The following is a 55,920-nucleotide window of genomic DNA, read 5'->3' on the forward strand; positions in this document are numbered from 1 at the left end:
CGAAGTGTCCGCGCACCTCGCACGGCGGGGTGCCGAAGGCCTTGAGCAGGCCCCGGCTGTCGAGGATCTCCATGGTGCGGGCGTGCAGGGTCGAGGCCCGTGACTCGGTGGTCGGGGCCTCGCGGGTCTCCAGTACGACGACGTCGGCGCCGCCGAGGCGGAGTTCACCGGCGAGCATCAGCCCGACCGGTCCCCCGCCCACGACGACGACGTCGGTGTCGAGTCGCCGGCCGACCATCGTCAGCGCTGGCTCTCGGCGTGGTCCTTGGCGTGGCCCAGGGTGGCGCGGCTGTTGGTGCTGAGCGCGCCGTGGACGTAGGCGCGGGCGTCGGCGACCGTGGCGTCCTCGCCCAGGATGCGGGCGATGTTCGCGGTGTTGAGGACCACGGTGTGCTGGGATGAGGCGGTCGTGGTGCCGTCGGCGGCCTCGGTGAACGTCCAGTAGCCGGTGTGCAGGGTCATCAGCGCGGGCAGCGTGACCTGCTTGTAGGCGATCTTGTGGTGCGGGAACGTCACCCGGTACGACTTGGTGGTGTGCGTGGAGCCGTCCTTGGCGCGGGTGTCCATCTCCAGGCTCTGGAGTCCGGGGGCGGGCTCCTCGAAGCGGACGGTGGCCACGTGCGGCAGCCGCTCGGGCCACAGACCGGCCTCGTTGACGAAGTCGTAGGCGTCCTTGGCGGAGCCGGCGATCGTGACGGAGTCCTCGAAGGAGAACGTGACGTCCTCGGTGGCGTGGGCGAGTTCAACGTTGGTCTTCAGTGCCGCGAGCTCCGAGCGGGAGTTGCGGTCGACGGCCTCGTCGATCCAGGCCAGGCCCTTGGGGTCGTCGTCGATGGCCCGGTAGTCGTGCAGAAGGCGCACCCGGGAGGTGGACTCGGTGAGCGGCTCGATGATCCAGGTGCCGCCCATCGCGGCGACCGGCGGGGTGGAGACCTCCTGGCGGAAGGTGATGACCTGGGCCTCGGCGTCCAGGGTGCGGCGCGAGGTCCAGTTCTTCGGCTCGCCGTTGGCGGTGGCCCAGATACGGATCCGCTCGCTGTCGCCGTCGGCCTCGACACGGTCGACGAAGATGGTGGGCGGGAAGATCCGCGGCCAGTTCTCCACCTCGGCGATCAGGCGGTAGATGGCCGCCGCGGGGGCGTCGATGTCGACGGTGTGCTCGACCTCGCGGAGTGTCATGGCTGAACTCCCTTCAGGGCAGGGGGATTAGAAGTTGCCGAGGCCGCCGCAGACGTTGAGCGCCTGTGCGGTGATGGAGGCTGCGGTGTCGGAGGCGAGGTAGCCGACCAGGCCGGCGACCTCTTCGGGGGTCGAGTAGCGGCCGAGCGGGATCTTCGCCTGGAACTTGGTGAGGATGGCGTCCTCGGTGGTGTCGTAGGCGGCCGCGTAGCCCTGGCGCACGCGCTGCGCCATCGGAGTCTCCACATAGCCGGGGCAGACCGCGTTGACGGTGATGCCGGTCGGTGCGAGCTCGTTGCCGAGGGCCTTGGTGAAGCCGACGACGCCGTGCTTGGAGGCGGAGTAGGGGGCGCCGAGGACCACGCCCTGCTTGCCGGCGGTGGAGGCGATGTTGATGATCCGGCCGCGGTCCTTGTGGCGCATGCCGCCGGCGTTGAGGACCGCGCGGGTCATGCGGAAGACGCTGTTGAGGTTGGTGTCGATGACGTCGTCCCACAGCTCGTCGTCGAGGTCGGCGGTGACGCCGCCGCCGCTGCGGCCCGCGTTGTTGACGAGGACGTCGACGGTGCCGAACCTCTCGACGGCGGCGGTGACGAACGCGGTGACGCTGTCGGAGTCGCGTACGTCGACGGCGGCTCCGTCGACGTCGAGGCCCTCTTCGCGCAGCTGCTTGACGGTGCTGGTGACGTTCTCGGCGGTGCGGGCGCCGATGAAGACGCGGTGGCCGGCGGCGGCCAGGGTCCTTGCCGCGGCGAGGCCGATTCCGCTGGTGGCGCCGGTGACGAGAGCGACGCGCTGGTCCTGCTGCATGGTGGCTTCTCCCTGGGTGCGGTCGGGTCAGGCGGCGTGGGCGGCCGACGGCAGCAGCTCGTTGACGGCGGCGATGAGGGTGCGGGGGGTGCGGTTGTCGGTGAAGACGTCGTCGTCGAGGGCGATGCCGTACTCGCGCTCGATGCGGCCGCCTGTCTCCAGGAGGGCGAGCGACTCGTAGCCGAGGGACTCGAAGTCGAGGTCGAGGATGTCGCCGTCCAGGTCGATGCCGTCGTCTGCGCCGGCGCCTTCCAGGAGGATGCGCTTGAGGTCGGTGAGGGTGAATGCGGAGGGGCTGCTCATGGGTGGGGGTCCCTTCGGGGATTGGCGGGTGGTGGGCATGGCTGCGCCCCTGCCGGTGGGGCTTGGCAGGGGCGTCGGGGTCAGTAGAAGTCGCCTAGGAGCTCGGGGGGTTCTGGCCGTTTGCGGCTGCGGGTCCGATTGGGCTGGTCGCGCAGTTCCCCGCGCCCCTAAGGGCGCGGGCGGCCCCCCTGCGGGCATAGGTACGCCCCTGCCGGGGCGGGGGATGTCGCCGGCAGGGGCGTGTTCTAGGGGGGTCAGATGCCCCAGAGGTGGCGCTTCTTGTAGCTCGACTCCCAGAAGAGCTTGTTCAAGACCTTTACCGGCGCCGGCATGGTGTCCAGGAACGCCTTGCGGTCGGTGTCGTTCTGCTCGTCGGTGATCCAGGGGAAGTAGACGGCCGCGCCCTTGGGGCCCTGTTTGCGGGCCATCGCGCCGCGGAAGGCGTCCCAGTCCTTGGTGGTGCAGACGTCCTGGATGAGCGGGAGGGCCTCGGTCTCCTCGTGCTTCATGTGGTCGCCGAGGACGCGGATGAGTTCGGCGACGCGGGCGGCGAGGTCGGGGGCGTTGCGGGCCAGGCCGTCGTCGACGGCGGCGAGCACCGGGTCCAGCTGGGCGTGCTCGGCCTCCATCTCGTCGAGGAGTTTCTGGTCGGCCGGGCGGTCGGCGACGCCGGCCGCGACGCGCGGCCACAGGTCGGAGTCCTCGACGGTGTGGTGCACATGCAGCTGGTGCTTGAAGTTCTCCCAGCCGTCGCGCACCTCCGGGGACTGGGAGCGGCCCGCGGCGACGGCCGCGGCGAGCCGCTTCATGTCGCGTCGGAACGCGTCGTGCGTGGCGTACATGACGGCGAAGTTGATCGGGGCCTGCTGTGCGACTGCCATGGTGTGCGTGCCTTTCTCGGGTGACCGGTCGCGGCCGGTCGGCGGATGGGGTGACTCGCTGTCGCGAGTGGGGAGTTCGGCCCCTTCCGGCCGAGCTCCCCACGCCCCGCGGCCCGGGATGCCCTCGCGAATGAGAGGGATCGGCCATGGCCGGATGTGACACGAACCGCCATCTTTGTGATCTGAATCACATTCATGGGGGTGATGTCACATTTCCCGGACGAAAGCCGTCTCGGGTGTGAGCTCGTCACAGGGAGGTGCACCATGTCCGACAGCCAGGCAGGCGACCACACGGCCGGTTCCGTCGAGGCCTCGACGGAGGTCTTCGTCGGTTACCGCGAGTTGCTGTTCTCGATCGTCTACAACCTGCTCGGGACCGTCGCCGACACCGACGACGTGCTCCAGGAGACCTGGTTGTCGTGGTCGGCGAAGAAGAGCCGCTCCCCGCACGAGGAGATCGACAACCCGCGGGCCTATCTCGTACGGATCGCGGTCAACCACGCGCTGGCCCGCAAGGCCGCCATCAAGCGGCGCCGTGAGACGTACGTGGGTCCCTGGCTGCCGGAGCCGCTGGTGACCCGGGGTTCCGACGAGGAGCCGGCCGCCGAGCCCGCGCACCGGGCGTTGCAGAGCGAGTCGGTGTCGATGGCGCTGATGGTGGTGCTTGAGACGCTCTCCCCGCTGGAGCGGGCGGTGTTCGTGCTGCACGACGTGTTCGGCTACGCGCACGCCGAGATCGCGGGCATCCTCGACCGCAACCCCTCCTCGGTGCGCCAGCTCGCCCACCGGGCCCGCGCCCACGTGCAGGCGCGGCGCCCCCGCTACCAGGCCGATCCGCAGGTCCAGCAGCAGGTCACCGAGCGGTTCATCGACGCCGCGCTCGGCGGCGACCTCGGTTCGCTGATGGAGATGCTGGCGCCGGACGTGACCATGTGGACCGACGGCGGCGGCAAGGTCCGCACCGCGGGCCTGCGTCCGGTCATCGGCCGGGAGAAGGTCTGCCGGCTGCTCGCGGGCTATGCGGGGCGCACGCCCAAGGACATCGACATCCACTACCGGCACGTCAACGGCGACCCGTCGGCGGTGGTGTTCTCCGAGGACTCCCCGTACGCGGTGCTGGTCATGGACCTCACCCCGGAGAGCGACCAGGTGCGCGGGATCTACGCCGTGGTCAACCCGGACAAGCTGTCCCGGGTGCGGTCCGGCGAGGCCGGCGAACCTGCGGAGTCCGTCGAGTCCTCCGAGCCCGTCGAGAACGAGGCCTGAGGGCCGTGGGTGTCAGTGCGCGGCGCGCCCGGGGCCGGCGGCCGCTTCGGCGACGTCGGCACGCGGTCCGGCGACCGCCTCGGCGACGTCCGGAGTGCCGGCTGCGCTCCCCACCAGGGGTGCCCGGTCGTCGTCCTTCAGCAGCCGGTTGAGGACGGGCGCCGCGATCCCGGTGGTGACCAGGGCCATGAGGACCATCGCGGAGAACAGCTGCACGGTCAGCAGCCCAAGACTCAACCCCACGTTCAGCAGGACCAGTTCGGTCAGGCCGCGGGTGTTCATCAGCACCCCGAGCACGGTGGCGTCGCGCCAGTCCATGCCGGTCAGCCGGGCGGACAGGGCGACGCCGCCGAGCTTGCCAAGGCAGGCCACCACGATGATGGCCACCGTCTGGACGACACCGCCGGCGCTGAGCGTGGTGAGGTCCACGGACAGGCCGGTGACGACGAAGAACACCGGCAGCAGCAGCTTGCCGACGGTCTCCAGGGGCGGCAGCGCCACCCGGTGCAGCAGGCTGTCGTGGCGCCGGGGCATCACGAGGCCGAACATGAACGCCCCGAAGATGGCGTGGATGCCGATGTGGGAGGTGACGAACGCCGAGGTGAACACGGCGGAGGCGACGAGGACGGGCACGTACTGGGTGTGGGTGACGCGCAGCCGGTCGCTGATGATGGCGAGCACGGGGCGTACCAGCCACAGCATGACGACCAGGTAGACCGCCGACCAGGCCATCACGGTCAGGAATCCGGCGGTGCCGGTGGCGGTGGTCAGCGCGACCACGACGGCCAGCATGCACCAGGCCAGGACGTCGTCCGCGGCCGCGAGCCCGAGGGCCAGGGTGCCGGCGCGGGACTTCTGCATGCCCTGTTCGGCGATGATCCGGGCCAGCACCGGGAACGCGGTGATGGACATCGCGACGCCGAGATAGAGCGCGAACTCGGTGAACGGCACGGTCTTTCCGTCGACCACGTCGTGCGAGCCGTAGATCATCCAGGCAAGCCCGATGCCCAGCGCCATGGGCAGCGCCAGCGAGCTGATCCAGATGGCGCCGGTGGAGCGGAAGCGGCCCTTGAGGGCGCCGCTGTTGAACTCCCAGCCGATGATGAACATGAACAGCAGCAGGCCCACCTGGGAGACGACGCCCAGATGGGGGCGTATCTCGGCGGGGAAGAGCCGGTCGGGCAGGTCGCCGGGGAACAGGCCGAGCAGGCTCGGTCCCAGGCAGATGCCGACGGTGATCTCACCGATCACGGCGGGCTGTTTGATACGGCGGCACAGCGCGGTGACAGCGGCCGCCAGGGCGAGGATCAGGGCGATACCGCCGATCGCCGTGACGGTGATCCACTCGGAGTGGGGCACAGCAGTCTCCTGTCAGGGGGCGGCGGTCATGGTCGGACCGGCGCGGACGTGGTGGCGGCGTCGACGGGACGCAGTTCGATGAAGTCGAAGGCCTTGAAGCGGCGCAGCAGGGGCCGCAGCGGTGCCGGTACGACGGACTGCCGCGGGTCGGTGAAGACGTGCGGCTGGTCCAGGCGGATCAGCTTGCCCCGGGTGTGCAGTTCGCAGCCGCCGCCGGCGATCGTGTTGCGCACCCAGTCGGACTGGGGACCGTAGGGCAGCGACATGACGTAGTTCCCGTCGCGCTTGAACACCTTGACGGGGGTGCGGTAGACGCGCCCGGACTTGCGTCCCACGTGCAGGACGGCGCCGAACCCGGGCATCCGGGTCAGGACGGGGCCGACGAAGCGGTTGGCGAAGGTGCGGTTGAAGCGGGCCAGTCGCCGTTGGATGGCGGACATCCGTAACTCCTTAGGCGTGCGGGGTCAGACGTCGAACATGGGGTGGGTGCCGCGCTGTTCGGCCTCCAGGGAGCCCATGGAGCCGCGGAAGAAGATCAGTGGTTCCGACTCGCCGCTGGACACGCCCAGTTCGGCGACCTTACCGATGAAGATCGTGTGGTCGCCGCCCTCGACGGCGTTGACCAGGCGGCAGGACAGGAACGCCATGGCGCCGCTGAGCACGGGCACGCCGGCGGTGGAGTAGTGGTGGTCGACGCCGTCCAGGTTCGCGGTGTGCCGGCCGGCGAATGCCCAGGCCAGGGGCTCTTGGCGCCCTGCGAGGAAGTTCACCGTGTAGGCGCCGGACTCCTCCACCACGGCACGCAGCCGGGACGCCTTGTGCAGGCAGAACAGGACCAGCGGCGGGTCGAGGGAGACGGAGGTGAAGGAGTTGACGGTGGTGCCGGCCGCGTGCGAACCGCTGCCGCTGGTGATCACGGTCACGCCGGTCACGAACATGCCGCACACATTGCGCAGCACCTTGCCGTCGATGGGGCCGTCGGCCCGCTGTTGCAGGATGCCTGGCTGTGTCGTGGTCATGGGCGCCCCCTGGGGGAAGAAGGCCCCGGCGAGGGGCTCAGCGGATGCTCTGGGCGTACGTGAACAGGCCGTACGGGTCGTAGTAGGCCTTGGTCGCGGCGAGCCGCGGGTAGTTCTCGGCGTAGTAGGACCGCTTCCAGTCCTTCAGGGCCGGGTCGATGAAGTTCTGGTAGGTCTCGCCGCTGGAGTGGGGGTCGATCGCGGCGAATCCGCGGTCCACCCACAGCCGTGCGGCCGCCCGGCCCTCGTCGGTGGGTGAACTGGCGATGGTGGCCAGGTAGTTGGTGGTGTAGAGGCTGTCGCGGTGCACGAACGCGGTGGCCGTGCGGGCGAGGTCGGAGGCGGCTCCGCCGAGCGGCAGCACCTGGAGCTGGCGGATCTGGCCGGCCTGGCGGTCCGCGTCGAACACGGCGAGGGCCGCGGCCCAGGCGTTGCGGGCCATGGGGGTCTTGAACAGGCGGCTGCGTTCCAGGCCGAACGCGGGCCGGGTCAGCTGCCCTTCGGGGTGCAGGTCGGCGGCCCGGTGGCACTGCTCGGCGGTCCTGGTGGCGCAGCCGTAGACGCCCATCATCAGCGAGCGGTACGGCATGACGGCGTCCACGCGGGAGGCGGGCGGCCCGGTCAGGGCGAGCAACCGGCCTACCTCGTCGGCGAGTTGGGCGGCGGTGCCGGTGGAGACCAGGCGGATCGCGGGCACCGGGGTGGCGCCGGGCGCGGCGTCGGGGAGCGTGATCACGGCCGCGCCGCCGATGGTGCGGGGGGCGTCCACGAGCCAGCGGGCGTAGCCGTCGAGCATGTCCAGCGCCTTGTCGTAGGCGAAGACGAGTGTCGCGGTGGCCACGTCGGTGACCGGGGAGGCGGTGGCCGTGTACGAGGTGACGACGCCGAAGTTGCCGCCGCCACCGCCGCGTATCGCCCAGAACAGATCGCTGTGCCGGTTGCGTGAGGCGGTCACGATCCGGCCGTCGGCGAGGACGACGGTCGCGGAGGTCAGGGCGTCGCAGGCCACGCCGAGCGGGCGGGTCAGGAAGCCGAGGCCGCCGCCCTGGACGAAGCCGCCGGCCGCCACGGTGGGTCCCGCGCCGCCCGCCACGGCGAGCCCGGCGGGGGCGAGCGCGGTCAGCATGTCGACGTTCTGGGCGCCGGGCCCGAACGTCGTCGTGGCGCCTTGGAGGGTGATGGAGTTCAGCCGGGACACGTCGACGACCAGGCCGGTGGTGGTGGAGTAGCCGCCCAGGCTGTGGCCGCCGCTGCGGATGGCGACGGGCAGGTCGTGGTCCTGGACGAAGGCCAGGCACAGGGCGACGTCGGCCGCGTTCGCGCAGTACGCGACGGCCTGCGGGTCGATGACGTCGAACTGCTGGAGTTCGAGCTGTTTGGCGGTGGCGTAGGAGGCTTCGCCGGGCAGCACGAGGGTGCCCGAAAGACGGCCGCGCAGCTGCTCCCAGGGAGCGGCCGCGCGGGCTGGTGAGGGGTGGAGGGCGGCGAGCGCTAGGGCGCCGCCGGAAGCTCCGAGAAGTGTTCTTCGACTGATCATGTCCGGCCCCAATACAAGCGCCCCCGGCCCACAAGGGCCGGGGGCGTAGAAGGTGGTGCGGTCAGTGCGCGGCGGTGGCGTCCTTGGCGGGCTCGGTCTCCGGCTGCGCGGGCGGCGCGCCGTGTCCCATGCCCGACGGGGTCGGCCCGCCCTTGAGGGCGAGGCACAGGGCCGCGCCGGCGAACATCGTCAGGGCGGGCACCAGCATGGTCGGCTGGAGCGCGTCGACGAAGCCCTGGTGGAAGACCTTCCCGGCCAGGGCCTGGATGGTGTCGGCGACGTCCTGCGGTACGTCCGCCGGCAGCGAGGCGCCCTGCTGGGTGCCGACCTCGACCTGCCGGGCGCCGTCGGCGAACCCGGAGACGAAGTCGGCCCGGTATTCCTGGGGCAGCGACTGGGAGGCGGTGGCGGCCTCCTCGCGCAGCGCGGAGACCAGCTTGGCCTGGAGCACCGCGCCGATGACCGCGCCGGCGAGCACCGAACCGACCTGCCGCAGCGCGTTGTTGACGCCGGAGGCGGCACCGGTCAGGTGCGGCGGCACGTTGCGCATCACCTCGGCGCCCATCGGGGCGAAGGTACAGCCGGCGCCGAGACCGGCGACGAAGAGCGGGCCGACGAACGCGGTCCAGGAGCTGTTGGTGTCGGCGACCATGAAGATCCAGGTGATGCCGATGCCGAACATCGACAGGCCGGCCGTGAGGATGTACTTGCCGCCGAACTTCTCCGACAGGATGCCGGCCGGTCCGGCCGTGAACATCGAGCCGAGCGCGAGGGGCACCAGGACCAGGCCGGTCTTGATCGCGCTGAAGCCGAGCACGGACTGGAGGTAGATCGTGGTCGGCAGCAGGATGCCGAGGACTCCGAAGGACACCGCGATGCCGACGAGGTTGACGACGGAGAAGTTGCGGTCTTTGAACAGGGAGAACGGCAGCAGCGGTTCGTTGTCCTGCTGGCCGCGCTCGTACAGCAGGAACGCGCCGATCAGGACGGCGGAGGAGGCCAGCAGCGCCCAGATCCAGCTGTTCCACTCGTAGCGCTCGCCCTCGATGAGGCCGAAGGCCAGGCAGAACAGCGCGCCCGAGGCGATGATCACGCCCATCAGGTCGAAGCGGTGCTTGACCACCCGCACGTTCTTGGGGATGAGCCGGAAGCCGAGCACCAGCACCAGCAGGCCGACGGGGATGTTGACGAAGAACACCCACCGCCAGTCCAGGTGGGTGACCAGCAGACCGCCCAGCGTCGGGCCGATCGCTCCGGAGACGCCCGCGACCGCGCCCCACACGCCGTAGGCGGCGCCGCGCTTCTCCGGCGGGAACACGTCGGTGATGATCGACAGGGTCTGCGGGATCAGCATCGCCGCGCCCACGCCCTGCAGCGCGCGGAACGCGATCAGCTGGGAGGGGTCCTGGGCCAGACCGCAGGCGAGGGAGGCGAGGGTGAACACGGTGACGCCGGCCAGGAAGAGGTTGCCCTTGCCCCGGATGTCACCCAGCCGCCCGGCGGTGATGATCAGGGTGGCGAGGACCAGGGTGTAGGCGTTGACGACCCACAGGATCTTGTCGAGCGAGGCACCGAGGTCGTCGGTCATGTCCGGGATGGCGATGTTCACGATCGTCAGGTCGACCAGGGTCATCACGAACCCCAGGCACAGGACGCTCAGAACCGCCCACGGGTTGGTCTGCCGTTCTCGAGTCATGTTCCTCTCCTTGTCGCGGCGTCTAGGCGCTCACGTTGTGTGGCGGTGCACCCAAGAGGGCGGTGCCGGTCCGGGTGTGACATGCACCGGCTGCGGTGAGACGCACGTCACATTCAGGCCGTGGGGGTGAGGCGTTCCCGCAGGAAGGCGACGACCCGGGTGCGGGCGGCGAGGGCCTGGTGGCCCGGTGTCTCGCGCACCTCGGCGGTCAGCACGGAGTGGGCGCTCTTGGCGAAACCGCCCGCGTTGCCGGGAGCGGAGTCGAGTTCGATGACCTCGAAGGCGTCCCCCAGCCGGGCACGGAGCGTGCCGAACCGCTCGGCCGGGGAGATGCCGTCCTTGCTGAAGCGCAGGCCGAGCACGCACAGTCCCTCGCCGCGGGTGCGGGCGACGACGGTGTCGAGTTCGTCCTGCGCGAGCCCGGCGTCGGCCTTGCGGGTGCGGCTCGTCGGGAACGGCACCGACGGCTGGCTGACGACGGGGGCGAGTACGGCGGGGTCGACGGCGGCGGCCAGTGCGAAACCGCCGGTGAAGCACATGCCGATGACCCCGACACCGGGGCCCGGGGTGCGCGCGGCCAGATCACGGGCGAGCGCCCGCAGATAGTCCGCGACGGGACGGCGGGCGTTGGTCGCGAAGGCCCGGAACTCGGCCGACACGCACAGCCGCGCCACCACACCCAGGGTGTAGGGCGGCGAGTCCGCGCGGCCGGGCGTACCGAACAGGGAGGGGACCGTGACGGTGAACCCCTCCTTGACGAGATGCTCGGCCAGGCCCAGCACCTCGGGGGTGATGCCGGGGATCTCCGGGACGAGGACCACCCCGGGCCCGGCCCCCTTCTCGTACACGTCGTGGGTGACGGAACCGGCGGTGAAGGAGCGCCGGCTCCATCCGGTGAGGTCCGAGGTCGGTGCGGTGCCGGTGGTCACGGCGAACTCCTAGTGAGGCGGGCGCGGTTGGTGGCAGCGCCCTGATCGTCGTACGACGTCGGCCCTACGACGACCAGGGCAGCGCCGGCCGGTCAGGCGACGCAGATCCCCTCGACGGCGAGCTTCTCGTAGATGTGCGGGTAGGCCGTGATGCCGTCGGGGTACTTGGCCGCCGACTGCTGGAACTCCGGCTTGCTGAAGGCGGCGAACAGGGCCTCGGTGGACTCCCACACGGCCACGTTGACCAGCAGGCGGGAGCCGGCGACGCCCTTGTGGAGCTGGGTCTGGATGCAGCCTGGGCTGCCCTTCATGTACGCGGCGTCCTCGCGCCAGATCTTCAGGAACTCGTCGTAGAGGTCCTCGGGGACGTCGAAGACGTTGACCAGGGTGATCGGGCCGGTCTGCGACTGGAACTGCTTCATGAGGGGGGTGGACTCGTCCAACGCCTGGATCTTCATGGTCGCCTTTCAGAGGTGTGCGGGGTCGAGGTCGTCCGGGGTGATCTCCAGGACCGGGATGGGGCGGCTGGCGCGCTTCTGGAACTCGGCGATGAACGGGAAGACCTCGCAGAACTCGCGCCACCTGCGGTCGCGTTCGTCGCCGGCGAGGATCCGCACGGTGGCCGGGAACTGCTCGGGGCCGATGTCCACGCTCACCTGCGGGGTGGCGCGCACGTTGTGGAACCAGGCGGGGTGGCTGGCCTGCGGGCCGCCGGGCACGTCGAAGTGGCCGGGGGCGGCGCACACGATGTAGCGGCCGTTGTCGTAGACGTAGCCGACCGGCAGGGTGCGCTTGAGGCCGGTCTTGCGGCCGGTGGTGGTCAGCAGCATCGCGTCGAGCCGCCCGAAGTGGCCCATGATCTTGCCGCGGGACTTGCGGTACAGGAACAGGTGCAGGTGCAGGAAGGACTTGTTGACCTTCTTGACGTACTTGTTCGGCGGCTTGGAGTACAGGTAGACGTTGAAGCGGGTGAACGCCTGCACCAGCGGGTTGGTGTTCTCCATCTGGGGGCGGGTGGAGGACCAGGAGGACAGCGCCGCCTTGTCCTCGTCTCGTGCGGTGGTCTGGGACATGGCCGTCCTTCCTCAGAGAGCCTTCTTGCCCTGGAGGGCCGAGCGCAGGCCGCTCCTCACCAGGGAGCGGGCGATGTCGCGCATCTCGCCCTCGGGGGCCTTGCGCAGCGACCAGTTCATGAACTTGGCGACCATCGCGGTGGTCGGGTACACGAACCGCGTGGAGTCGTCGTCCTTCCAGCCGAACACCGGGTTCAGGCCCTCGCACTCACGCAGCGCCGCGAAGATGGTGTCCGCGGCGGTGTCCCCGTCGAGCTCGCCGATCTCGTACTTCTCGCAGACCTCGGCGGTCAGTTCGAGGATCTTCTTGAACTCGTCGTGCGGCCACCACAGGCCCGGGTACGGGGTGTTCTCCAGCTCCTTGAGGTGCTGCTCGTTCCCGTCGAGCTCGTACTGGACGCGGGCGCGGTGCAGTCGCATCACGCCCGGGGTGAGGAACCCGCCCCACACCCGGAACACCGCGTTCCACAGCCGGAAGTGGGAGAAGGAGATGTAGGAGGCGTTGACGAGGTCGTCGTTGTGCTGGAGCAGTCCGCGCTCCAGCTGCTCGACGTACTCGAACCGCTCCACCGACCAGTCGTCGTCCTTGACCGACTCCAGGATGCGCGTGCACAGCGAGTACACCACCTCGAAGGTGTTGGACAGGCCGCGCGAGTACAGCGGGTCCAGGAAGCCGGCCGCGTGCGACATCAGGCACCAGCGCGGGCCGATCGAGCGGCTGGAGGAGTACTGGAGGCGGTCGGTGGAGATCCATTCGCGGACCCGCTTGGCGCCCACGAACTGCCGCTTGATCGCCGGGTACTTGTCGAGGAAGCCCTGCCACTCCTGCTCGGGGGTGAGGTCGGTGGGCTTGGGGTAGGTGCGCTCGTCCATGGTGATGCCGACCGAGCACATCGGGTTCTTGGAGCCCTTGACGTTGTCGAACGGGATGATCCAGAACCAGCCGCGCTCGATGAGGTGGTGCAGGGTGCCGCCGTGCCACTGGGCGGGCGGCCGCTTGCTGACCGGGTGGTGGGAGACGTCGTCGAACGGCTTGACGCCGATGTAGTGCGTGAACATGGAGCGGGCGTGGTGCTTGAAGCGGGCGGGCTGCTCGCGCAGGGCGAACTTCTCCGCCAGCGGGGAGCGGAAACCGCTCGCGTCGATCAGGTACTTGGCGCGGAACACCTCGCCGTTGCGGCCGGTGACGGTGACGCCGTCGTCGTCGAAGTCGAGGTCGGTGGCGAACCAGTTCTGCCGGGTGACGCAGCCGTACTTGGCGGCGACGTTGAAGTAGTACTGATCGCTGTCCTGCCGGAACAGATGGCTGGCGTCGGTGAGGACCTTGGGGATGACGAACATCGTCGCCTGCTCCGGGTCGGGCTCGCGGCCCGCCTCGTGCTTGATGAACCCGAAGCTCTGCTTCTTGCCGTGGTGCGGGCCGATGTTGTCGGCGACCGCCTTGGCGCTGAGCAGATGGCCGATCTCGGGGACGTCGAAGCGCGACTTGAGAATGTGCAGCCACTCGATGAGCTGCGGCGTCATCGACTCGCCGACCGCGAACCGCGGATGCTGCCCGGCGTCCACGAGGACCACCTTGGCGCCCTGGCGGGCCAGGATCGCCCCGGCGACGGAGCCGGCCAGGCCCGACCCCAGGATGAACACATCGCAGTGCTGGACGTTGTCGGACCGCTTGGCCTGGCCCTTGGCCATCACTTTGCTGGCCATACGCGCCACCCTCTCTTCTGACGTTGTCTGAGCCGTTCGTGTCGGGGCGCGGCCGGCGTTCACGAGGTGCTCCGGCGCACGACCATCGCGGAGTTGAAGCCGCCGTGTCCGCGGGCGAGAACCAGCGCGGTGTCCACCCGGGCATCGCGTGCCCGGCCGGTGACCAGGTCCAGGCGGTAGGCCGGGTCGGGGGTGACGTGGGCGGTGGGCGGGATCACGCCGTCCCGGATGGACAGCAGGGCCGCGGCCACGTCCAGGGAGGCGGCGCCGGACAGCAGGCGTCCGGTCATCGTCTTGGGCGCGGTCACGGGAACCGCTTCGGCGCCGAAGACGCGGGTCACCGCGTCCGCCTCGATCCGGTCAAGGTCGGGGACCGCCGCGGCGTCCGCGAAGACCACGTCGACGTCGCCGGGTTCGGCGTTCGCGTCGGCGAGCGCGATGCGGACGGCCCGCTCCAGGCCCGGTTCGCGGCCGGTGCCGGGCGGCGGATCGAAGGTGGCCGCGTATCCGGCGATCTCGCCGTACGCGCGGGCCCCGCGCTCCCTGGCCGCCTCGGCGTCCTCCAGGATGAGCAGGGCGCCGCCCTCGCCGGGCACATGGCCGGCCGCCTCGATGTCGAAGGGCAGGTAGGCGCGGCCGGGGTCGTCGCTGGTGGACAGGCGGCCGCCGGCGAGCTGGGCGACATGCCCCCAGGGGCAGATCGAGCCGTCGACGCCGCCGGAGACGATCAGCTTGCTGCCCTTGCGGATCTGCCGCCGGCCCTGCGCGAGGGCGTCCAGGCCACCGGCCTGGTCGGAGACGACGACGCCGCTGGGGCCGCGCATGCCGTGCCGGATGGAGATCTGGCCGGTGTTGACGGCGTAGAACCAGGCGAAGGACTGGTACGCGCTGACGTACTGGCCGCCCTTGCTCCACAGCGCCTGCAGTTCGCGCTGCCCGAACTCGAAGCCGCCCGAGGAGCTGGCGGTGACCACGCCCATGTCGAAGGGCGCCCATTCGCCGGGCGTGACGCCCGCGTCCGCGAGGGCCCAGTCGGCGGCGACCAGCGCGAGGCGGGTCATGTGGTCGGTCTGCGGCAGCAGCCGGCCCGGCAGATGGTCCTCGGCGACGAAGCCGGGGACCTCGCCGGCCAGGCGGGCCGGGTAGCCGGAGGCGTCGAAGCGGCCGATCTCCGCGATGCCGCTGCGGCCCTCGACGGTGGCGGCCCAGTAGTCGTCGGTGCCCAGGCCGTTGGGGGCGGTGACGCCGAGTCCGGTGACGACGACGCGGGTGGTCGTGGTGGCCGGGGTGTTCTCGACGGCCGGGGATGTCGAGGTGCTCATGCTGCCCTCCGCAACACCATGGCGCTCTGGAACCCGCCGAATCCGCTGCCCACGCTCAGGACCGTGTCGGTGCGCTGCTCGCGGGCGTGCACGGGCACGTAGTCCAGGTCGCACTCGGGGTCGGGTTCGTGGAGGTTGGCCGTGGGCGGCACCACGTTGTTCTCGATGGCGAGGACGGAGGCGGCGATCTCCAGGGAGCCGATCGCGCCGAGCGAGTGCCCGACCATGGACTTGATGGAGCTGACGGGGGTTTCGTAGGCGTGCGCGCCGAGGCTGTGCTTGAACGCGGCGGTCTCGTGCCGGTCGTTCTGCTTGGTGCCCGAGCCGTGGGCGTTGATGTAGTCGACCTGCTCGGGGTTGATGCGCGCCTCGTCCATCGCGAGCCGGATCGCCTCGGCCATCTCCAGGCCGTCGGGCCGCAGCCCCGTCATGTGGAAGGCGTTGCAGCGGGTCGCGAAGCCGGCGATCTCGGCGTAGATGTACGCCCCGCGCCGCTCGGCCCGCTCGCGCTCCTCCAGGACGAACATGGCGGCGCCCTCGCCGAGGACGAACCCGTTGCGGGTCCGGTCGAAGGGGCGGGAGGCGTGCTCGGGGTCGTCGTTGCGGGGGGTGGTCGCCTTGATGGCGTCGAAGCAGGCCACTGTGATCGGGGAGATGGGGGCGGCCGCGGCGCCGGCGAACATGACGTCGGCGCTGCCCTCGCGGATCAGCTCGGTGGCGTATCCCACCGAGTCCAGGCCCGAGGTGCAGCCGGTGGAGACGACGGCGGCGGGGCCCTCGGCGCCGACCTTCCAGGCCACTTCGCTGGCGAAGGAGCTCGGGACGAAGTAGTCGTACAGGTGCGGCACCGCGTAGCGGTGGTCGACGAGGTCGAGGCGGCCGCCGTCGGAGACGATGCGGTACTCGCGGTCCAGGGCCATGGTCGCGCCGACCCCGCTGCCCACAGTGACGCCCGTGCGGTGCGGGTCGAGGTCGGTGAGGGCCAGGCCGCTGTCGGTGAGGGCCTCGGCGGTGGTGACGACCGCGAACTGGGCGGCGCGGTCCATGCGCCGGACCTCCTGGGGGCTGAGCCCGTGCAGTTCGGGGTCGAAGTCGACCTCGGCGGCCACCCGGGAGCGGAACGGTGTCGCGTCGAAGGAGGTGATGGTGCGGGTCGCGGTGCGGCCGGTGCTGAGCAGGTTCCAGAAGTCCTTGGTGCCCACTCCGCCGGGGGCCACCACACCGATGCCGGTGATCACTACCTGGCGCGCCATCAGGACGCCCAGTGGTAGAAGCGGGTGGCCATCGCGTCGGCCGGCGAGCGCCAGGTCGCCGGGTCGTAGGCCTCGATGTACGGCTTCAGGTCGTCGCTGACCTGCACGAACCGCGGGTGGGTCTTGGCCTGTTCGATGTTCTTGCCGCCCTGGTCGTCGTCGAAGTCCTGGAGGTGGAAGTACAGGCCGCGGTAGGCGAACAGCTCACGGCGCCGTGTGCCCATCAGGTGCGGCATCTCGGTGCCGTCGAACTCCTGGAAGATCCGGGCGACATCACCGATGGACGCCGGGTCCATCCGCGCCACGATCAATGTGCTGTGCATGGGCTCTCTCCCTGGGGGAAATTCCGGATGCGTTTCCGAACAAGAACTCCGCGATCTCGTGGACTGCGCGGAAAGGGAATCGGGAGCGCACTGGGCGGGAATTGTTGAATTCGCATCGCCGTGCGGACAGTTCACCGGATCCTCGCTTACAGCTTCTTCGGTCCCTGACCGAATAACAACGCGTATCCGTGCAGATCCATGTCAGAAATTCTTCAAGGGAGTGCGGTGGACCGTCAGATTCCGGCGTCGCTGCCGGCGGCGCGACGGCGCGCGAAGCACTCGTGGACGTCGGATTCCGCGTAGTACGTCCGTCCGGCGCTGGAGCGCCTGCGCCAGCGCTGCTCGCTGGCCAGCCGGTAGACGGTGCCGGTGGACGTGGACCACAGCCGGGCCACGTCCGAGGCGGTCAGCCAGCGTTCCTGCGCGGGTTCGTCGCCCGCCCGCCGCATGGCGCGGCGCAGCTCGGTCCACAGCCGGCCCGGCCAGGAGTGCGCCGCGTCGGCGTCGCACCGGATGCCGGGACCGGACTCGACGTCACGGCCGCGCAGCTCGGTGACCAGGCGCCCGGGACAGCCGGGGATCACGCACGGGCCGAGGCTCACCCGGCGCGTCGGTTCGCCGCGGGCCACCCGGTGCGCGGCCCGGACCAGGCGCGCCACCTCACGGCTGGCGTCGGCGGCGGCGGGGTGGGCGGCGAGCCAGGCGGCGTGCCGCACCAGCAGCGCGGTCAGGGCGGTGACCGTGCGCTGCGGGGTGGGGGCGCCGCGCTCGGCGACGACGAGGCCGCTCCAGGAGCTGAGGGTGGTCGTGATCTCCGCCCGCACATCGGCGGCGGCGGCGTTGAACGGCAGACCCGAGGGCACCGGGCCGCCGCTGGTGCGCTCCTGGCCCTCACCGGTGGGGCGGCCGCCGAGGACCTCCTCCAGTTCGGTGTGCAGCGCGGGCAGTTGGCGCAGGCGCGCGACGAACAGGTGCAGACACTCCCGGCACAGACGCAGCCGCGGCGCCGCGAACTCGGCCTCCTCGCCGGTTTTTTTGTGACAGTCGTCACCCTCACAACGGGTGCGCGGTGCCGTGGACGTCATTTCTGGTCGGTTCATTCGGTTCATTCGAATCCCCCGTTGGCTGTGGGCGAGATATTTCACCTTTGCTGCCCTGCACCCGGAAAGGCGTACGCCAGGGACGTACGCCTTCAGGCACAGGCGATGGATGTACGAATTGGGAAGTGCCGAATGCGAAAAACGCGGGGAAGGGCGGGCGCTCAGGCCCGGCCGATCCGGAAACCCACCCCGTGGACGGTGATGATCCAGTCACGGGAGCCGAGCTTGGTGCGCAGGCTGCTCACATGGGTGTCGACGGTGCGCCGGGACCAGGAGTCGGCCCACACCTCGCGCAGCAGCTGCTCGCGGGTGACGACCGTCTCGGGCCGTGCGGCCAGCAGGTACAGCAGGTCGAACTCCTTGCGGGTCACCGCGATGGTGCGGCCGCCCAGGCGGACCTCGCGCAGCGCCGCGTCGATGCGCAGCGCCCCGATCGACAGCACCCGCCGTTCGATGCGGGGCTGCACGCGCCGCATCACGGCCTCGATGCGGGCCAGGAGTTCACGCAGCCCGCAGGGTTTGACCAGGTAGTCGTCGGCGCCGGCCTGGAGGCCGAGCACGACGTCGAGCTCACTGCCGCGGGCGCTGAGCACGATGACCGCGGTGCGGCCGGCCGCGGTCAGCTGACGGCACACCTGAAGGCCGTCGACGTCGGGCAGTTCGGGGTCGAGGAGCACGATGTCGACGTCCGCCTCGCCGTAGGTCTCCAGGGCGGCATAGCCGTTGCGGGCGCGCTCGACGTGGTGCCCGTGCCGGCGCAGTGCCTCGGCCAGCGGGGCCGCGTCCTCGGCGCGGGCGTCGACGATCAGGACACGCCAAGCCGTGTGCGCCGCCGGAGCGGCGCGGGCCTCGGCTTCGAACACCTCGCGGCGCGGTGGTGCGTGTGGGTTCAGCAGGTCGGCTGTCGCCTGACGCATGACTCACCTCCACATCAGCCGGAATCCAAGCCTCGTACGGTTTCAGCCACCGTAGGCAACGTCGTGCCAGCTGCCGGTCAGCTCCAGCACAGGAGAGGCTCAACGGCAGGCATGGGGTTGGACAGCCCTGCGGCGGCTCCACGGCGTGCGGGCTTGCGGAATGTTGACGTACCGGTGCGGTGCAGCTGACACAGCCGTGCGGTCGGGCTGTCATGGCATTGCCGATGCTGACACCAGCACCGGTGTGATCACCGGCCACGACGACGGGGTGGAGCCATGGACGCGAGCATGTCGGCGATGCACCGGCCGCCCCACGGCGGCGCCTCGGACACCCCGCGGCACCACGCCGTGTGGACACCGGCCGCCACCCATCCGCGCACTCCCCCGGTGTTCCCGGTGCAGCGGATGCTGCTCGCGATCGACGGCCGGGACAACGGCCGTGCCTGGGTGCCCGGTTCGGTGCGCACGGTCCGCGTGGGCCGCGATGTCACGGGCAGCGCCATGTCCTGGTCGACGTATCTGGGCGAGCTGCGGGACGCCGGGCGCCGCCCGCACGGCATCGTCGTCGATCTGCCCGCCGCCACGACGAGCGTGGAACGCGCCGCGGATCTGGCCCTGCCGCTGCTGCGCGCGCTCTGCACCTCCACCGGCCCCGACCCGCTGCGCCTCGCGTTCCTCGTCACCGGCCGCGCCCGCCCGGAACTGGCCGCCGCGCTCGGTGCGGTGGCGCAGATCGCCGCCGTCGAGGACGGCCGGCTGAACGCGGTGTCGCTCCGGGTGGAGACGCCGCCCGCCTGGGCCCGCGACCCCTTCCACGTCGCCCGCGCCGAACTCGCCCTGCCCCGACCGGGGTTGGCCGAGGTCCGCTACACCGACACCGGCCGCGAGGTCCGCGTCCTGCGCACCCACCCGGCCCCCGGTGCCCCGGCCCCGCGGGTGGGGCTGCGCCGGGGCGGGCGGTATCTGGTCGGGGGCGGGGGCGACGGTGGGGGCGAGCGGCTGGCGGGGCGGCTGGTGCGGGAACTGGGGGCTCGGGTGGTGCTGTTCGGTGGCGGGGGCGATGCCGGGCTGGGGGACGGGGCGCTCGTGCGGGTGCCCGGGCAGAGTCCGTACGGGGCCCGTGCCGGGCGGGGTGGTGGGGTTCTCGTGCGGGTGCCGGGGCGGCCCGCGCAGTACGCGGATGTGCGCGGGGCCGTGCAGGCGGCGCTGCGGGAGTTCGGGGGGCTGGACGGGGTGGTGCACTGTCCCGGTGGTGGTCAGGCGCGGCTGCTGGGCGGGCAGTCCGTCGGGGCCGCTCGGGAGACCGTCGCCGATGCCGTCAGCGGTGCCGCCCATCTGGACCGCGCCACCGCGGGACTGCCGCTGGAGTTCTTCGCGCTGGCCGTCGACGCCGACCCCTACCAGGCCCTCGCCGGTGCCGCGGTGCCCGCCGCGGTCGCCCGCGCGTTCGGTTCGATCGCCGCCGCCCGTGCCCGACTGGCCGCCGCCGGTGCCCGCCACGGGGCCTCGTACGCCGTCTGCGGGCCCGGGGACCTCGCCGGCCTGCTGAGCCGTGGCCGCGGCACGTGGTCGGGACCCGCTCCGCGGGCCGCCTGACGAGGCCGTACGACGCCGATCATCCCAGTGCCATGACAAGGTGCCGGACCGGCCCGCACGCCCCCCTGACAAGCCGCCCGCGCCGGCCGCCGGCCGTAGCAGGGTTCAGCCACGAAACATCCGGTCGAGCGCACGGTTTCGCGCCGCTGTGTGGCGGAATGTTGACGTCCGTCGCACCCGCTCACCAACCTCAAGGACTCCGGTCATGCGTACGAATTCCTTGAGAGGAGCGTGAGCGCAATGGACGTACTGGTCGTCGAGGACGATGACGGAATGGCCGAGGCACTTCAGCAGATGCTGCATCTGCACGGCCACGACACCCGCCGCAGCGACACCGGTACCGACGCCCTGGCGAGCCTGTCCGGCGCCAAACTCGTCCTGCTCGATCTGAGCCTTCCCGACCTCGCCGGGCACGAGGTGTGCCGGCGGATCCGGGAGAGCTCCTGTGTGCCCATCGTCGTGCTCAGCGGCAGCGACCACGAACTGGACCGGGTGACGGCCCTGTACGCCGGCGCCGACGATTTCGTACCCAAGCCCTTCAGCCGCCACGAACTGCTCGCCCGTATCGAGGCGGTGCTGCGGCGCAGCACCTGCTGCTGCGGGCGGTCCCAGGAGGGCGCGGCCGCCGACTCCGCGTCGCTCCCCGTGCCGGTGCCGCGCCCGCGCCGCTCCCCGCCGGAGCCCGCCCAGGAACCGGCCGTGCCCCAGGACAAGCTGCGCGCGGGACCGCTGTGGCTCGACGCGCGCACCCGCCGGGTCTTCCTCGACGACGAGGAGATCCGCGTCACCCGCAAGGAGTTCGACCTCCTCGCCATGCTGCTGGAGGAGCCCGGCACGGTCATGCAGCGCGAGGACATCATGGCCCGGGTCTGGGACGAGAACTGGTTCGGCTCCACCCGCACGCTCGACGTCCACGTCGGCTCCCTGCGCGGGAAACTCGGCAGCACCCGGTGGATCGAGACGGTACGGGGTGTGGGTTACCGGCTGACCGTGCCGGCGGTCCTCGGGGCGGGGTGCGAGGGGTGAGCGGGCGGCGGTACGAGACGGCGGAGAGGGCGGCCGCCCATCCGTACGACGTGGTGGCCAGTGGCCCCTACGGGCTCGCGGCCGCCGCCGCGCATCAGTTGCGCGGGCCGTTGTCGTCGATCCGGCTGCGGTTGCAGATGCTGGGTGAGCGCCGGCCCGATGTGGCCGAACTGCCGGGTGTGCTGCGGGAGGTGGACCGGCTCGCCGGGCTGCTGAACCAGATCCTCGACTGGGGTGCCGCCGCGGGGGAGACGGCGCCCGAGCCCGTCGAGGTGCTGGACGTGGCCGCCGCCCGGGTGGACGCCTGGAGTGTGCTCGCCGATGAGCGGGACGTGCGCGTCGACCTCACCGGGACCGCCGCGACGGCCCTGCAGACGCACGGCGCGCTGGAACACGCCCTGGACGTGCTGCTCGACAACGCGGTGCAGGCGGGCCCGCCCTTCACCACCGTCAGCTGCGCCGTGCACGTGAGCGGGCGCTACGTCCACATCGGCGTCACGGACGAGGGGCCCGGCATGACGGACGCCGAACTCGCCCAGGTGGGGCGCCCCTTCTGGCGCGGGGCGGCGGGGGCCGGGCGGCAGGGCAGCGGGCTCGGACTGTCGATCGCCACGTCCCTGCTGCGGGCCTCCGGCGGCCGCCTCGACCTGGCCCGGGCCGCGACGGGGGGCCTGACCGCCACGGCGGTACTGCCGCTGGCACCCGACTGAGGAGCCGCCGGGTACGCGAAGACGCCGGCGCACGCCGACGACGTACCCCCAACTCCGCACCACCTACCGGCAGTTGCCCCCCTCCCCCTGGAGCCCCCACATGCCCATCGAGGTCCTGCTCGCCCACCCCCACCCCTCCGTGCGCGTCGCGCTCGCCGGGCTGCTCGGTGGGGAAGGTGACATCGAGGTCGTGGGTGAGTGCGGTGACGGCAGGCGGGCGCAGGACATGGCCGGGCGGTTGCTGCCCGATGTGCTGGTGACGGGGTTGCGGTTGCCGGGGCTCGACGGTGTGGAGCTGACGCGTCGGCTGGTCGGGGGTTCGGGGCCGCACGGGGTCCGGGTCGTCGTGCTCGCCGACGGCGCCTCCTGCGTGCTCGCCTTCGACGCGCTGAGGGCCGGCGCGCGCGGACTGCTGTGCCAGGACACCGACGCCGATGAACTGCCGCGCGCGCTGCGGCTGGTGACCGGTGGCGGGGCGCTGGTCTCCCCTCGGCTGACGGGGCCCCTGATCGACGCGTTCCTGCGCGGCCCCGGCATCACCGACGTGCCCGCCCTCGACAGCCTCACCGCGCGCGAACGCCAGGTGCTGTCGCTGGTCGGCACCGGGCTGTCCACGCAGGAGATCGCCGACCGTCTGGTCGTCGCCGAGGTCACCGCCAAGACCCACGTCCGCCGCACCATGGTCAAACTGGGCGCCCGCACCCGCACCCAACTCGTCGCCATCGCCTACGAGAGCGGCATGCTCCGCCCCCGGAGCGCCCGGTAACCCACCCCTGCCGTCCACCGGGCGCACTCCGCCTGCCCCGACGTCGTTTCAGCCATGTCTTGAGTCACGTTCGAGCGTGTCCAGCGATTCTCGAACCACGGCTCGGGCGCGGTGTGGCACGCAAGGGGTCCGCGGGGGCCGGGCGCGCACACCGTGGAACGTCCTGAACCCGGCGCGACTCGGCGCCGGGCGGCTGTACGGGGGACAGTATGTCAACGGATCTGTGGACGTACCGACCGGCGGCCGAACTGGTGGGCCGGGAGCTCGATCTGATCGGCGTCCAGGGCCGGCTCGAGGATCCGTCCGTCCGGCTGATCACGCTGACCGGGCCCGGCGGAGTGGGCAAGAGCCGGCTGGCAGCCGAGGCGGCGGCCGGGGTCGCGGAGCTGTTCCCGGGCGGGATCCACAGTGTCGACCTGCCGGCCTGTCTGGATCTGGAGTCGGTCCTCAAGAGCGTCGACAAGACCGTACGGGACATCACGGAACGCACGTTGCTGCTGCTGGACGGGGTCGAGCACGTCGCGGGCGAGCTCGCGATGACGCTCGCGCGGCATCTCGGCGACACGCCGTTGCTGACGGTCCTCGCCACCGGGCAGGAGATCCTGCGGATCTACGGCGAGTGCGTGCTGCCGGTGTCCGCGCTGCCGCCCCCGGGAGAGCTCCTCGAAGCCGATGTCGCCGACGTCCAGGACAATCCGGCCGTCCAGCTCTTCGTCCGCTGCGGTCGGCGGGCCAACCCCGCCTTCGCGCTCACCCCCGAGAACGTCGGGGCGGTCGTGGACATCTGCAATCTGCTGGAGGGCATCCCGCTGGTCCTGGAGCTCGCCGCGCGCCGGCTGCGCCTGTATCCGCCGCAGGAGCTGCTCGGCTGGCTGCGGCGGGGCGGCGACAGTCATCTGCCGGGGCCCGTCGACGTACCCGAGCGGCAGCGCTCCACCCTCGCGATCGCCGAGTGGAGCTGTCACGGCCTGAACGGTCCGCAGCGCTCGCTGCTGGCCCGGCTCGCCCTGTTCCAGGGGGGCCTCACCCTCGCCACCGCCGAGAAGGTGTCGCCGCTGGGGCCCGCGGAGACCGCCGTCGCCCTGGAGACCATGCTCGACCGCGGCCTGCTCACCCTCCAGGAACACCCGCGCGCCGACAGCCGCCTGACGATGCCCCGCACGGTCCGCGCCTACGGACTCGCCCTGCTGGAGGAGGCGGGCCCGGAGCGGGCCCTGGCCGCCCGGCAGGCGCACGCCCGCCACTACCGGCGGCTGCTGCCCGCGTTGGAGGGCCGTTTCCAGGGCTCGGAGCAGCAGCGCTGGCTGCGCGTCGCGGTCGCCGAGCACGACAACGTGCTCGCCGCGCTGCGCCACCTGGAGGACGAGGACGCCACGTACGAGAAGGCGCCGGGGGACGGGGGTCGGGCGCGCGCCGACCGGGCGGCGGCGCTGCTGGAGCGGGCGGCTCTGGTCACCGCCTGTCTCCAGCCCTGGCTCGTGCGCGGCGCGTTGAAGGAGGGGCTGCGCTGGTTCGACGCCACCGGGCAGGCTCTCAAGGGCGCCGAGTGGGGCGAACGGGCCGAGGACGAGGAGTGGCTGCGCACCCGGGCCCGCCTGTACTGCGGCGGGGGCGTCCTCGCCGCGGCCCTCGGCGACCACGACGGGGCGGCGTACCGCCACCGCCGGGCCGTCGCCCTGTACAAGCGGCTGCGCGATCCGCAGGCCGCCGCCCTGCCCTCCGCCCGTCTGGGGCACGCCCTGTTCCGGTGCGGCGAACGCCCCGAGGGCCAGGCCCTGCTGTCCGCCTCGCTCGTCACCCTCGACGCCCACGGCGACACCGCCGGATCCGCGGAGGCCGCCGCCGCGCTCGCCGAGGTGCTGCTCGCGGCCGGCGAGACGAAGCAGGCCCGCACCATGCTGGACCGGGTCGGCCGCATCCAGCGGCAGAACGGCGCCGTGCGCGACCTGGCCCGCACCGTCCATCTCGGCGCCCGGCTGTGCCTGTACGAGGGGGACGACAGCGGCGCCCGGTCGGCACTGAAGGAGAGCATCGGCCTGTACGAGTCGATCGGCGAGCGCACCGAACTGCCCGCCGCCTTGGAGATGTTCGCCCTGCTGATCCTCGGGCAGCCGGGCCAGCCCCAGCGTGCCGCCCGGCTGCTCGCGGCGGCCGGTGCGCTGCGGTCGCGCACCGGGGTCGGTGCCGAGCGGGAGCGGCAGGACCGGCTGCGGGCCGCCGTCGAGGAGCTGCGCCGCCGGCTGGGCGGGGCGGTGTTCGCCACGGCGTGGGTGGAGGGCCTGCGGCTGCGTCCGGAGGCGATGGCCGCCGAGGCGCTCGCCGCGGTCGAGCCGGGCCGGGGCGAGGAGGGCGCGGAGAGTGTCGCGCTGACGCCGCGCCAGTTGCAGGTGGCGCTGCTGGTCGCCGACGGCATGACGAACCGGCAGATCGCGCAGCACCTGGACATCGCCGAGTGGACGGTGGTCAACCATGTCCGCAACGTGATGCGGAAGCTGGGCTGCGGCTCCCGGGTCCAGATCGCGTGGGCCGTGGGCAGGAGCCGGTGATGGCGCCGCCCGACGGCGATGTCCCGCTCGCGGATCTCCTCGGCTCCCTGGAGCCGCCCGCCGAGGTCGGGCGGGCTTTCGTCGAGCGCGGCTGGTGGCGCACCGAGACGGTGCTGCACGACGTGTACCGGGGTGCGGCCCGGCATCCGCACCGCACCGCGATCGTCTCCCACCGGGCGCACCGTCCCGCCACGAGCCGCGTGACCCGCCTCTCGTACGCTCAACTCGCCGCCTGCACCGACCGTTTCGCGCACGCCCTGGACGCGCTCGGGGTGCGCCCCGGTGATCCGGTCGCCTTCCAGCTGCCCAACCGCTGGGAGACGGTGGTGCTGCTGCTGGCGTGTCTGCGCACGGGTGCGGTGGCCGTGCCGGTGATGACCGGGTACGGGGCGCGGGACCTGGAGGCGGTGCTCGGGGCGGCCGAGCCGCGGCTGTGCGTGGTGACGGACCTGTGGGAGGGGGCCGCGCCGGCCCGGGTCCTCGCCGGCCTCGCTCCCCGGCTGCCGTGGCTGCGCCACCGGGTCGTCCTCGGTGACGCGTCGGACACCGGTGCGGTGGATTTCGTACGGCACTTCGTGCACACCCCGCACGAGCGGTACCGGTCCTCCGGCTGGCTGAGGCTGCCGCCGCGCTCCGCCGACCGGGTCGCCCTGGCGGTCACCTCGCTGGGTCTGCGGGCCGCGCACAGCATGGCCCTGCACACGCCGAACTCCCTGCACGCGGGCCTGCCTACGGCGCCGGCGGCGGCCGAGGCCGCGTTCTCGGCGGTGCCGTTGGCGTCGCTGCCGTCGCTGCTGCACGCGGTCATCGGGCCGCTCACACGCGGGGGGACGGTCGTGCTCCAGGACGTGTGGGACGCGGACACCGCCCTCGATCTGATGGCCGCGGCGGGCGTGCGCCAGGTGTACGCGACCCCCGCGCAGTGGGCGGACCTGGTCACCGCGCGCGAACACCGGCCGCCGGAGGGCCTCGAACTGCACGGCACCTTCACCTCCGACCCGGCGGGCACCTCCGCCGCGCTCGCCCGGCGGGCGCACGCCGCCCTGGGGGTGCCGTTGCGGGCGCTGCCACGGCCGGCCGCGCACACCGAGCGGGAGCGGACCGAGGGTGGGCCGTACCGGCTGTGGCCGCGCGGGCCCGCGTCGCCGCTCGCGGTGTGGCGGCGGGGCGGCGGTGTCGGGTTGACGTGGGAGGACGGCGGATCGGGGGCCGCCGAGGTGGTGGACCTGGACGAGGCGGGGCATCCGCGGCTGCGCACCGAGGAGGTGGGCGGGATGTTCCTGGTGCCGGTCACCGAGATCGAGGCGCTGCTGCTGGGGCATCCCCGGGTGGCCGAGGCCGCGGTCGTCGCCCGCGCCGACCCCCAGCACGGCGAACTCGCCTGTGCCGTCGTGGTCCCCGACGGCCCCCCGCCCACCCTTCTCGACCTGCGCGGCCACCTGTCCGGCCAGGGCGTCCCACCCGCCCACCTGCCCGCCGAACTCATCCTCACCGGCGGCCTGCCCCGCACCGACACCGGCGAACTGCGCCGCCGCCACCTCCAGGACACGATCGCCCGCGATCCGGGCCGGGCGGCGTGAGGGCGGGCAAGGCGGGCAGGTGTACCAGGCGGTCGGTGGCCCAAGGGGCAAGGGCGGGGGCGCGGGGTCGTATGGCGACCGCGGGTGCGTGGTGGCTGGTCGCGCCCACGCGGTGGAGCCGCATGTCGACACGGCCCCGCGCCCCTCGCGTAGGTACGGCCGGCCGGCGATCGCGTAGGTACGGCCGGGCGGCGATCGCTTCTCGCCCCGCGGAGGTCAGTTCATGGCGCGGCGGGTCTCGTTGGCCTCGCGGTTGAGGGCCCAGGCGTCTGCCACCGGGCCCAGGTGGGCGAGCTTGTCGGGGTTGGTGACCGAGCGGATCGCATGGATGCGGCCGTCGAGGATGTCCAGGGCCCAGGTGTTGAGGACCTTGCTGTCGCGGTCGCGCAGGATCGCGCCGGGCTGGCCGTTGACCTGGCGGGCCTCCAGGGTGACGTCGACGCGGGTGAGCGTGGTGAACACGGAGGCGAGGAGGCGGGCCACGTGGTCCGCGCCGACGACGGACCTGGCGAACTGCGGGGTCTTGCCGCCACCGTCCCCGACCATCTGCACATCCGCGGCGAGCAGGTCGCGCAGCCCGTCGACGTCGCCCTCCTTCAGCGCGTCGAAGAACCGGCCGGCGAGCGCCTCGCACTCCTTGCGGTCGGCCTCGAACCGGGGCCGGCCCTCGTCCATGTGCCGGCGCGCCCGCACCGCGAGCTGGCGGCACGCCGCCTCCGAACGCCCCACCGCCTCGGCGATCTCCTCGAAGCCGAACCCGAACGCCTCCCGCAGCACGAACACCGCCCGCTCCAGCGGGGAGAGCCGTTCCAGCAGCAGCAGCGCGGCCGTGGACAGCGAGTCGGCGAGCTCCGCGGAGCGGGCCGGGTCCTCGTAGGAGTCGGTGAGCAGCGGTTCGGGCAGCCACGGCCCGACGTAGGTCTCGCGCCGGACGCGGGCCGAGCGCAGGACGTCCATCGAGATCCGGGTCACCGTGGTCGACAGATAGGCCTTGGCCGACCTGGGCACGGTCGAGGAGGCGTCCCAGCGCAGCCAGCTCTCCTGAACGGCGTCCTCGGCTTCGCTCACGCTGCCCAGGATGCGGTAGGCGATCGCGAACAGCAGCGGCCGCAGTTCCTCGAACTCCTCGGTCCGTGTCACGCGGGCTCCTCCTTCTTTTCCTTCTCTACGGTCCTACGGTGTCGTCCGGCCGGACGTCGCCGGACGGTCAGGTCGGCGCGGGGGTGTTCGCGGTGGACGGCTCCGGGTCGCGCAGCCAGCGGATGGTCTGGATCCGCCCGTCGAGGATGTCGAGCGCGAGGGCGCTGAGGACGGTCCCGTTGCGGTCGCGGAAGACCGCGCCGGGACGGTGGCCGACCTGCCGCGGCTCCAGGGTGACGCCGACGCGGCCCAGGGCCGGGACGATGGTGGCGAGGACCCGGGCGACATGTTCGGCGCCGGCGATGCGCCGCGGCCACGGTGGGACGGTGCCGTCGCCGTCGCCCGCCCGCAGCGCGGCGGCGGCCAGCTGGTGGCAGGCCGCTTCCGAGCAGCCCACGGCGGACGCGATCTGGGCGGTGTGGCAGCCGAGGACCTCCCGCAGCACGAACACGGCGCGCTCCAGCGGGCCCAGCCGCTCCAGCAGCGACAGGGCCGCGGCCGCCGAGGCCCCGGCGTGCTCCGCCGGCCGCCGGCGCTCCTGGTGGGGGTCGCCCGGCGCCTGCTCGGGCAGCCACGGCCGTGGGGGCCGGTCCCGTCGGGGGCGGGAGCGGCGCAGGACGTCGAGGCAGATCCGGGCGACCGCGGCCGTGAGGAACTCGCGGCCGGAGGCGGGCTGTTCGGGGGCGGCCTCGTAGTGCAGCCAGGCCTGGTGCACCGCGTCCTCGGCCTGGCCCGCGCTGCCCAGCATCCGGTGGGCGATCGAGAGCAGCAGAGGCCGCGCCTCCTCGAACTCTTCGCTCCGGCTCATGCGGGCCCCTCCTTGGATCCGAGCGGGCGTCAGGCCGCCGACGGAAGTCGCGCGTCTCCCTCTGGGCGGCGGGGTCGGCTTCCTGTGTACGCCGCGGCGACCGCGCGGCGGAGGTCTTCGGATGCGGCCCTGCCCGGATCGGGCCGGCGGGCGTACGTCGCAGCGGGGGGCCGGGGCCGCGGGACGGACGGGTGCCGACACGCCCGCCCGCCTCCGGGGGGAGGGAGGCGGGCGGGACGACAGCCCCACCTTAGGGGCGGCGCGGGTGTGTGTCCCGTGCCCGCCGCGGGGGTTCGAGCGGGGCTGCCGCGGAGGTCGAGGGTCCGGCAGGGCGCCGCCGTCACGCGTCGGGGCGCGCGGCGGGCGCGTCGGGTCGTCGCCGGCGGTCCTGGTCGGCGTAGACCGCGAGGAAGGCGGCGAGTCCCCGCACCGCGGTGCCGGTCGGGCCCAGCGCGGTGAACGGGACGCTGTGTCCGAGTCCGGCCGACAGGGTGCTGTGCGCCCGCAGCGCGGCGGCCGCCAGGCAGTCGCGGCCCGGGCGGTGGCCGTCGTCCGGTCCGGCGCCCGCCATGGAGCGGGCCTCGGCCCAGGCCTGGGAGGTGAGTTCGACTGTCCGTGCGGTGGTCGTCGGGGTCGCCATGACGGCACTCCTCGGCTTGTCGGAACGCGCGATCGGAAAGGGGCGCGGCACGTCACCGCGGGTGCGGGACCATGAGGAGCCGCTCGGGGTGCAGCGTGGTGTGCGGGGCCGCGCGGACCCGGCTGCCGGGCGGGACGGTCAGCTGCCATTCCCGGGCCACCGCGCCGAGCAGGGTCTCGAGTTCCTTCCAGGCGAACACCTCCCCGACGCATCCGCGGGCTCCGGCGCCGAAGGGGATGTACGAGGCGTCCTGTCCGGTGGGCCGGGTGGTGAGCCAGCGGTCCGGGTCGAAGCGGTGCGGGTCCGGGTAGCGGTCGGGGTCGCGGTGCAGCAGATAGGAACTGAACATCACGTGGGTGCCCGCGGGGAGCACCCGTTCGCCCAGCGTGACCTCTGCGAGCGCCTTGCGGCAGGTGAGCCATACGGGCGGGTAGAGCCGCAGCACCTCCATCAGGAACCGCAGGGCATAGCCGGGCGGTCCGTGCCCGTGTCCGGACGGGGCGCCCGCGTCCCAACCGGCCGTCTGTGCCAGGTCCTTGAGGACCTTCTCCTCGACGAGAGGGTCCTCGGCGAGCAGGTACAGGGCCCACGACATCACCGACGCCGTGGTGACGGTGGCCGCGGTCAGCATCATGACGGCCTCGTCGCAGACCTGGTCGGTGCTCAGGGCGGCGACGGTGCCGCGCCCGGTGTCCGTCAGCAGCGCCGAGAGGTAACCCGCCGTGTCGTCCGGGGAGTTCACCCGGCCGGCGACGCACGACACGAGCAGCGAACGGAAGGCGGAGAAGGCCGTGGCCAGCCGCTGGGACGGCTTGCGCCAGCGGGTCGCCTTCCCGTACAGCGGCTTTCTGATCATCTCCCAGGACAGGGCCGCGAGGTGCTCGCCGAGCATGTGCGATGTCTCGCGCGGCAGCGCGCCGAAGAGGGTGTTCAGCGCGATGCCGCTCGCGGCCCGGCACATCTGGGCCTGGATGTCGACGGGCTGCCCGGGGCGCCAGGAGGCCACCGTGTCCCGGGCGATCTCCTCCATGACCGGGACGTGGCCGGCGACGGCCGCCGTGCGCAGATACGGGTGCGCCAGTCGCCGGTAGTGCCGGTGCTGGGCGTCGTCCTGCGCGAGCAGCCCCGCCCTGCTGAGGATCCTGGCCTTCTGGAAGAGCTCGCCCTTGCCGTAGTGCCTGCCGTCCTTGACCAGGACGCGGCGGACCAGGACCGGGTCGGTGAGGAACTCGGCGGCCTCGCCGTCCACGGTCACGGTGCGGATCGGGGGGCCGCCGAGGAGACGTTCCATCCGGCTGAACTGGAACTCCGCGGGGCCGCCGGCGCTACGCGACGTCGGCGGCATGGTCGATCGACGGCATCAGGTCCAGCCGGCTGCGCGTCTGGAAGCGGTAGTACGTCTGGAGCTTGTAGTACTCCTCGCCCGACGCCGTCATGGCCGCGTACACCATCTTCGGGTCGTCGGTGCCGTACGGCATGTTCGTGAGGAAGTGCTCGATCTTCGGGCCGAGCCGGGCGGGCAGCGACAGCGGGTCCTGGGTCTTCACGCTGAAGGCGATGCGTTCGATGTTCGGGGAGTTCCAGCTCAGGGTGGCGTAGAAACCGAAGGACTTCTCGCAGAACCTGAGCATCTGCTCGCTCGGGTCGGGCATGCCCATCTCGCGGTGCATGGCGAGGACCTCGGAGGGCCGGCGCAGATGGTCCGGGAAGCCGGTGAAGTACAGGTTGACGGTGCCGCTGCGGTAGTCGATCGCGACGACGTCGACCTTCTCGGCCAGGCCCCGGTCGGCGAAGAAGGCGAAGTTCTCGGCGAGGCTGGGCGGCGTCGACGGCAGGTCGCGGAGTTTGGCCAGGCTCTGGCTCTGGCCGCCGGGGAAGTACACCCAGATCTTGCGGAAGCCGCCGACGATCCCGAAGTCGATGCCGTAGCTGTCGATGGGGCAGTGCCGCTGGATGTCGGCGAGCAGGGACTCCTCGGGGCGGCCGGTCTCGGTGATGAAGCCGTGGGCGCGGGCCCTGAGGTAGGGGTCGATGTGCCGGGGCATGGTGAAGCGGCAGTCGAACTCCCCTTCGTGGTGGGCGTTGGTCGCCACCCGGAAGGCGATGATGGCGTTCGGGACGGCGTCCTCGTACGCCTCCAGGACGGGCCAGACCTTCTCGCGTGCGCAGGCCACGTCGATGAGCCCCGCCGATTCCTCGACACCCGCGAAGAGGTCCGCCAGGTGCGTGGTTACCGACATTCTTCCTCCAACTGTCATGCCAGGGCGGTCACTTGTCGCGGTAGGCCACACGCAGGGCCATGTTGGTCAGTTCGCCGCGCCACACCGGGTCGATGGGCGCGTCGGCGATCGCGGCGCAGCCCTTGTCGACGAGGCCGGCGATGTGCCGTTCGACGTCCTCGGGGACGCCGGTGTCCAGGAGGCGGCCGCGTACCTCGTCGGGGGTGTGTCCGGGCTCGGTGATGAGGCCGTGGATGCGCTCGTCGCGCTGCATCGCCCAGCCGAGGAGCAGGGTCATCTTGTGCTGGCTGAAGTCGAGGCCGGCGGTCTTGCCGGTCTGGGCGGAGTCGCCGAACGCGTCGAGCAGGTCGTCGCGGAGCTGGAACGCCTCGCCGACCGCCTCGCCGTACTCGGCGAGGGCGGGCGCGAGGTCGGCGCGGCCTGCCGCGCTCGCGCCGACGACCAGGGGGCGGTGGATGGTGTAGCGGCCGGACTTGATCAGGGCGATCAGCCGGGACAGGCCGGGGTCGACGGAGAACTCGGCGGCCGCGGCAACGTCCATGTACTGGCCGATCATCACCTCGGAGCGCAGCCGGTGCCATTCGGGGCGGGCCGAAGCCGGGGCGTCGGACATCAGCTCGTCGGAGTAGACGAGGGCGAGGTCGCCGACGAGGAGGGCGACGCCCTCGCCGAAGCGGCGGGACTCGCCCTGCCAGCCGCGGCTGCGGTGCAGCGTGGAGTGCAGGAGGTGGACGGCGGGCTTGCCGCGCCGGGTGCGGGAGTCGTCCAGGACGTCGTCGTGGACGAGGGCGGAGATGTGCAGCATCTCCAGGGCCGCGGCGGCCGCCACGATCCCGGGGTCGTCTGGGTCGCCGCCGGCGGCGAGGTGGCCGGCCAGGCAGAACGCCGGCCGGACGAGCTTGCCGCCCGCCTCGACCAGGTCCGACAGCGCGTCGACGGCGACCACGGCCCGCTCGTCCACCTCGGCGTACACGGCGCGCTCGGCGGTGAGGAAGGAGGTCAGCCGGTCCTGCACCCGCTGAAGCAGGTCCTCGACGGTGTGCCGCGCGGAGGCAGCCGATTCCTCGCCCCGGGCGGGCCGGGGGATCACTTCAGTGGTCACGACACATCTCCTTGTGCGGGGCTTGTGCACTGGGCGAAACCCGAAAGGGGCTGCTGCTGCGTCAGCGTGCGCGGTGCGAATGCAGCGGAGCTGGAGCGTGGTTGGAGCGGAAGCCAAGCGGAACGGCAGGGGGCGGGTGGGAAAAGCACTGCTCGGACCCGGCCCGTCGCGCTGTCGATATCGGCCGCCGGCGCTCGAGTTCGCGCCTCGATCGGTCGCCAAGTCATAGCCAAGCGGGGTGGGCGAGGGTGGTGGCGCATATGCAGGCTGACCCTTGGAGGAGCTCATGCCAGGACCCGCTGGATTGGATAAGGTCTATTCGGCGGTCGAGGAAATGGCCCGAATACTGGACGTGCCGTGTTCGCCCGACCAGGTCGCGCCGGCCATGAAGGCGTTCGGTGACGAACTCCCCACAGCCCACATCGTTTTCAGCATGGCGGCCGGCGACCGTCACCGAGGAGAGCTCGACTTCGACTTCTCGGTGAGCCCCAAGGGCGCGGACCCCTACACCACCGCGCTGGCCCACGGTCTCATCGAGGAGACCGACCACCCCGTCGGCTCACTGCTGACGGAGATCCAGGCGCGGTGGGACATCGCCAGTCACGGCGTCGAGTACGGCATCATCGGCGGCTTCAAGAAGTCCTACGCGTTCTTCCCGCTGGACGACTTCCCGCCGCTGGACAAGTTCGCCCGCATCCCGTCCATGCCGCCCTGCCTCGCCGAGCACGAGAGCACGCTGACGGGCCTCGGCCTCGACGACAAGGTCTCGGCCATCGGCGTCAACTACCCCAAGCGCACGCTGAACGTGTACTTCGCCGTGCAGTCGGTCGCCACGGAGACCAAGCTCGCGCTGCTGCGCGCGTTCGGGTTCCCGGAGCCGGACGCCCGGGTCGCGGAGTTCGTCGCGCGCTCGTTCTCCGTGTACCCCACCTTCAACTGGGACTCCTCGACGGTCGAGCGCATCTGCTTCTCCGTGAAGACCCAGAACCCGGGGGAGCTGCCCGCGCCCTTCGATCCGGACATCGACAACTTCGCCCGCGAGGTGCCCCATGTGTACGCCGGCGGCCGCGAGTTCGTCTCCGCCGTCGCGCTGACCTCGTCCGGCGAGGCGTACTACAAGCTCGCCGCCTATTACCAGAAGGCGCAGGAGTCGTCGAACGCCGCCTTTGCGGCCAGCCGGGAGGACAGCGCGGCATAAACCGTCCCCGTGTTCGGCGGGGTCGGTCCACCCGCTCTGTAGTGGAGCTCTAGCGGGTCACGGAAAGGTCATGCCTCGGCTCGGGCCTTTCCCGGGATCGAGCCTCGATTTTCCGGTCCGTATTTCAGCAGGCGCCAAGTCCGCACCAAGCGCCTGGCAAGTCGGCGGCAAGCGGGATGGGCGACCATTCCGGCGAAAAGCCAAGGTTGTCACCTGGAGGGTCAACACATGTCCACAGCAGCTGAAGTGGAAGCAGCATCGGCCATCATCACCGCGTACGGACAGGCATTCGCGAAGGCCGGCGCGGCGGCGTACAACGGGCCGCGCGAGAAGCTCGCCGAGAACATCGTCCGCAACACCCTGGAGTTCTTCGAGGACCCCGAGTGGCAGCCGCAGCTCCTCCAGGCCGTGCGGATCGCGACCGCCAGCAAGGAGGGCGCGGAGCCGATGCGCATCCTCTTCTCCGCGCAGGTCTTCGCGCAGGCGGGCGTGGCCCTCGACGAGGACCCGCTGAGCATCGACGAGCTCGCGGGCAAGCTCAGCATCAAGGCGATCAACATCAACGCGTCGGCCGCGCAGCTCTGGGGCGTGTTCCTGTGGCGCTACGTCCTGGGTGTGGAGCCGATCGCGTCGGCGTCGGTGGAGGAGATCGTCGAGCTCCTCACGCCCACGGTCGAGCGCTACATCATCGGCTAGCGCACCCACCGGCCGGTCCCGGCACCGGCCGTCGCAAGAACCAGCGGAAGGAACCGTCCGGCCCCGGATCACTGGGAGGACCACCAACGTCATGAGTACCTTAGACATTTCACGAGACCAGGCCGGCGACCACAACAGTGGTGACCCCCGGCGCTGGAAAGCGCTGGCCGTCCTCACCGCCGTGCAGTTCATGCTCATGCTGGACGTCACCGTGGTGAACATCGCGCTCCCCAACATCCAGTCCGACCTCGGTTTCTCCACCGAGGGTCTCGCCTGGGTGGTCAACGGCTATCTGCTGATGGCCGCCGGATTCCTGCTGCTGGGCGGTCGTATCGCCGACCTGCTCGGCCGCCGCAGGGTCTTCGTGGCGGGCGTCCTGCTGTTCGGCGTCTCCTCGATCATGTGCGGCGCCGCGAACACCCCGGGTCTGCTGGTCGCCGGCCGGTTCCTCCAGGGATTCGGCGAGGCGCTCGCGGCACCGGCCGCGCTCGGTCTCATCGCCGTGCTGTTCACCGACTCCAAGGAGCGGGCGAAGGCCCTGGGCATCTGGGGCGGACTGGCGGCGCTCGGCGGTGCGGTCGGCTCGGTCGTCGGTGGTCTGGTGACCGACTTCATCGACTGGCGCTGGGTCTTCTACATCAACATCCCGATCGTGGTGCTGGCGCTGCTGGTGATTCCGCGTCTGATGCCGGAGAGCCGGATGGCCCGCCGTGAGGGCCAGGGCCTGGACCTGGTCGGAGCGGTCGCGGCGACCGGTGGTCTGGTGGCCGTGGTGTACGGCCTGCTGGAGGCCGCCGAGGACTCGTGGGGCTCCTCGCACGTGCTGCTGCCGCTGCTCGCCGGTATCGCCGCGCTGGTCTTCACGGCCGTGTGGGAGTCGCGGGTGCCCGAACCGATGATCCCGCTGCGGTTCTTCAAGAACCGCACGCGTGTGACGAGCAACGTCGTGAGCATGATGTCGTTCGCGTCGTTCTACACGTACGCGTTCGTGGCCACCCTGTACCTCCAGCAGGTGCTGCACTACTCGCCGATGGAGACGGGTCTGGCCTACATTCCGCTCACCGTCGCGACGGGCCTGGGCATGGGTGTGTCCACCGCGCTGATGCCCCGTATCGGCGTCAAGCCCATCGTGGTCATCGCGTTCTTCGGCTCGGCGCTGGGTCAGTTCATCGCCGCCAACGGCTTCTCCCCGGACGCCAGTTACGTCGGCGGGGTCATGCCCGGTCTGGTCGTGTTCGCGCTGTTCAACGGCATGGGCTTCCCCGTGCTGATCAACGGCGGGCTGCACGAGGTCACCGGTCAGGACGCGGGTCTGGCCTCCGGTGTGCAGACCTCGATGCAGCAGATCGGCGCGGCGCTCGGCCTCGCGACGCTGGTGCCCTTCGCCCTGCGGTACATCGACGACCACGCGGCGGACGGCAACCCGCTGGCGGTCGCCTCCGACGGGTTCGCGCTGGCGCTGTACGTCGCCGCGGGTGTCCTGGCCGCCGCGGGTCTGATCGCCCTGTTCCTGCTCGGCAAGGTGAGCGCCGAGAAGCGGGACGCGCACGCGGAGGCCGCCGAACTGCTGGCGGAGCCCGCGGCCAAGGCCCCCGAGGCCTCCAAGGTGTGAGCGGCACCTGACCTCCGGGCCAGTACAGGACTGCACCCCCCGCCGGGTCCGGTGGGGGGTGCAGTCCTGTACGCGGGGGCGGCTACAGCTCCGCCGGCAGGGGTGAGCGAAGCACTTCACCCCGCGGCAGCACCCCGTGATGCGGCGGCTGGCGGCGGGCGCCCCAGTGCGGTGCGCGCTGCTCCGGGGCCGTCACCGGGCGCCGGGCCGGCTTCATGGCCGCCCTGGGGTGCGGGCGCCAGTCCAGGGCCGGCGCGTGGTTGAGGATCTGCTGCTCCAGCAGCTGCAACGCCGGCCGCGGATCGATCCCCAACTCCTGTGCGAGCCGCCGCTGGTTGGTGCGCAGCGCCGCCAGCGCGTCGGCCTGCCGGCCCGCCCGGTACAGGGCCAGGCCCAGCAGTTCGCAGCCGTACTCCCGCAGGGGATGGTCCTGGACGAAGGCCTCCAGTTCGGCGACCGCGATCTCGTGGGCGCCGGCCGCGAGCAGGGCCGCGCAGCGTCCCTCGACCGCCGACAGCCGCAGTTCCTCCAGCCGTGCCACGTCCGGCCGCGCATAGGCGGTGTCCGCGACCTCGGCGTAGGCCGATCCGCGCCACAGCGCCAGCGCGCCCTCGAACTCGTGCACCGCGACTTGCGGATCGCCCCGGTCCAGGGCCTGCCAGCCGGCGACGGCCCGCTCGCTGAACCGGTGCACGTCGACCTCGACGACCCGGCTGTCGAGCAGGTATCCGCGTCCGTAGGTGCGCAGCACCGTCGGCTGGGTGCGGGGCGCGCGGCCGGGCTCCAGCACCCGTCGCAGGTTGGCGACGTACGCCTGGAGCGAGGAGGCGGCCGAAGGCGGAGGGTGCCCGGTCCACAACTCCTCGAAGATCACGTCGAAGGCCACCGCCCGGCCCACCCTGCTGACCAGCAGCGCGAGCAGGGCGCGCTGTTTGGGTGCGCCCAGGTCGACGAGGCGGTCACCGACGACGGCCTCGATGGGCCCCAGAGCGCGGAAGGCGACCTTGGGGCACGGCGCGGGCCACCGGGCGTCCTCCGCTCGCCCGGGTGCCGCGGCCGCCCGGACCGCCGCCGTGCTGTCGGGACCGGGTGCGCGTTCTCTGGCCACGCTTCTGCGCAGCGCCTTGTTGGTGCGGCGAAGCTCGCGCACCTCACGTTCCAGTTCCGCGATGCGCCACGCGTCCGAAGTGCCGGGGTTCGCGATACCGGCGTCGACCGTCTCGTCCGCCATCCCTGAACTCTCCATTCCACGGGCGTATTTCACCTGTCGTGGATGCTGGGCAGGCAATTCCCCCGTCATTGTGCGCGAGTCCGGGCGGCGGGGTTCCGTACGCCAAGTCGGCGCCAACCGATCCTCCAGTCACACTCAAGGCGACCGGCCGACACTGGGGGGTGGGAGCGGCGGGAAAGCCCGAAGAACCTGTCCGCTTGTGCCGCCCCGATACGGCGGCACCCCGCATGGCGCAGGGCACCGCCGCACGCGGCCCCGTCAGGGGAGCTTGGTCGCGGAGAGGATCGCCTGGACGGGGATGACGTCCGGCGGGACCTCGGAAGCGTCCTTGGTGACCGCCTGCGTCACCTTGAACCCCGCCTGCTCCAACAGGCTCTGATACACCGACAGTTTCTGCGGACCGCCCTGACCCATCGCGGCACCCAGGAAGAACGCCGGGAAGAAATCGACGTTGTAGTTGTCGCTCTCCCGGATGTCCTCCGGATACACCGGAACCAGAATGTGGATCAGACCCCCCACCTCCAGCGAGTCATAGACCCCCTGAAGGATCCTGAGCACGTTGCCCGCGTCGAACATGTCCAGGAAATGCTTGATCAGCACGACGTCGAACCCCTCGGGGATCCCGTCGAAGACATTGCCGCCGATGAACGACAGATGCTCCTCAAGCCCCTCCGCCCGGAAATTCGCCAGCGCCCTGGACTCCTTGTCCGGCAGATCGAAAGTCGTCACCGACAGACCCTCGGACCCCTTGTGCCGGAACGTGTGGATCGCCCCAAGCCCCGTGTTCCCGGCGACGTCGAGGACCCGCGCACCGGCCGGAACATCGATGTTGGCGAAGAACCACGGATCGATGTTCGCCGTCACCGTGTTCATCAACTTCAGCCAGGAATCGTTCAGATCCTGATGATCGGCCACCGCGTCGTACAGGGTGCCCTCGGAACCGTAGAGCTCCTTCAGACCCACCACCGTGCCGGTCCGCACCGACTCCGTGAGGTAGAACAGCTGCCGCAGCGCCGTCACCTTGATCAGGTTCATGTACGCCAGCGCACGCTTCAGGTCGCTCTCGGGGACCTCGGCGAGGCCGTCGAGGCGGTAGCCGCCGGAGAGCTCGTCGTAGGCGACGAAACCCTCCTTGACCAGCAGGAACAGCAGCTGCTCCACGGCGTCCGGCTTGGCACCGGCCTGCTCCCCGAGGTCGTACGCCGTCAGGCCGGGGTTCTCACGCAGCGCGTCGACGATGCCGAGCTCGAAGACGGACAGCAGGGTCATGAACCGCGACGGCCCCACCATGTACTCCCGGAACCGGGCGAGTACGGCCTCGGAGGTCACGGCGTCACTCCCTGCTCCTCGAAGCGCCGGGCCAGCGCCAGGCGCTGCACCTTCAGCGTGGCGGTCCTGGGCAGTTCGGCCTGCGGGATCTGTACGGGGTCGGCGAGCTGGGGGAACTCGGCGACGGCCACCCGCCAGCGGTCCAGGTCCAGCGGCTTGTCGTCGACGGTGCAGATCACCGGGACCGGCTCGGAGTTGGGGCCCTGCACCACGACCAGCTCGGTCAGCTCGTGCAGCTGGCCCAGGACGACGTCCTCGATCTCCAGGGAGCTCTTCACCCCGGGGATCATGTCGATCTCACGGTCGAGCATGTGCAGGCAGCCGAACCGGGTGCGGTAGCCGACGTCCCCGGTCCGCCACCACTCGCCGTCGCGGTTGGCGTCGTAGCGGTCCTGCTCGCCGTAGTAGGTCTTCGCGATGCCGTCCCAGGCGACCTCGATGGAGCCGGGGTTCGTCTCGGAGGGAGGGTTGCCGTCCCGGCTGACCACGCGGATCCGCGCGGCACCGTTCGGCATGGCCCAGCCCACGCAGCGGCCGTTCGCCTTGTGCGCGGAGTGGCGGAAGTAGGCGCGGCCGACGGCCGGACCGACCTCGCTCTGCCCGTAGATCTGGAAGAACAGGGCGCCCCGCCGGTCGGACGCCTTGAGCAGTCGGCTCATGGTGCCGGGGTGGATGGCGTCGAAGGTGCTGCTGAAGACCTTCACCGAACCGAACGGCGCGCGCGGGTCCTCGGCGAGCTCCTCCCACTCCATCAGGGAGTTGGGCAGCGCCTCGACGAAGGCCGGCCGGTGCTTGACGAACTGCTCGGCGACCTCGGCGGGGCCGGTCTCGCGCATGAGGAGGACCGGGTACTCCTTCAGCAGTGCCAGGGACATCGCCGCGACCATCCGCGAGTGCACGAAGGGCACGTTGATCGCGACGGTCTCCTTCTTGCGCATCAGGGACAGCAGCCGCCACTGCGGTACGAGGCGGATGCCCTGGGTGCGGGGCGTGTGCACGACCAGCTTGGGAATGCCGGTGGTGCCGGAGGTGTGGGTGATGACGGCGGCCTCGTCGATGGGCCGCACGACGGGCTTGACCCGGGGGCTGCCGGCGAGTTCGGCCAGCGAGATCGACCCGGGCCGGTGGTCGGCCGAGGTGATGACCCGCTTGGTGAGGTCGGTGAGGGGCACGTCGGCGAGGACGTCGAGCTTGGCGCCGTCGGTGAGCAGGGTTGGCTGGTCGACCCGCTCCAGCAGGACGCCCACGGTCGTGGGGTCCAGCGCCGGCGACAGGTTCACGACGATGCCGCCGATACGGGAGACGGCGGCGGCGAGCATCCAGTGGTCGGCGTTGGCCGTCTTGTAGATGACGACGCGCTCGTCGGTGCGGACCCCGGCCGCCCACAGCCGGGCCGCCAGGTCGTCGACGTACTCGGCGTACTGGGCGACCGTCAGACGCCGGCCCGCCTCGGGCAGGACGCCCAGGTCGTGGTCGAGGCTGATCGGGGTCGACGGGTTGACGGCGGCCGCCATCTCCGGCAGCAGGCCGATGTGAAGACCGCGCTTCGTTATCGATTGATAGGCCACGGAGCCCTTCATCTGGGCTGTCTCCTTTGCGATGGGCGGTGAACGTTCGGGCGGTCGCCGGCTCGTGCGGGATACGAGGAGAGGGGGACGCCTCAGAAGGAGTGCGGGCCGAAGCGGCCCCATGCCACGAAGGCGGCGACGGCGAGCAGGACCACGTTCACCACGATCGCCTGGGCCTCGTGGCGGCGCAGGTGGGTCAGGGCGGCGCCGATCATCAGCAGCACCAGGCCGGTGGCGGCGACCGGCACCAGCACCGGCGCGATGTCGAGCGCGGCGGGCAGGATGAGGCCCAGCCCGGCCAGCACCTCCAGGGCTCCGATGGTCTTGACGCCGCCCGCGCTGAAGTCGTCGACCCAGCCGTAGCCGCCGGCGGCCAGCTTCGCCTTGGGCTGGGTCAGTTTCTGGGCACCGCCCGCCGCACAGGCCGCGCCCAGCACTCCCGCGACGATCCACAGGGCAATGTTCATCAGGGTCTTCCTTCGACGGGTTCGGCCGCTACCGGCTGTCGGGCACCAGCAGGGTGGTCTCCACCTGGGGGCGCCACCGGTAGTACGACTGGAGCTTGTGGTACTCCCCGCCGGGCGCCACCGTGATCGCGTAGACGGACGGACGGCCGTCGGTGCGGTACGGGGCGTTCTTCAGGAAGTCCGCGATGTCCGGCTCGACGGGCACCGGCAGGGACAGCGGGTCGTCGGTCATGGCGGCGATGGTGATCCGCTCGACCTTCGGGGAGTCCCAGGTCAGGGTGGCGTAGATGCCGAACGCGCCGGTGGCGAACCGCAGCAGCCGCTCGCTGGGCGCGGGCAGCCCGGCCTCCTTCAGGAGCGAGGTGAGCACCTCGGGCCTGAAGACCGAGGCGGGCGCCGCCCCGAAGTACACGTTCACCGACCGGTGCCGGTAGTCGATGCCGACCAGGCTCACCTTCCCCGCCACGCCGTACCGGGTGAACAGGTCGAGGTTGGCGGCCGCGCCGGCCGGCATCGACTTCAGCGCGACCAGCTCGGACAGCGGCTTCAGGTCGTCGAGCGGGAAGAAGGACCAGGTCTTCTTGAACCCGCCGACGACCCCGAAGTCGATACCGCTGAACCCGATGGGGAATCCCGCGTGGAGCTCCCCCAGCAAACTGCCGACGGGATGGTCCGTCGCCTCGATCAGACCGTGCGACAAGGCGACGGCGTAGGGATCCAGATCCGGCGGGAGCATGGTGAAACGGCAGTCGAGACCCCCCGCGTTGCGCTTCGAGGTCGCCACCCGGAAGGCGAGCACGGCCTGCGCGAGGGTGTCGCCGTAGGCGGACAGGATCGACCTGACCGTCGTCGACGAGCACTCCACTCCCACCAGCCGGGAGACTTCCTCGATGATCGAGAGATCTGCCGGATCAGCGTCGTCCCGCATGTCCCCACCGTTCGGTTGTTGGCACGGCGAACTGGCCTTCCGCTAGCGGGCGATGACCATCGTGGCGGGCGGCGCGGCGTGGAACGAGACGTCCTCGAAGCCCGCCTTGACCAGCCAGTCGCGGTAGTCGGAGCGCCGCCAGGTGCCGCCGTCGTTGCTCTTGAGGAGCATCTCCAGGGCGAACAGCAGCGGGAACGCCGGTGCGGAGCGGTCGTCGTCGACGACGTAGTCGGCGACCACCAGCGCACCGCCGGGCTTGAGGGACTTGCGCAGGCGGGTGAAGACCTCGATGTTGCTCTCGGCGTTCTCCTGGTGGGCGATGTGGGAGTACACGGCGATGTCGTACAGCCCGGTGCCGAAGTCGGTGGTGTGGAAGTCACCGTCGAGGGTGGTGAAACGGTCGCCGACACCCTGCTCCCCCACCAGCCGGCGGGCGATCGCGTTGATCGGCTCCCAGTCGAGCTGGGTGGCGCGGGCCGCCGGGTTGGCGTTCAGCCAGATCGACGAGTAGATGCCCGAGCCGCCGCCCACGTCGAGGATGGAGATCTCACCGGCGTCGGCGATGCCGAGCGCCTCGACACCGGCGTCGGCGGCGGGAACCGACACCGCGGCGATGGCCGGGACGATGCCCTCCCAGTGCGGGTTGTCGGCCACCTCGGTCTCGCCGCCGGCCAGCGGACCGCCGATGCGCACGACCTCCGGCAGGTCGGTGAGGCTGCCGGTGTGCTGGAGCTTCAGCTTGGCGAAGCCGGCCAGGGAGGCGGGTTTGCCCTCCACCAGGAAGGCGGACGCCTCGGGGGTGTTGCGGTAGCGCCCGTCCTGGAGCACCACCAGCTCCACGCTGACCAGGCCGTCGAGCAGGCTCTGCGCGCCCCGCTCGGATATCTCGGCCCGGGCCGCCACCTCCGCGGCCGTGCCCGCGCCGTTCTCCAGATGCGTGAAGACGGAGTGGGTGGCCGCGGCGCCGATGACGCCGGTGTTCCAGTAGCCGTTGATCAGCCTCATCACACCGTCCGGTGCAGGCTGGTTGTTCGTCATGCCGCTCCCTTCAGGGTTCGGGTGGGCGTCGCGTGGGTGCGCAGCGCGCTGCGCAGGACCTCGGAGACCCGCTCGACCTGGCTCATGGTCAGCTCGGCGTGCATGGGTATGCCGAGGTTGCGCTGGAAGAGGTCCGCCGAGACCGGGCACACCTGCTTGGAGTCGAAGGCGGGCTGCACATGGCTGGCCCAGGTGCCGTGCAGGGTGCCGATGCCCTGGCGGCGCAGCTCGGTGGCGACGGCCCCGCGGTCCACGCTCGGGTCCAGGGTCACCAGGTAGGACTGCCAGGAGTGGGTGCGGTCCGACGGCACGTGCGGCACCGTCAGCAGCTCCTCGTCGGCGAAGAGTTCGGCGTAGCGGGCGGCGACGGCGTTGCGCCGCGCCATCAGTTCCTCGATACGGCCGAGCTGCACGCCCAGGATCGCCGCGGCGATGTCGGACAGCTTGAAGTTGTAGCCGATCTCGGTGAACTCGGGGATCGGCAGGCCGATGACCTGGCCCATGTCGAAGATGCTGCCGATGCCGAACGACGACAGCTGGCGCACCTTCGCGCCGATGGCCGGGTCGGTGGCGATGAGGGCGCCGCCCTCGCCGCTGGTGGCGCCCTTGCGTCCGTGGAAGGACAGACAGGCCACCTCGGCCAGCGAGCCCGCCTCGCGCCCCTGGTAGGTGCCGCCGACACCGCAGGCGGCGTCCTCGACGAGGAACAGGCCGTGCCGGTCGGCGATGGCCTGCAACTCCGTGTAGTCGGCGGGCAGTCCGACGACGTCGACGGCGATGATGCCCACGGTCCGCTCGGTGACCAGGGCGGCGACCGCCTCGGGGTCGACGGTGCCGGTGTCGGGCCGTACGTCGGCGAAGACAGGGGTCCCGCCGACGTAGCACACCGCGTGGGCGGGTGCCGGGAACGTGTAGTCGGCGACGATGACCTCGTCGCCCGGCTTGACGCCGAACGCGAGCATCGCCGCGTGCAGGGCGGCGCCGCAGTTGCTCATCGCCACCGCGTCGCCGGCCCCGTACCGTTCCTTCAGCTGTGCCTCGAGGGCCTTGCCCTTCGGTCCTTGGCCGGCCGGCCAGCCCGAGGCGAACACCTCGGCGACCGCCGCCAGTTCCTGCTCCCCCAGGCTCGCGAAAACCAGGGGGATCTTGTCGATGTCGCTCATCTGTGTCTACGCTCCGCGCGATTCGGAGGACTGGGAATCGAGAAGGACCGGCGGTTCGAAACGCTGCGGGGTGATTTGGCTGACGTCATAACGCTTGCGCATCTCGTCGATGGCCCCGGGGTTGATCCCGCCGGCCTCCCAGATCTCCGCGATCTCCTCGAAGTACAGCTCGTGAATAGGTGACGGGTAGCACTGGAACAGCATGCGCGCCGGTTTGTCGGAGGCATTCCTGAAGGCGTGCGGAGTTCCCGGCGGTACGAACATGGAGGCACCCTCGGTGGCCCGGACGACCTTGTCGCCGTCGGGCGATTCCCATTCGTGCCAGTCCTGTTCGGTGCGCTGGGTCGGCTCGAAAGCCAGGAGCTGGAGCTCCCCCTCAAGAACGTAGAAGAACTCCTGCGCATCGCTGTGGACATGCGCCCCCACATCGAATCCGGGCGGTACGACCACCTCGAAGATCGATATGGAGGAGCCGTGCTCCTGCGTGGCCTTGAAGGTCACTTCCTGCGCCTTGGTGATCAGCTTTCGCCCCTGACCGGGCGGGAGGATGAGGCCAGTCATGTGGTCAGCTTCCTTTGTCCGCGCAGAGTTTCACTTGAGTGAGGTTCCGGTGCGCCCCGTCGGAGCTCAGTCCAGCTCTCGCGGACCGTCGACGCTCCAGCGGCCCAGCGCCATCTCGGCGGTGATACCGGGGCCGAAGCCCGCGATCAGACCGGTGGCGTCCTGGAGGGGGGTGTCCTCCTCGAAGAGCCTGCGGGCCGCGTCGAAGACGACGGCGCTGGCGATGTTGCCGTACTCGGTCAGCGTCGACCAGCTGTGACGGAACACCATGCGGTCGACCTCCAGGAACTTCGCGAGGTCGTCGAGGATGCGCGGACCGCCGGCGTGGACGATGTAGAAGTCGAGCTTGCCGGCGTCCCAGCTGTGGTCCTTGGCGAACTCGCGCAGCACCGGCGCGAGCGGCTCCATGGTGCCCGGCACGCGGCGGTCCAGCTGGAAGTGGAAGCCGGTGTCCTTGACCGCGTAGGAGATCCAGTCCTCGGTGTGCGGGATGAGGTAGGAGGCGTTGCGCTCCAGCTCGATGCCGACCCCGCCGTTGCCGCGGACCACGGCGGCCGCGACCGCGTCGCCGAACAGCCCGTCGGACAGCAGCGAGCCGATGTCGTCCGCGTCGGGCTGGTAGCACAGCGAGCACAGCTCGCAGGAGACGATCAGGACGTTGCTGCCGGGGTGGGCCAGGCAGAAGTCGTGGGCCCGGTTGACGGCCGCGCCGCCCGCCGCGCAGCCGAGCTGGGCGATGGGTATCTGGCGGGTGTCGGAGCGGAACCCGAGGTGGTTGATGAGCCACGCGGTCAGCGACGGCATGCTGAAACCGGTGCACGACACGTAGATGATGGCGTCGATGTCACGGGCGGCCACGTCGGCGTTGCGCAGGGCCTCTTCGATGACCGGCGGGGTCAGCTTCTTCGACTCGGCCTCGTAGATGCGGTTGCGCTCGGTGAGGCCCGGGTGCCCGAGGGTCTGTTCGATGGGCTGGACGATATGCCGCTTCAGCACTCCGGTGTTCTTGATCAGCCGGAGCGCCAAAGGAAGCTGCGGCTTTCCCGCGTGGGCTTTCGCAGCGAACTCGAGGGTCTCGTCGATCGTGATGATGTGTTCCGGCGCGCTCACTGCGGGCTTGCATAGCCTGGGCATATCTGGGCTCTACTTTCTCTAGAGTCTGCCTTCTGTACCTGAAGAATCTGCGCACAGCTTCCGGAGAGAGCGCAGCGCACGGGAGAACACCGCGGCGCGCGGGGATTCGATGCGAGAGGAAACCTGTGCCGTACCTGGCACGGACGCGGTCTCACCGGTACAGAACCAGTGGACACATGCTCAATCCCCCGCCCCCGAAATGATTTTGGGCAGGGAAGGCGTGCAGGAATAGTGACACGGTCGAACTCCCCGCGCCAAGGCCGACCCAAAGCGTTCCGAGCGAGACCGAGGGAAACTCGAGCAGCGCACTGACGAGTCTCGACTTCGACACATCAACAGCCTTGCCGGAGTATCGCCTCACCTCAGACGCAACCCGCGCGCTGCCGTTTCTGTAGCGGTCTGCTGCGAGCATCGGCCGTAGCCACGAAACGACCTGACGCGGAGGGCGCATGTCTCAGCAAGCCGAGGAAGCCACCGCCAAAGGCAGGCGATTCCCAGGGCTGCGGTCCCCGGCGAAGGGCAGAGGATCAGCCGCCGGCAGCGACCGGTCGGTGCGCAGGACCGGGCTCTTCGTCACCTTTCTGCTCGGTGCCCTCGCCGCGGTGCCGCCGATGTCGATGGACATGTACCTCCCGGCCCTGCCGGAGGTCACCCGCTCCCTCGGATCGACCGCCACGACCGTCCAGTTGACGCTCACCGCGTGTCTGATCGGCATGGCGCTGGGGCAGCTGGTGATCGGACCGATGAGCGACCGCTGGGGCCGGCGCGGACCGCTGCTGGCGGGACTGATGGTGTACGTCGTCGCCGCCGCGATGTGCGCGCTCGCCCCCAACGCGGAGCTGCTGATCGCCTTCCGGGTGATCCAGGGGCTCGCGGGGTCGGCGGGCGTCGTCATCGCCAGGGCCGTCGTACGAGATCTCTACGACGGTCTCGCGATGGCCAAGTTCTTCTCCACGCTGCTGCTGATATCGAGCCTGGCCCCGATCATCTCGCCCGTGATCGGCGGACAGGTGCTGCACTTCACCAACTGGCGGGGCATCTTCGTCGTCCTCACCGCGATCGGTGTGGCGCTCACCGTGCTGGTGTGGCGTCGGCTGCCGGAGACCCTGCCGCCCGAGCGGCGTCAGACGGGCGGGGTGCGCGGGGCTCTGTGGATCATGCGCGGGCTGTTCATCGACCGGGTCTTCACCGGCTATCTGATGACGAACGGCTTCGCGTACGGGGCGCTGTTCTCCTATCTCGCCGCTTCGCCGTTCGTGATCCAGGACATCTACGGGGCGTCCCCGCAGACCTTCTCGCTGCTGTTCGGCCTCAACTCGTTCGGGCTGCTGGCCGTCGGCCAGTTCAACGGCAAGTTCCTGGTGGGCCGGGTCCGGCTGGACAAGGTCCTCGGGTACGGGCTCGGGGTGCTCGCCGCGGGCGGTCTCGCGCTGCTGCTGGTGACGATGGGGGTCTTCGGTGAGGCGGGCACGGTGGGGATCGCCGCCTGTCTGTTCGTGATGATCTCCTCGCTGGGCCTGATCCTGCCCAACACCAGCGCCCTGGCCCTGATGCGCACCCCGCACGCGGCGGGTTCGGCGTCCGCGCTGGTCGGTACGTCGTGCTTCTTCATGGGAGCGGTCGCATCCGGGCTCGTCGGGGTCGCGGGCAAGGAGTCGGCGACCCCGCTGGCGGTGGTCCAGCTGAGCAGTGCCGTGATCGCGTTGGCCGGCTTCCTGCTCATATGCCGTCCCTGGCGGAACCGGCCGATGGAGATGCCCCGGCGCTGAGCACTCCGCGGTCGTCCAGGGCGTACGAACGAGGCGGCGTACACCGGCATCCGTCGGTGTGCGCCGCCTCGTGGTGCGAGCGGGTGCGAGTGGGTGCGGGGGGCTGCCCGCGCTGTCATCGCCGTTACTTCGGGTCGCTGTTGAACTTCGCGGCCGCCCAGAAGTAGCCGAGGACCGCGAGGCCCAGGCTCCAGGCGACGGCGAGCCAGCCGTTGTGGCCGATCTCGGTGCCGAGGAGAAGGCCGCGCAGGGTCTCGATGGCGGGGGTGAAGGGCTGGTACTCGGCGATGGGCCGGAACCAGCCCGGCATGCCGTCGACGGGGACGAAGGCACTGGAGATGAGGGGCAGCAGGATCAGCGGCATCGCGTTGTTGCTGGCGGCCTCGGCGTTGGGGCTGACCAGGCCCATGCCGACGGCGATCCAGGTGAGCGCCAGGGCGAAGAGCACGAGCAGCCCGAACGCCGCCAGCCACTCCAGGACGGTGGCGTCCGTGGAACGGAACCCGATGGCCGCCCCGACGGCCCCGACGAGGACCACGGCGGCGACGCACTGGAGCACGCTCCCGACGACGTGTCCGATGAGCACCGACCCGCGGTGGATCGCCATGGTGCGGAAGCGGGCGATGATGCCCTCGCTCATGTCGGTGGAGACGGACACCGCGGTGCCGATGGTGGTGGAGCCGATGGTCATCAGCAGGATGCCGGGGACGATGTAGGCGATGTAGGCCGAGCGGCCCGCGCCGGCGCTCATCGCGTCGCCGAAGATGTAGACGAACAGCAGCAGGAGCATGACCGGCGTGAGCAGCAGGTTCAGGGTGAGGGACGGGTAGCGGCGGGCGTGCAGGAGGTTGCGCCGCAGCATGGTGGACGAGTCGCGTACGGCGAGGGACAGGGTGCTCATCGGACGGACTCCTTGGGCTTGTCGGTGTCGCCGGTCAGGGCGAAGAACACGTCGTCGAGGTCGGGGGTGTGGACGGTGAGCTCGTCGGCCTCGATGCCGGCCGCGTCGAGCCAGTCGAGGATGGCGTGCAGTTCGCGCTGGCTGCCGTCGCTGGGTATCTGGAGGGCGAGCGCCTCGTCGTCGCGGGCGGCCGCGGTCAGGGACCGGGCGGCGGACCGGTAGGCGTCCGGGTCGGTGAACCGCAGCCGCACATGCCCGCCGGGGATGAGCCGCTTGAGCTCCTCGGCGCTCCCCTCGGCGACGATCTTCCCGCCGCTCAACACGGCGATACGGTCCGCGAGTTGGTCGGCCTCCTCCAGGTACTGGGTGGTGAGGAAGACGGTGACGCCGTCGGTGACCAGCTCCCGGATGATCTGCCACATGTTGTGCCGGGAACGCGGGTCGAGGCCGGTGGTGGGCTCGTCGAGGAAGATGATCCGCGGACTGCCGACCAGGGTCATGGCGATGTCGAGGCGGCGTTTCATGCCGCCGGAGTAGGTGGAGGCGGGCTTCTTCGCGGCCTCCACCAGGTCGAAGCGTTCCAGGAGTTCGGCGGTGACGCGCCGTCCCTCCTGCTTGGACAGGTGGTGCAGGTCCGCCATCAGGAGCATGTTCTCCTCGCCGGTGATCAGCCCGTCGACGGCGGAGAACTGCCCGGTGACACCGATCGCCGCCCGCACCCCGTCCGGTGACGTGGTGACGTCGTGGCCCGCGATCTGGGCCTGTCCGCCGTCCGCGGTGATGAGGGTGGACAGGATCTTCACGGCGGTGGTCTTGCCGGCGCCGTTCGGCCCGAGCAGCGCGAACACCGAACCGGCGGGGATGCTCAGGTCGATGCCGTCGAGGACGGTCTTGTCGCCGTAGGACTTTCGCAGCCCGTGCGCCGCGATGGCCAAGCTGGTCATGTGGGGTGCTCCTTCGCGAGGACGGTGGTCAGAGGCTGCGGGCGGTGATGTCGCCGTAGGAGGTGGTGGCGCGGATGGCCAGGGCGGCGTCGCCGGCGTTGCGGAGGGTGTTGTCGATACGGCCGTAGGAGGTGCCGGCGTCGAGGGTGGCGGAGGTGCCGCGGGCGGCGCCGACGGTGATGTCGCCCTGTTCGGTGCGCAGGGTGAGGGTGCCGCGGACGGCCTCGGTGACGTTCAGGTCGCCCTTCAGGGTGCTGATCTCGGCGTCCCCGCTCAGGCGGCCGACCGTGATGTCGCCGGACTGGACGGTGAGGCGGGCGTTCGCGGTCTCGTCGAACTTGAGCGGGCCCTGCGCGCTGTCGACGGCGACATCGCCGAACCGTCCGACGCCCCGCACCTCGCCGCAGGCCGATGTCACCTGGACGCGGGAGCCGGCGGGCAGCTGGACGGTGACCTCGACGGTGCCGGAGGGGCCGAAGAGCTGGTTGTCGGCCTCGGGGGCCTGGATGCGCAGGACGCCGTCGGTGTAGGTGACTTCGGTCCGCTCGGCGGCCTTGACGTCCCGGCTCTTGGCGGGGCCGGCGGGCCGGACCTCGACCGTGGTGTCGGTGCGGTCGGCGGCGATCAGCTGGATGCGTCCGGCGGGGATGTCGAGGACGGCGGTGACGGCGGCGGGGGTGGTGAACTTCTGCATGATGCTCTCCTGTGAATCGCTGTTTCCGATGAAGGAAAAGCTACGTTGCATTCACAGATCGAGCAACAAGTTCGTTGCGCAAAAATGCTATAGATGCAGGTCAGTTGAGGGAAATCGTTGCAGTGACTCTCGCAATTAACGCAACGACACTCACCCGCTCGTTGCAATGGAATGCCAGTGAACGCTATGCGGGGCAGCCAGAGTCAGCCCGTCGTGTTGCGTTCCGGCGGCAGGATCAGCGTGGGTTCGAGGACGACCCGGGGGGCGGGCTCGGCGGCGGGCCGGACCAACTCGGCGCGCAGGCCCCGCTGTTGGCGCCAGCCGGCCTGGGCGGCGACCACGGCGACGTAGGGGATGACGACCCCGCCGATCAGCGCGCAGACGGCGACGAGAGGCCAGCGGTCCCAGGTGAGGGCCATCACGACCACGCACACGGTACGGATCAGCATCGCGATGATGTAGCGGCGCTGGCGGGCCCGTACGTCCTGGCTCAGGCCGGTGCGGGCGCGGGTGATGGACTCGGCGCGGGGACTCTCGCGATGCCAGGGCGTGCGGTTCATCGGGCCTCCCGTTGAGGTCGGGGCGGCGGGCCGAGGAACGGGAACGGCGCGGGTGATCGTCCCCTGATCACCCGCGCCGTCTCGTTCGGCCCGGTCGTTGTTACTGGCGCCCCGATCGCCCGGGCGCCCGGGTCAGTGCGCTTCCCGGTCCGGCTCCCGCTCCAGAGCACCCGCGTGCCCGTTGGACGACCCGTGTCCGTTGGAGGAGGCGTGCCCGTTCGGCGAGTCGCCGAGGTGCTCCAGGGCGTGCCGCATCTCTTCGGGGGTCGGCTGCGGGATCTGGTTGCCGTAGAGCCAGCGGCTGACCTTGTGGCGCAGCATCTGCTTGTGGGCGTCCGGGTTGGGCACGCCGTCCGCGTCCTCGGCCGCCGGGGCGGGCAGGATCTCGCGCTGCTCACGGGCGAGGATCGTGTACTCGGCCTCGCGGTCGAGCCGCTCGTGGACCTCGACGAACTCGCCGTGCGGCAGCCTGCGGATACGTCCGGTCTCGCGGCCGTGCAGGACCTTGTCGCGATCCCGCAGCTGGAGGCCGAGGCAGATCCGCCGGGTGACGACGTACGCCAGCCAGGGCACCAGGAAGACGCCGATCCGTACGGCCCAGGTGATCTGGTTGAGGGACAGATGGAAGCGCTCGGCCAGGACGTCGTTGGCGCCGCCGAAGAACAGCACCAGGTACAGGGCGGCGAGCGACGCCACGAACGCCGTGCGGGTGGGGTGTTCCCGCGGCCGGTCCAGGAGGTGGTGCTCCCGTTTGTCCTTGGTGGCCCAGGCCTCCAGGAAGGGCCACAGCGCGACCACCGCCATCAGCACGGTGGGCAGGATGACCGCCGGCAGCAGCACGCCCATGTTGACGGTGTAGCCGCCTGGCAGCACGAACTCCCAGGCGGGCATGGCCCGCAGGGCGCCTTCGAGGAAGCCCATGTACCAGTCGGGCTGGGAGCCCTGGGAGATCTGGTCGGACCGGTAGGGCCCGTACGTCCACACCGGGTTGATCTGGGCGACGCCGGCCATGAAGGCGAGCACACCGAAGACCAGGAAGAAGAACCCGCCCGCCTTGGCCGTGTAGTTGGGCATCAGCGGGGCGCCGACGACGTTCTTCTCGGTGCGCCCTGGGCCCCTGAACTGGGTGTGCTTGTGGTAGAAGACGTAGATCAGGTGGACGGTGACCAGGGCCAGCACGATGCCCGGGATCAGCAGGATGTGGAAGCTGTAGAACCGCGGGATGATGTCGTGCCCCGGGTACTCGCCGCCGAACAGGAACAGCGTCAGATAGGTGCCGACCACCGGGATGGCGAGCGTGACGCCCTCGGCGATGCGCAGACCGGTGCCGGAGAGCAGGTCGTCGGGGAGCGAGTACCCGATGAAGCCCTCGAGGGTGACCAGCACCAGCAGGGTGAAGCCGATCAGCCAGTTGACCTCGCGCGGCTTGCGGAACGACCCGGTCAGGAAGTGCCGCAGGGTGTGCAGCATCAGCGCACCGATCATGATCAGTGCGGACCAGTGGTGGAGCTGGCGGATGAACAGGCCGCCGCGCACATCGAAGCTGATCCTGATGGTGGAGGCGTAGGCCTGGGACATCGGGATGCCCTGCAGCGGTTCGTGCGATCCGTGGTAGACGGTCTCGGTCATGCTCGGGTCGAAGAACATGGTGAGCCACAGACCCGTGAGGATCAGCACGATGAAGCTGTAGAGGGCGATCTCGCCGAACATGAACGACCAGTGGTCGGGAAAGACCTTGCGGATCAGAAACCGGAAGTTGTAGATCCCGAGGCGTCCGTCCGCCCAGTCGGCCACGCGCTCGCCCTTGGACGGTATGGTGCGCGCACTCTGTGGCGCCCTTTCGGTCGTGCTCATACCCGCGCGCCCTCCCCTCGCCGCTCGGCCGTCACAGGCAAGGTGGCCTGCCGCGGCGCAAGCCGGCCGGTGCCCTGGAGCGGGTGAAACGCTATCCACGCGTCAGCAAACAGAACAACCGCGCTCAAGTGATACTCAAGTCTGAACTCAAGTGTTCCTTGAGCGAGTTGTGGGACGTCGGAACACAAGTGGGCTTCGCTGTCGGTCAGTTGATCCACTCCTGTCATGACCTCGAGCGTATGTCCGTACGATTTCGGCCGCGACGGCGTATTACGCGCCAGGCGGCCGAAAAGCGGCGAGGGTCCCGGACACCGGGCGCTCACGGTCGTCGCCGTTCGCCGGCCGGTGTCGCGGCGGGCCAGTGGGCCGAGGAGCCGGTGGGCCGGGGCCGGGCGGTGGAGCCGCCGGAGACTCCGATGGCGGGCGCCGCCGGTGCGGCGGGCCTGCGCCTGCGGGCCTCCGGTCCGTGGGTGACGCTGGGCGGCGCGGTGACGGCCTCGCGCCGGGGCGTCAGGGCGGCCCGCAGGGCGCGCGGCCGCAGCACGGCGGGCGGGTCGCCGCTCTCGTGCCGGTGGAGCAGGAGGGCCGCAGCGTGCGGGTCGGTGGTCGCGGCGGCCGCGATCCGCGACGCGTACCGCGTGGCGAGCCGGTCCCGCACTCCGGACGCCGGGCCCGGGACTCGGGTGCTCGACCGCCAGGCGGGGGCGACCTGGTGGGCCAGGGCCCGGCGCAGCCGGTGGCTGATGCCGACCGCGGTGCCGTGGGCGGCGAGCAGATGGTCCAGGGCCAGGGCGCACTGCACGGCGAGCGTCATGCCGTGGCCGTGCACCGGGTCGACGGCGGCGAGGGCGTCACCGACGACGAGGAACTGGTCGGGCCAGCGGCGCAGCTTGTCGTAATGGCGCAGCCGGCTGTCGGTGCGGCCGCGGGTGTAGACGGGGCCGAGCGGGGTGGCCGTCTCGATGAGGTCGCGCAGCAGCGGGTGGCGCAGGGCGCCGGCGGCCCGCAGCAGTTCGGCGTGGTCGGTGGGCGCGAGGGTGCCGTCGCCGACGGCGATCGTCACCGACCAGCGGCCGCCCTCCACCGGGTTGAGCACGGCCTGGCGCGGATCGCCGGGCGCGGCCATCACGAACAGGCTCTTGAAGTCGGCGACATGGCCGACGGGCGGCGCGTACAGGGTGGTGGCGTACGACGTCCCGAAGTCGGCGACGGACTCCCCGGGCGGCTCGTAGCCGAGCTCGGCGAGCCACCGGGGGGCCTGGGAGCCGCGTCCGGAGGCGTCCACCACGAACTCGGCCGGGATGAGCCGTTCGGGGTTCCAGCCGTCGGGCTCCATGCGGTTGCGGCCGCGTGCCCAGACGCCGGTGACGGTGTCCTGGGGGCCGGGCTCCAGGGCGACGACCTCGTGTTCCTGGAGGAAGGTCACCTTGGGGTCGGCGCGCAGCCGGTCCCGTATCACCGCGTCGAGGAGGTCACGGCCGGCGCTGAGCATCGACCGGTCCGTCGGAACGCGGGGCAGCCAGCCGGCCGGGCCGAGCAGCAGCATGTCCTCGGGCATACGGATGTGGACCGCTCCGGCGCGCAGAAGGTCCCGGCGGATGCCGGGAAACAGCCGCTCCAGGCCCTGGTGGGCGGCGGTCATCAGGCTGTGGGTGTGGCGCGCCTGGGGCACACCGCGACGGCGGCCGGCGCCACGGGGCAGCCAGTCGCGCTCGATCACGGTCACCCGGTCCATGAACCCCGCCAGCGCCCGCGCCACGGTCAGCCCGGCGAAACCGGAGCCGATCACCAGGGCGTGCCCATGGCCGCCGCCCCTTGCCACCACACGTGCGTCCAGACTCAACTCGGCCGCCTCCCCAGTGCGTTGTGCTTGCATCATGCGCCGCAGGACGGCCCGCGAGACCTGCCTCGACACCGCCTCAAGCGGCATTCGAGGCGGGTACGAGGAGGACTTGAGGAAGGCGTGGGGCGGATGGGATGCGAAGGGCGCCCGGACCAGGGCGATCGGGCCGAGGCAGACCTGCTACGGGGCTCCACGAACGGCCCGACCGGCCCGACCCGGTGCGTACGGCGTCGTAGGACATCCACCTCCACGGCCGTACGCACCGGGCGTCGGCGTCAGGGCGCCGGGGCCCGCCCGAGCCCCGGCGCGGTCAGTGCGCGGTCCACCAGGGGACCGGCGACGCCCGTGTAGCCGGCCGGGTCGAGGAGGGTGGTCACGTCCTCCCGGCTCAGCACGCCTGCCAGCTGCGGGAGTTCGGCCAGCACCTCGGCCAGGGGCAGGCCGGTGCGGGAGGCGAGCAGGGAGGCCTGCGTGAGCAGTTCCTTGGCGGCCGTCTTGCCGATGCGGGGCGCCAGGACGGCCGAGACCCGCTCGGAGACGAGCTGACCGCCGGTCGCCTGGAGGTTGGCGCGCATCCGCTCCGGACGCACGACCAGGCCCCGGGCGAGTTCGACGGCCGTGTGCGCGGCGCCGCCGGTGAGCCGCAAGGCCTCGCGCAACGGCTGCCACTCCGCGTGCCACACCCCGGCCGACCGCTCGTCCTCGGTGGGCAGACAGTGCAGCAACACGCCTGCCAGCGCGGGTACCTGGAGCGCGGCGGAGCGGATCAGGGTCGCCAGCACGGGGTTGCGCTTGTGCGGCATCGCCGAGGAGGCGCCCCGTCCGGCGACCGCGGGCTCGGCCACCTCGCCGACCTCGGTACGGGTCAGCACCAGCACATCCGCGGCGATCTTGCCGAGCGCGCCGGTGGTGTGGGCGAGCGCGGCCCCCAGGTCGGCGACGGGGGTGCGCAGCGCGTGCCAGGGCAGTACGGGCACGGCCAGGCCCGTCTCGTCGGCGAACGCGGCGCCGAGCTCGTCGAGCACGGCCGCGGGGTCCGCGCCCTCACCGGCGTACTGGAGGTAGCCCGCCAGGGTTCCGGCCGCGCCGCCGAGCGACACCGGGAGCTCGCCCTCGGCGAGCCGTTCCAGCCGCTCGACGGAGTCCAGGACCAGCTGACGCCAGCCCGCCGCCTTGAGCCCGAACGTCGTGGGCACGGCGTGCAGGGCGAGGGTGCGCCCCGCCATCACCGTGTCCCGGTGCGCGGCCGCGAGCCCAGCCAGCGCCTCGGCGACGGCCCGCAGATCGGCGACGATCAGCCGCAGCGCCCGCTGGGCCACCAGCATCGCGCCGGTGTCGAAGACGTCCTGGCTGGTCGAGCCGCGGTGCACGTACTCCGCGGCCTGCGGGGAGCGTTCGGCGACCACCGCGGTCAGCGCCTTGACCAGGCCCACGACCGGGTTCGCGGTCTCCCGCGCGGCCAGCGCCAGTTCCCGTACGTCGAGCAGGTCCGCGCGGGCGGCGGCGGTGATGGCCGCGGCCGCCTGTGCGGGGACCGTGCCGCAGCGGGTCTGGGCGCGGGCCAGCCCCGCCTCCGCGTCCAGCATCGCCTGGAGCCAGGCG

General features: G+C 71.2%; 52 protein-coding genes (2 of these 52 running past the window's edge). 11 read left to right on the forward strand and 41 right to left on the reverse strand.

The genetic code is table 11. The features are described 5' to 3' along the window. The 5 genes from ACFY0U_RS39670 to ACFY0U_RS39690 form a co-directional block, all read right to left on the reverse strand. A protein-coding gene (locus ACFY0U_RS39670; RefSeq protein WP_388644453.1) for an FAD-dependent monooxygenase crosses the window boundary here: on the reverse strand, positions 1-238 show its beginning. It extends 2,960 nt beyond the left edge of the window; 238 of the gene's 3,198 nt are visible here — the first part of the coding sequence; its start codon is at positions 236-238; its stop codon lies off the left edge, out of view. A gap of 2 nt (positions 239-240) precedes the next feature. Further along, complete coding sequence (locus tag ACFY0U_RS39675; RefSeq protein WP_388644455.1) at positions 241-1,179, reverse strand: aromatase/cyclase; 939 nt, start codon at positions 1,177-1,179, stop codon at positions 241-243. A 27-nt stretch (positions 1,180-1,206) separates the two neighbouring features. Further along, the gene (gene fabG, locus ACFY0U_RS39680) at positions 1,207-1,989 is read right to left on the reverse strand and encodes a 3-oxoacyl-ACP reductase FabG (protein WP_388644458.1); all 783 of its coding nucleotides are present in this window, start codon (positions 1,987-1,989) and stop codon (positions 1,207-1,209) included. Between the two features lie 27 nt (positions 1,990-2,016). Further along, positions 2,017-2,292: an acyl carrier protein gene (locus tag ACFY0U_RS39685; RefSeq protein WP_388644461.1), complete on the reverse strand. Its 276-nt coding sequence runs from the start codon at positions 2,290-2,292 to the stop codon at positions 2,017-2,019. A 254-nt stretch (positions 2,293-2,546) separates the two neighbouring features. After that, positions 2,547-3,173 (reverse strand): hemerythrin domain-containing protein, encoded by a 627-nt coding sequence (locus ACFY0U_RS39690; protein WP_388644464.1) that lies wholly within the window; start codon positions 3,171-3,173, stop codon positions 2,547-2,549. A 264-nt stretch (positions 3,174-3,437) separates the two neighbouring features. Here ACFY0U_RS39690 and sigJ point away from each other — a divergent pair, with 264 nt between their 5' ends. Further along, complete coding sequence (sigJ, locus tag ACFY0U_RS39695; protein ID WP_388644466.1) at positions 3,438-4,439, forward strand: RNA polymerase sigma factor SigJ; 1,002 nt, start codon at positions 3,438-3,440, stop codon at positions 4,437-4,439. 12 nt (positions 4,440-4,451) lie between these two features. On the opposite strand, the gene ACFY0U_RS39700 is transcribed toward sigJ, so the two are convergent. From ACFY0U_RS39700 to ACFY0U_RS39765, 14 genes are all read right to left on the reverse strand, one after another. Further along, on the reverse strand, positions 4,452-5,798 hold the full coding sequence (locus ACFY0U_RS39700) for a cation:proton antiporter (RefSeq protein ID WP_388644469.1): 1,347 nt from the start codon (positions 5,796-5,798) through the stop codon (positions 4,452-4,454). Between the two features lie 26 nt (positions 5,799-5,824). Then, the gene (locus tag ACFY0U_RS39705; protein ID WP_388644470.1) at positions 5,825-6,238 is read right to left on the reverse strand and encodes a nitroreductase/quinone reductase family protein; all 414 of its coding nucleotides are present in this window, start codon (positions 6,236-6,238) and stop codon (positions 5,825-5,827) included. Between the two features lie 24 nt (positions 6,239-6,262). Continuing rightward, positions 6,263-6,817 carry a flavin reductase family protein gene (locus ACFY0U_RS39710; protein WP_384170514.1) on the reverse strand — a complete coding sequence of 185 codons (555 nt, stop codon included), beginning with the start codon at positions 6,815-6,817 and terminating at the stop codon, positions 6,263-6,265. Positions 6,818-6,854: 37 nt separating this feature from the next. Beyond that, the gene (locus tag ACFY0U_RS39715) at positions 6,855-8,354 is read right to left on the reverse strand and encodes an FAD-binding oxidoreductase (RefSeq protein ID WP_388644473.1); all 1,500 of its coding nucleotides are present in this window, start codon (positions 8,352-8,354) and stop codon (positions 6,855-6,857) included. Positions 8,355-8,415: 61 nt separating this feature from the next. Beyond that, positions 8,416-10,050 carry an MFS transporter gene (locus ACFY0U_RS39720; protein WP_388644475.1) on the reverse strand — a complete coding sequence of 545 codons (1,635 nt, stop codon included), beginning with the start codon at positions 10,048-10,050 and terminating at the stop codon, positions 8,416-8,418. Positions 10,051-10,163: 113 nt separating this feature from the next. Beyond that, on the reverse strand, positions 10,164-10,979 hold the full coding sequence (locus tag ACFY0U_RS39725) for a dienelactone hydrolase family protein (RefSeq protein ID WP_388644477.1): 816 nt from the start codon (positions 10,977-10,979) through the stop codon (positions 10,164-10,166). 92 nt (positions 10,980-11,071) lie between these two features. Continuing rightward, positions 11,072-11,437, reverse strand: coding sequence for an antibiotic biosynthesis monooxygenase family protein (locus tag ACFY0U_RS39730; protein WP_388644480.1), 366 nt, complete (start codon positions 11,435-11,437; stop codon positions 11,072-11,074). A 9-nt stretch (positions 11,438-11,446) separates the two neighbouring features. Continuing rightward, positions 11,447-12,052 (reverse strand): nitroreductase/quinone reductase family protein, encoded by a 606-nt coding sequence (locus ACFY0U_RS39735; protein ID WP_388644482.1) that lies wholly within the window; start codon positions 12,050-12,052, stop codon positions 11,447-11,449. A 12-nt stretch (positions 12,053-12,064) separates the two neighbouring features. After that, complete coding sequence (locus tag ACFY0U_RS39740; RefSeq protein WP_388644485.1) at positions 12,065-13,759, reverse strand: NAD(P)/FAD-dependent oxidoreductase; 1,695 nt, start codon at positions 13,757-13,759, stop codon at positions 12,065-12,067. A 59-nt stretch (positions 13,760-13,818) separates the two neighbouring features. Continuing rightward, positions 13,819-15,081 carry a ketosynthase chain-length factor gene (locus ACFY0U_RS39745; RefSeq protein ID WP_388644488.1) on the reverse strand — a complete coding sequence of 421 codons (1,263 nt, stop codon included), beginning with the start codon at positions 15,079-15,081 and terminating at the stop codon, positions 13,819-13,821. Continuing rightward, positions 15,078-16,334, reverse strand: a complete 1,257-nt coding sequence (locus ACFY0U_RS39750) for a beta-ketoacyl-[acyl-carrier-protein] synthase family protein (RefSeq protein WP_388644491.1) — start codon at positions 16,332-16,334, stop codon at positions 15,078-15,080. The genes ACFY0U_RS39745 and ACFY0U_RS39750 overlap by 4 nt, the downstream gene beginning before the upstream one ends. Then, positions 16,334-16,657 carry a TcmI family type II polyketide cyclase gene (locus tag ACFY0U_RS39755; RefSeq protein WP_388644492.1) on the reverse strand — a complete coding sequence of 108 codons (324 nt, stop codon included), beginning with the start codon at positions 16,655-16,657 and terminating at the stop codon, positions 16,334-16,336. The genes ACFY0U_RS39750 and ACFY0U_RS39755 overlap by 1 nt, the downstream gene beginning before the upstream one ends. Positions 16,658-16,890: 233 nt before the next feature. Beyond that, a complete protein-coding gene (locus tag ACFY0U_RS39760; protein ID WP_388644493.1) occupies positions 16,891-17,742 on the reverse strand; it encodes a helix-turn-helix transcriptional regulator in 852 nt (283 codons plus the stop codon). A gap of 176 nt (positions 17,743-17,918) precedes the next feature. Then, a complete protein-coding gene (locus ACFY0U_RS39765; protein ID WP_388644494.1) occupies positions 17,919-18,674 on the reverse strand; it encodes a response regulator transcription factor in 756 nt (251 codons plus the stop codon). A 276-nt stretch (positions 18,675-18,950) separates the two neighbouring features. Here ACFY0U_RS39765 and ACFY0U_RS39770 point away from each other — a divergent pair, with 276 nt between their 5' ends. The 6 genes from ACFY0U_RS39770 (at position 18,951) to ACFY0U_RS39795 (ending at position 26,898) form a co-directional block, all read left to right on the forward strand. After that, a complete protein-coding gene (locus tag ACFY0U_RS39770; RefSeq protein WP_388644497.1) occupies positions 18,951-20,270 on the forward strand; it encodes a KR domain-containing protein in 1,320 nt (439 codons plus the stop codon). A 240-nt stretch (positions 20,271-20,510) separates the two neighbouring features. After that, on the forward strand, positions 20,511-21,296 hold the full coding sequence (locus ACFY0U_RS39775) for a response regulator transcription factor (RefSeq protein WP_388644690.1): 786 nt from the start codon (positions 20,511-20,513) through the stop codon (positions 21,294-21,296). Continuing rightward, complete coding sequence (locus tag ACFY0U_RS39780) at positions 21,293-22,006, forward strand: sensor histidine kinase (RefSeq protein WP_388644499.1); 714 nt, start codon at positions 21,293-21,295, stop codon at positions 22,004-22,006. Before ACFY0U_RS39775 ends, ACFY0U_RS39780 begins: the two co-directional genes overlap by 4 nt. A 100-nt stretch (positions 22,007-22,106) precedes the next feature. Continuing rightward, positions 22,107-22,772 carry a LuxR C-terminal-related transcriptional regulator gene (locus ACFY0U_RS39785; RefSeq protein WP_388644501.1) on the forward strand — a complete coding sequence of 222 codons (666 nt, stop codon included), beginning with the start codon at positions 22,107-22,109 and terminating at the stop codon, positions 22,770-22,772. Between the two features lie 209 nt (positions 22,773-22,981). Continuing rightward, the gene (locus ACFY0U_RS39790; protein WP_388644502.1) at positions 22,982-25,318 is read left to right on the forward strand and encodes an ATP-binding protein; all 2,337 of its coding nucleotides are present in this window, start codon (positions 22,982-22,984) and stop codon (positions 25,316-25,318) included. Beyond that, the gene (locus ACFY0U_RS39795) at positions 25,318-26,898 is read left to right on the forward strand and encodes an AMP-binding protein (RefSeq protein ID WP_388644504.1); all 1,581 of its coding nucleotides are present in this window, start codon (positions 25,318-25,320) and stop codon (positions 26,896-26,898) included. The genes ACFY0U_RS39790 and ACFY0U_RS39795 overlap by 1 nt, the downstream gene beginning before the upstream one ends. 216 nt (positions 26,899-27,114) lie before the next feature. Here ACFY0U_RS39795 and ACFY0U_RS39800 read toward each other — a convergent pair whose 3' ends face one another. From ACFY0U_RS39800 to ACFY0U_RS39825, 6 genes are all read right to left on the reverse strand, one after another. Then, on the reverse strand, positions 27,115-28,038 hold the full coding sequence (locus tag ACFY0U_RS39800) for an RNA polymerase sigma-70 factor (protein ID WP_388644506.1): 924 nt from the start codon (positions 28,036-28,038) through the stop codon (positions 27,115-27,117). A gap of 67 nt (positions 28,039-28,105) precedes the next feature. Then, the gene (locus ACFY0U_RS39805; RefSeq protein ID WP_388644509.1) at positions 28,106-28,846 is read right to left on the reverse strand and encodes a sigma-70 family RNA polymerase sigma factor; all 741 of its coding nucleotides are present in this window, start codon (positions 28,844-28,846) and stop codon (positions 28,106-28,108) included. Between the two features lie 340 nt (positions 28,847-29,186). Then, positions 29,187-29,486: a hypothetical protein gene (locus tag ACFY0U_RS39810; RefSeq protein ID WP_388644511.1), complete on the reverse strand. Its 300-nt coding sequence runs from the start codon at positions 29,484-29,486 to the stop codon at positions 29,187-29,189. A 52-nt stretch (positions 29,487-29,538) separates the two neighbouring features. Next, on the reverse strand, positions 29,539-30,777 hold the full coding sequence (locus ACFY0U_RS39815; protein ID WP_388644513.1) for a cytochrome P450: 1,239 nt from the start codon (positions 30,775-30,777) through the stop codon (positions 29,539-29,541). A 34-nt stretch (positions 30,778-30,811) separates the two neighbouring features. Next, the gene (locus tag ACFY0U_RS39820) at positions 30,812-31,726 is read right to left on the reverse strand and encodes an aromatic prenyltransferase (protein ID WP_388644516.1); all 915 of its coding nucleotides are present in this window, start codon (positions 31,724-31,726) and stop codon (positions 30,812-30,814) included. Between the two features lie 28 nt (positions 31,727-31,754). Further along, a complete protein-coding gene (locus ACFY0U_RS39825; RefSeq protein ID WP_388644519.1) occupies positions 31,755-32,828 on the reverse strand; it encodes a polyprenyl synthetase family protein in 1,074 nt (357 codons plus the stop codon). 286 nt (positions 32,829-33,114) lie between these two features. Between ACFY0U_RS39825 and ACFY0U_RS39830 the strand changes: the two genes are divergently transcribed. The 3 genes from ACFY0U_RS39830 to ACFY0U_RS39840 all read left to right on the forward strand — a co-directional run bounded on the left by ACFY0U_RS39830 (position 33,115) and on the right by ACFY0U_RS39840 (position 36,334). Continuing rightward, positions 33,115-34,026: an aromatic prenyltransferase gene (locus tag ACFY0U_RS39830; protein ID WP_388644522.1), complete on the forward strand. Its 912-nt coding sequence runs from the start codon at positions 33,115-33,117 to the stop codon at positions 34,024-34,026. Positions 34,027-34,254: 228 nt separating this feature from the next. Continuing rightward, positions 34,255-34,722 carry a hypothetical protein gene (locus tag ACFY0U_RS39835; protein WP_388644524.1) on the forward strand — a complete coding sequence of 156 codons (468 nt, stop codon included), beginning with the start codon at positions 34,255-34,257 and terminating at the stop codon, positions 34,720-34,722. Positions 34,723-34,813: 91 nt separating this feature from the next. Then, on the forward strand, positions 34,814-36,334 hold the full coding sequence (locus ACFY0U_RS39840; RefSeq protein ID WP_388644527.1) for a DHA2 family efflux MFS transporter permease subunit: 1,521 nt from the start codon (positions 34,814-34,816) through the stop codon (positions 36,332-36,334). Positions 36,335-36,416: 82 nt separating this feature from the next. Here ACFY0U_RS39840 and ACFY0U_RS39845 read toward each other — a convergent pair whose 3' ends face one another. The 9 genes from ACFY0U_RS39845 to ACFY0U_RS39885 all read right to left on the reverse strand — a co-directional run bounded on the left by ACFY0U_RS39845 (position 36,417) and on the right by ACFY0U_RS39885 (position 45,753). After that, complete coding sequence (locus ACFY0U_RS39845) at positions 36,417-37,565, reverse strand: BTAD domain-containing putative transcriptional regulator (protein WP_388644530.1); 1,149 nt, start codon at positions 37,563-37,565, stop codon at positions 36,417-36,419. 258 nt (positions 37,566-37,823) lie between these two features. Beyond that, positions 37,824-38,894 (reverse strand): methyltransferase, encoded by a 1,071-nt coding sequence (locus ACFY0U_RS39850; RefSeq protein ID WP_388644532.1) that lies wholly within the window; start codon positions 38,892-38,894, stop codon positions 37,824-37,826. Then, positions 38,891-40,474, reverse strand: coding sequence for a class I adenylate-forming enzyme family protein (locus tag ACFY0U_RS39855; protein ID WP_388644535.1), 1,584 nt, complete (start codon positions 40,472-40,474; stop codon positions 38,891-38,893). The genes ACFY0U_RS39850 and ACFY0U_RS39855 overlap by 4 nt, the downstream gene beginning before the upstream one ends. Positions 40,475-40,554: 80 nt before the next feature. Further along, the gene (locus ACFY0U_RS39860) at positions 40,555-40,929 is read right to left on the reverse strand and encodes a DoxX family protein (RefSeq protein WP_388644538.1); all 375 of its coding nucleotides are present in this window, start codon (positions 40,927-40,929) and stop codon (positions 40,555-40,557) included. Between the two features lie 28 nt (positions 40,930-40,957). Next, positions 40,958-41,857 (reverse strand): aromatic prenyltransferase, encoded by a 900-nt coding sequence (locus ACFY0U_RS39865; protein ID WP_388644541.1) that lies wholly within the window; start codon positions 41,855-41,857, stop codon positions 40,958-40,960. A 42-nt stretch (positions 41,858-41,899) separates the two neighbouring features. Next, a complete protein-coding gene (locus ACFY0U_RS39870) occupies positions 41,900-42,895 on the reverse strand; it encodes a class I SAM-dependent methyltransferase (protein ID WP_388644544.1) in 996 nt (331 codons plus the stop codon). Further along, the gene (locus ACFY0U_RS39875; RefSeq protein WP_388644692.1) at positions 42,892-44,049 is read right to left on the reverse strand and encodes a DegT/DnrJ/EryC1/StrS family aminotransferase; all 1,158 of its coding nucleotides are present in this window, start codon (positions 44,047-44,049) and stop codon (positions 42,892-42,894) included. Before ACFY0U_RS39875 ends, ACFY0U_RS39870 begins: the two co-directional genes overlap by 4 nt. 15 nt (positions 44,050-44,064) lie before the next feature. Beyond that, positions 44,065-44,619 (reverse strand): cupin domain-containing protein, encoded by a 555-nt coding sequence (locus ACFY0U_RS39880; protein WP_388644546.1) that lies wholly within the window; start codon positions 44,617-44,619, stop codon positions 44,065-44,067. Between the two features lie 66 nt (positions 44,620-44,685). Then, complete coding sequence (locus ACFY0U_RS39885; protein WP_388644549.1) at positions 44,686-45,753, reverse strand: type III polyketide synthase; 1,068 nt, start codon at positions 45,751-45,753, stop codon at positions 44,686-44,688. Between the two features lie 449 nt (positions 45,754-46,202). Here ACFY0U_RS39885 and ACFY0U_RS39890 point away from each other — a divergent pair, with 449 nt between their 5' ends. Further along, positions 46,203-47,522: a multidrug effflux MFS transporter gene (locus ACFY0U_RS39890; protein ID WP_388644551.1), complete on the forward strand. Its 1,320-nt coding sequence runs from the start codon at positions 46,203-46,205 to the stop codon at positions 47,520-47,522. A gap of 124 nt (positions 47,523-47,646) precedes the next feature. Here ACFY0U_RS39890 and ACFY0U_RS39895 read toward each other — a convergent pair whose 3' ends face one another. The 7 genes from ACFY0U_RS39895 to pcaB form a co-directional block, all read right to left on the reverse strand. Further along, positions 47,647-48,423, reverse strand: coding sequence for an ABC transporter permease (locus ACFY0U_RS39895; RefSeq protein ID WP_388644554.1), 777 nt, complete (start codon positions 48,421-48,423; stop codon positions 47,647-47,649). Then, complete coding sequence (locus tag ACFY0U_RS39900; protein WP_388644557.1) at positions 48,420-49,367, reverse strand: ATP-binding cassette domain-containing protein; 948 nt, start codon at positions 49,365-49,367, stop codon at positions 48,420-48,422. Before ACFY0U_RS39900 ends, ACFY0U_RS39895 begins: the two co-directional genes overlap by 4 nt. Before the next feature lie 28 nt (positions 49,368-49,395). Then, positions 49,396-50,061: a DUF4097 family beta strand repeat-containing protein gene (locus ACFY0U_RS39905; RefSeq protein ID WP_388644560.1), complete on the reverse strand. Its 666-nt coding sequence runs from the start codon at positions 50,059-50,061 to the stop codon at positions 49,396-49,398. A 203-nt stretch (positions 50,062-50,264) separates the two neighbouring features. Next, positions 50,265-50,621, reverse strand: coding sequence for a DUF3099 domain-containing protein (locus ACFY0U_RS39910; RefSeq protein WP_388644562.1), 357 nt, complete (start codon positions 50,619-50,621; stop codon positions 50,265-50,267). 132 nt (positions 50,622-50,753) lie between these two features. Beyond that, positions 50,754-52,475, reverse strand: a complete 1,722-nt coding sequence (locus ACFY0U_RS39915; protein ID WP_388644565.1) for a cytochrome bc complex cytochrome b subunit — start codon at positions 52,473-52,475, stop codon at positions 50,754-50,756. Between the two features lie 319 nt (positions 52,476-52,794). After that, a complete protein-coding gene (locus tag ACFY0U_RS39920; RefSeq protein ID WP_388644567.1) occupies positions 52,795-54,318 on the reverse strand; it encodes an FAD-dependent oxidoreductase in 1,524 nt (507 codons plus the stop codon). A 275-nt stretch (positions 54,319-54,593) separates the two neighbouring features. Next, positions 54,594-55,920, reverse strand: partial view of a 3-carboxy-cis,cis-muconate cycloisomerase gene (pcaB, locus tag ACFY0U_RS39925; protein ID WP_388644569.1) — the 3' portion only. It continues 113 nt past the right edge of the window; only the last 1,327 of its 1,440 coding nucleotides appear in the window; its start codon lies beyond the right edge, outside the window — the gene reads right to left on this strand; the stop codon is at positions 54,594-54,596.

Origin of the sequence: Streptomyces sp. NPDC001536 (genome assembly GCF_042894505.1) — a bacterium.
Taxonomy (GTDB): Bacteria; Actinomycetota; Actinomycetes; order Streptomycetales; family Streptomycetaceae; genus Streptomyces.

Excerpts from the sequence above, each read along its gene's own strand:
- fabG (WP_388644458.1), bottom strand. The coding sequence starts at position 1,989 with ATGCAGCAGGACCAGCGCGTCGCTCTCGTCACCGGCGCCACCAGCGGA.
- ACFY0U_RS39905 (WP_388644560.1), bottom strand. The coding sequence starts at position 50,061 with ATGCAGAAGTTCACCACCCCCGCCGCCGTCACCGCCGTCCTCGACATC.
- ACFY0U_RS39765 (WP_388644494.1), bottom strand. The coding sequence starts at position 18,674 with ATGCGTCAGGCGACAGCCGACCTGCTGAACCCACACGCACCACCGCGC.
- ACFY0U_RS39895 (WP_388644554.1), bottom strand. The coding sequence starts at position 48,423 with ATGAGCACCCTGTCCCTCGCCGTACGCGACTCGTCCACCATGCTGCGG.
- ACFY0U_RS39690 (WP_388644464.1), bottom strand. The coding sequence starts at position 3,173 with ATGGCAGTCGCACAGCAGGCCCCGATCAACTTCGCCGTCATGTACGCC.
- ACFY0U_RS39885 (WP_388644549.1), bottom strand. The coding sequence starts at position 45,753 with ATGCCCAGGCTATGCAAGCCCGCAGTGAGCGCGCCGGAACACATCATC.
- ACFY0U_RS39775 (WP_388644690.1), top strand. The coding sequence starts at position 20,511 with ATGGACGTACTGGTCGTCGAGGACGATGACGGAATGGCCGAGGCACTT.
- ACFY0U_RS39785 (WP_388644501.1), top strand. The coding sequence starts at position 22,107 with ATGCCCATCGAGGTCCTGCTCGCCCACCCCCACCCCTCCGTGCGCGTC.
- ACFY0U_RS39745 (WP_388644488.1), bottom strand. The coding sequence starts at position 15,081 with ATGAGCACCTCGACATCCCCGGCCGTCGAGAACACCCCGGCCACCACG.
- ACFY0U_RS39900 (WP_388644557.1), bottom strand. The coding sequence starts at position 49,367 with ATGACCAGCTTGGCCATCGCGGCGCACGGGCTGCGAAAGTCCTACGGC.
- ACFY0U_RS39915 (WP_388644565.1), bottom strand. The coding sequence starts at position 52,475 with ATGAGCACGACCGAAAGGGCGCCACAGAGTGCGCGCACCATACCGTCC.
- ACFY0U_RS39815 (WP_388644513.1), bottom strand. The coding sequence starts at position 30,777 with ATGGAACGTCTCCTCGGCGGCCCCCCGATCCGCACCGTGACCGTGGAC.
- ACFY0U_RS39730 (WP_388644480.1), bottom strand. The coding sequence starts at position 11,437 with ATGAAGATCCAGGCGTTGGACGAGTCCACCCCCCTCATGAAGCAGTTC.
- ACFY0U_RS39770 (WP_388644497.1), top strand. The coding sequence starts at position 18,951 with ATGGACGCGAGCATGTCGGCGATGCACCGGCCGCCCCACGGCGGCGCC.
- ACFY0U_RS39805 (WP_388644509.1), bottom strand. The coding sequence starts at position 28,846 with ATGAGCCGGAGCGAAGAGTTCGAGGAGGCGCGGCCTCTGCTGCTCTCG.
- ACFY0U_RS39840 (WP_388644527.1), top strand. The coding sequence starts at position 34,814 with ATGAGTACCTTAGACATTTCACGAGACCAGGCCGGCGACCACAACAGT.
- ACFY0U_RS39890 (WP_388644551.1), top strand. The coding sequence starts at position 46,203 with ATGTCTCAGCAAGCCGAGGAAGCCACCGCCAAAGGCAGGCGATTCCCA.
- ACFY0U_RS39715 (WP_388644473.1), bottom strand. The coding sequence starts at position 8,354 with ATGATCAGTCGAAGAACACTTCTCGGAGCTTCCGGCGGCGCCCTAGCG.
- ACFY0U_RS39685 (WP_388644461.1), bottom strand. The coding sequence starts at position 2,292 with ATGAGCAGCCCCTCCGCATTCACCCTCACCGACCTCAAGCGCATCCTC.
- ACFY0U_RS39675 (WP_388644455.1), bottom strand. The coding sequence starts at position 1,179 with ATGACACTCCGCGAGGTCGAGCACACCGTCGACATCGACGCCCCCGCG.
- ACFY0U_RS39755 (WP_388644492.1), bottom strand. The coding sequence starts at position 16,657 with ATGCACAGCACATTGATCGTGGCGCGGATGGACCCGGCGTCCATCGGT.
- sigJ (WP_388644466.1), top strand. The coding sequence starts at position 3,438 with ATGTCCGACAGCCAGGCAGGCGACCACACGGCCGGTTCCGTCGAGGCC.
- ACFY0U_RS39855 (WP_388644535.1), bottom strand. The coding sequence starts at position 40,474 with ATGAAGGGCTCCGTGGCCTATCAATCGATAACGAAGCGCGGTCTTCAC.
- ACFY0U_RS39705 (WP_388644470.1), bottom strand. The coding sequence starts at position 6,238 with ATGTCCGCCATCCAACGGCGACTGGCCCGCTTCAACCGCACCTTCGCC.
- ACFY0U_RS39845 (WP_388644530.1), bottom strand. The coding sequence starts at position 37,565 with ATGGCGGACGAGACGGTCGACGCCGGTATCGCGAACCCCGGCACTTCG.
- ACFY0U_RS39860 (WP_388644538.1), bottom strand. The coding sequence starts at position 40,929 with ATGAACATTGCCCTGTGGATCGTCGCGGGAGTGCTGGGCGCGGCCTGT.
- ACFY0U_RS39910 (WP_388644562.1), bottom strand. The coding sequence starts at position 50,621 with ATGAACCGCACGCCCTGGCATCGCGAGAGTCCCCGCGCCGAGTCCATC.
- ACFY0U_RS39830 (WP_388644522.1), top strand. The coding sequence starts at position 33,115 with ATGCCAGGACCCGCTGGATTGGATAAGGTCTATTCGGCGGTCGAGGAA.
- ACFY0U_RS39835 (WP_388644524.1), top strand. The coding sequence starts at position 34,255 with ATGTCCACAGCAGCTGAAGTGGAAGCAGCATCGGCCATCATCACCGCG.
- ACFY0U_RS39810 (WP_388644511.1), bottom strand. The coding sequence starts at position 29,486 with ATGGCGACCCCGACGACCACCGCACGGACAGTCGAACTCACCTCCCAG.
- ACFY0U_RS39790 (WP_388644502.1), top strand. The coding sequence starts at position 22,982 with ATGTCAACGGATCTGTGGACGTACCGACCGGCGGCCGAACTGGTGGGC.
- ACFY0U_RS39870 (WP_388644544.1), bottom strand. The coding sequence starts at position 42,895 with ATGACGAACAACCAGCCTGCACCGGACGGTGTGATGAGGCTGATCAAC.
- ACFY0U_RS39880 (WP_388644546.1), bottom strand. The coding sequence starts at position 44,619 with ATGACTGGCCTCATCCTCCCGCCCGGTCAGGGGCGAAAGCTGATCACC.
- ACFY0U_RS39720 (WP_388644475.1), bottom strand. The coding sequence starts at position 10,050 with ATGACTCGAGAACGGCAGACCAACCCGTGGGCGGTTCTGAGCGTCCTG.
- ACFY0U_RS39710 (WP_384170514.1), bottom strand. The coding sequence starts at position 6,817 with ATGACCACGACACAGCCAGGCATCCTGCAACAGCGGGCCGACGGCCCC.
- ACFY0U_RS39740 (WP_388644485.1), bottom strand. The coding sequence starts at position 13,759 with ATGGCCAGCAAAGTGATGGCCAAGGGCCAGGCCAAGCGGTCCGACAAC.
- ACFY0U_RS39735 (WP_388644482.1), bottom strand. The coding sequence starts at position 12,052 with ATGTCCCAGACCACCGCACGAGACGAGGACAAGGCGGCGCTGTCCTCC.
- ACFY0U_RS39865 (WP_388644541.1), bottom strand. The coding sequence starts at position 41,857 with ATGCGGGACGACGCTGATCCGGCAGATCTCTCGATCATCGAGGAAGTC.
- ACFY0U_RS39820 (WP_388644516.1), bottom strand. The coding sequence starts at position 31,726 with ATGTCGGTAACCACGCACCTGGCGGACCTCTTCGCGGGTGTCGAGGAA.
- ACFY0U_RS39750 (WP_388644491.1), bottom strand. The coding sequence starts at position 16,334 with ATGGCGCGCCAGGTAGTGATCACCGGCATCGGTGTGGTGGCCCCCGGC.
- ACFY0U_RS39795 (WP_388644504.1), top strand. The coding sequence starts at position 25,318 with ATGGCGCCGCCCGACGGCGATGTCCCGCTCGCGGATCTCCTCGGCTCC.
- ACFY0U_RS39760 (WP_388644493.1), bottom strand. The coding sequence starts at position 17,742 with ATGACGTCCACGGCACCGCGCACCCGTTGTGAGGGTGACGACTGTCAC.